At 67.7% G+C, this 55,477-nt stretch carries 61 protein-coding genes (2 of these 61 only partly in view); 18 read left to right on the top strand and 43 right to left on the bottom strand.

Annotation, left to right across the window (positions count from 1 at the left end; genetic code table 11):
* Positions 1-489, bottom strand: partial view of a PaaI family thioesterase gene (locus tag ACIA8C_RS30920; protein WP_396991296.1) — the 5' portion only. It extends 168 nt beyond the left edge of the window; 489 of the gene's 657 nt are visible here — the first part of the coding sequence; the start codon lies at positions 487-489; its stop codon lies off the left edge, out of view.
* A gap of 94 nt (positions 490-583) precedes the next feature.
* Here ACIA8C_RS30920 and ACIA8C_RS30915 point away from each other — a divergent pair, with 94 nt between their 5' ends.
* The 5 genes from ACIA8C_RS30915 to ACIA8C_RS30895 all read left to right on the top strand — a co-directional run bounded on the left by ACIA8C_RS30915 (position 584) and on the right by ACIA8C_RS30895 (position 5,314).
* The gene (locus tag ACIA8C_RS30915) at positions 584-1,477 is read left to right on the top strand and encodes a 1,4-dihydroxy-2-naphthoyl-CoA synthase (protein ID WP_357385521.1); all 894 of its coding nucleotides are present in this window, start codon (positions 584-586) and stop codon (positions 1,475-1,477) included.
* Position 1,478: 1 nt separating this feature from the next.
* Positions 1,479-1,871: a VOC family protein gene (locus ACIA8C_RS30910; RefSeq protein WP_397140779.1), complete on the top strand. Its 393-nt coding sequence runs from the start codon at positions 1,479-1,481 to the stop codon at positions 1,869-1,871.
* Positions 1,872-2,285: 414 nt separating this feature from the next.
* On the top strand, positions 2,286-3,419 hold the full coding sequence (gene menE, locus ACIA8C_RS30905; RefSeq protein WP_397140882.1) for an o-succinylbenzoate--CoA ligase: 1,134 nt from the start codon (positions 2,286-2,288) through the stop codon (positions 3,417-3,419).
* Between the two features lie 78 nt (positions 3,420-3,497).
* Positions 3,498-4,481, top strand: a complete 984-nt coding sequence (locus ACIA8C_RS30900; RefSeq protein WP_397140777.1) for an ATP-binding cassette domain-containing protein — start codon at positions 3,498-3,500, stop codon at positions 4,479-4,481.
* On the top strand, positions 4,478-5,314 hold the full coding sequence (locus ACIA8C_RS30895; protein WP_397140775.1) for an ABC transporter permease: 837 nt from the start codon (positions 4,478-4,480) through the stop codon (positions 5,312-5,314). The genes ACIA8C_RS30900 and ACIA8C_RS30895 overlap by 4 nt, the downstream gene beginning before the upstream one ends.
* 127 nt (positions 5,315-5,441) lie before the next feature.
* Here the strand turns inward: ACIA8C_RS30895 and ACIA8C_RS30890 are convergent, their stop codons facing one another.
* Positions 5,442-8,816 (bottom strand): BTAD domain-containing putative transcriptional regulator, encoded by a 3,375-nt coding sequence (locus ACIA8C_RS30890; RefSeq protein ID WP_397140773.1) that lies wholly within the window; start codon positions 8,814-8,816, stop codon positions 5,442-5,444.
* An 87-nt stretch (positions 8,817-8,903) separates the two neighbouring features.
* On the opposite strand from ACIA8C_RS30890, the gene ACIA8C_RS30885 reads away from it, so the two are divergent.
* On the top strand, positions 8,904-9,371 hold the full coding sequence (locus ACIA8C_RS30885) for an SRPBCC family protein (RefSeq protein ID WP_397140771.1): 468 nt from the start codon (positions 8,904-8,906) through the stop codon (positions 9,369-9,371).
* 72 nt (positions 9,372-9,443) lie between these two features.
* Positions 9,444-10,313 (top strand): 1,4-dihydroxy-2-naphthoate polyprenyltransferase, encoded by an 870-nt coding sequence (locus tag ACIA8C_RS30880; protein WP_397140768.1) that lies wholly within the window; start codon positions 9,444-9,446, stop codon positions 10,311-10,313.
* Between the two features lie 140 nt (positions 10,314-10,453).
* Here the strand turns inward: ACIA8C_RS30880 and ACIA8C_RS30875 are convergent, their stop codons facing one another.
* The 5 genes from ACIA8C_RS30875 to ACIA8C_RS30855 all read right to left on the bottom strand — a co-directional run bounded on the left by ACIA8C_RS30875 (position 10,454) and on the right by ACIA8C_RS30855 (position 13,364).
* Positions 10,454-10,837, bottom strand: coding sequence for a phage holin family protein (locus ACIA8C_RS30875; protein WP_397140766.1), 384 nt, complete (start codon positions 10,835-10,837; stop codon positions 10,454-10,456).
* 128 nt (positions 10,838-10,965) lie between these two features.
* Positions 10,966-11,559, bottom strand: coding sequence for a Clp protease N-terminal domain-containing protein (locus ACIA8C_RS30870; RefSeq protein ID WP_397140764.1), 594 nt, complete (start codon positions 11,557-11,559; stop codon positions 10,966-10,968).
* Positions 11,559-11,780 carry a helix-turn-helix domain-containing protein gene (locus tag ACIA8C_RS30865; protein ID WP_396991306.1) on the bottom strand — a complete coding sequence of 74 codons (222 nt, stop codon included), beginning with the start codon at positions 11,778-11,780 and terminating at the stop codon, positions 11,559-11,561. The genes ACIA8C_RS30870 and ACIA8C_RS30865 overlap by 1 nt, the downstream gene beginning before the upstream one ends.
* Positions 11,781-11,928: 148 nt before the next feature.
* Entirely contained in the window at positions 11,929-13,014 is a 1,086-nt protein-coding gene (locus ACIA8C_RS30860; protein WP_397140762.1) for a PLP-dependent cysteine synthase family protein, read from the bottom strand.
* Complete coding sequence (locus ACIA8C_RS30855; RefSeq protein WP_396991308.1) at positions 13,011-13,364, bottom strand: DUF4229 domain-containing protein; 354 nt, start codon at positions 13,362-13,364, stop codon at positions 13,011-13,013. Before ACIA8C_RS30855 ends, ACIA8C_RS30860 begins: the two co-directional genes overlap by 4 nt.
* Before the next feature lie 183 nt (positions 13,365-13,547).
* On the opposite strand from ACIA8C_RS30855, the gene ACIA8C_RS30850 reads away from it, so the two are divergent.
* Together ACIA8C_RS30850 and ACIA8C_RS30845 are read left to right on the top strand one after the other, a co-directional pair.
* Entirely contained in the window at positions 13,548-13,757 is a 210-nt protein-coding gene (locus ACIA8C_RS30850) for a BldC family transcriptional regulator (RefSeq protein WP_040739417.1), read from the top strand.
* 118 nt (positions 13,758-13,875) lie between these two features.
* Positions 13,876-14,085, top strand: a complete 210-nt coding sequence (locus ACIA8C_RS30845; RefSeq protein ID WP_397140760.1) for a hypothetical protein — start codon at positions 13,876-13,878, stop codon at positions 14,083-14,085.
* A 28-nt stretch (positions 14,086-14,113) separates the two neighbouring features.
* Here ACIA8C_RS30845 and ACIA8C_RS30840 read toward each other — a convergent pair whose 3' ends face one another.
* Complete coding sequence (locus ACIA8C_RS30840) at positions 14,114-14,326, bottom strand: hypothetical protein (RefSeq protein ID WP_397140758.1); 213 nt, start codon at positions 14,324-14,326, stop codon at positions 14,114-14,116.
* 223 nt (positions 14,327-14,549) lie between these two features.
* On the bottom strand, positions 14,550-15,098 hold the full coding sequence (locus ACIA8C_RS30835) for a hypothetical protein (RefSeq protein ID WP_397140756.1): 549 nt from the start codon (positions 15,096-15,098) through the stop codon (positions 14,550-14,552).
* 356 nt (positions 15,099-15,454) lie between these two features.
* On the opposite strand from ACIA8C_RS30835, the gene ACIA8C_RS30830 reads away from it, so the two are divergent.
* Positions 15,455-15,631, top strand: coding sequence for a hypothetical protein (locus ACIA8C_RS30830; RefSeq protein ID WP_397140754.1), 177 nt, complete (start codon positions 15,455-15,457; stop codon positions 15,629-15,631).
* 53 nt (positions 15,632-15,684) lie between these two features.
* Here ACIA8C_RS30830 and ACIA8C_RS30825 read toward each other — a convergent pair whose 3' ends face one another.
* The 8 genes from ACIA8C_RS30825 to hemL all read right to left on the bottom strand — a co-directional run bounded on the left by ACIA8C_RS30825 (position 15,685) and on the right by hemL (position 23,088).
* On the bottom strand, positions 15,685-16,299 hold the full coding sequence (locus ACIA8C_RS30825) for a Uma2 family endonuclease (RefSeq protein WP_397140752.1): 615 nt from the start codon (positions 16,297-16,299) through the stop codon (positions 15,685-15,687).
* Between the two features lie 82 nt (positions 16,300-16,381).
* A complete protein-coding gene (ccsB, locus tag ACIA8C_RS30820) occupies positions 16,382-17,347 on the bottom strand; it encodes a c-type cytochrome biogenesis protein CcsB (RefSeq protein WP_397140750.1) in 966 nt (321 codons plus the stop codon).
* 2 nt (positions 17,348-17,349) lie between these two features.
* Positions 17,350-19,011, bottom strand: a complete 1,662-nt coding sequence (locus ACIA8C_RS30815) for a cytochrome c biogenesis protein ResB (protein WP_397140748.1) — start codon at positions 19,009-19,011, stop codon at positions 17,350-17,352.
* Positions 19,008-19,850 carry a cytochrome c biogenesis CcdA family protein gene (locus tag ACIA8C_RS30810; protein WP_397140880.1) on the bottom strand — a complete coding sequence of 281 codons (843 nt, stop codon included), beginning with the start codon at positions 19,848-19,850 and terminating at the stop codon, positions 19,008-19,010. The genes ACIA8C_RS30815 and ACIA8C_RS30810 overlap by 4 nt, the downstream gene beginning before the upstream one ends.
* 28 nt (positions 19,851-19,878) lie before the next feature.
* Positions 19,879-20,130, bottom strand: coding sequence for a hypothetical protein (locus ACIA8C_RS30805; RefSeq protein ID WP_397140746.1), 252 nt, complete (start codon positions 20,128-20,130; stop codon positions 19,879-19,881).
* Positions 20,127-20,768, bottom strand: a complete 642-nt coding sequence (locus tag ACIA8C_RS30800) for a TlpA disulfide reductase family protein (protein ID WP_397140744.1) — start codon at positions 20,766-20,768, stop codon at positions 20,127-20,129. The genes ACIA8C_RS30805 and ACIA8C_RS30800 overlap by 4 nt, the downstream gene beginning before the upstream one ends.
* Positions 20,765-21,415: a histidine phosphatase family protein gene (locus ACIA8C_RS30795; protein WP_397140878.1), complete on the bottom strand. Its 651-nt coding sequence runs from the start codon at positions 21,413-21,415 to the stop codon at positions 20,765-20,767. Before ACIA8C_RS30795 ends, ACIA8C_RS30800 begins: the two co-directional genes overlap by 4 nt.
* Positions 21,416-21,750: 335 nt before the next feature.
* Entirely contained in the window at positions 21,751-23,088 is a 1,338-nt protein-coding gene (gene hemL / locus ACIA8C_RS30790; RefSeq protein ID WP_397140742.1) for a glutamate-1-semialdehyde 2,1-aminomutase, read from the bottom strand.
* 164 nt (positions 23,089-23,252) lie between these two features.
* Between hemL and ACIA8C_RS30785 the strand changes: the two genes are divergently transcribed.
* Complete coding sequence (locus ACIA8C_RS30785) at positions 23,253-23,636, top strand: hypothetical protein (protein ID WP_397140740.1); 384 nt, start codon at positions 23,253-23,255, stop codon at positions 23,634-23,636.
* A 7-nt stretch (positions 23,637-23,643) separates the two neighbouring features.
* Here the strand turns inward: ACIA8C_RS30785 and ACIA8C_RS30780 are convergent, their stop codons facing one another.
* The 6 genes from ACIA8C_RS30780 to hemB form a co-directional block, all read right to left on the bottom strand.
* Positions 23,644-23,886 carry a hypothetical protein gene (locus ACIA8C_RS30780; protein ID WP_397140738.1) on the bottom strand — a complete coding sequence of 81 codons (243 nt, stop codon included), beginning with the start codon at positions 23,884-23,886 and terminating at the stop codon, positions 23,644-23,646.
* 181 nt (positions 23,887-24,067) lie between these two features.
* Positions 24,068-24,307 (bottom strand): hypothetical protein, encoded by a 240-nt coding sequence (locus ACIA8C_RS30775; RefSeq protein WP_396991321.1) that lies wholly within the window; start codon positions 24,305-24,307, stop codon positions 24,068-24,070.
* A gap of 82 nt (positions 24,308-24,389) precedes the next feature.
* On the bottom strand, positions 24,390-24,638 hold the full coding sequence (locus tag ACIA8C_RS30770; RefSeq protein WP_397140736.1) for a hypothetical protein: 249 nt from the start codon (positions 24,636-24,638) through the stop codon (positions 24,390-24,392).
* Positions 24,635-25,177 carry a hypothetical protein gene (locus ACIA8C_RS30765; RefSeq protein WP_397140735.1) on the bottom strand — a complete coding sequence of 181 codons (543 nt, stop codon included), beginning with the start codon at positions 25,175-25,177 and terminating at the stop codon, positions 24,635-24,637. Before ACIA8C_RS30765 ends, ACIA8C_RS30770 begins: the two co-directional genes overlap by 4 nt.
* A 306-nt stretch (positions 25,178-25,483) precedes the next feature.
* Positions 25,484-26,020, bottom strand: a complete 537-nt coding sequence (locus tag ACIA8C_RS30760) for a hypothetical protein (protein ID WP_397140733.1) — start codon at positions 26,018-26,020, stop codon at positions 25,484-25,486.
* Positions 26,017-26,994 carry a porphobilinogen synthase gene (hemB, locus tag ACIA8C_RS30755; protein WP_397140731.1) on the bottom strand — a complete coding sequence of 326 codons (978 nt, stop codon included), beginning with the start codon at positions 26,992-26,994 and terminating at the stop codon, positions 26,017-26,019. Before hemB ends, ACIA8C_RS30760 begins: the two co-directional genes overlap by 4 nt.
* A gap of 245 nt (positions 26,995-27,239) precedes the next feature.
* On the opposite strand from hemB, the gene ACIA8C_RS30750 reads away from it, so the two are divergent.
* The 3 genes from ACIA8C_RS30750 (at position 27,240) to ACIA8C_RS30740 (ending at position 29,550) form a co-directional block, all read left to right on the top strand.
* Positions 27,240-28,025 carry a hypothetical protein gene (locus ACIA8C_RS30750; protein ID WP_397140729.1) on the top strand — a complete coding sequence of 262 codons (786 nt, stop codon included), beginning with the start codon at positions 27,240-27,242 and terminating at the stop codon, positions 28,023-28,025.
* A gap of 10 nt (positions 28,026-28,035) precedes the next feature.
* On the top strand, positions 28,036-29,121 hold the full coding sequence (locus tag ACIA8C_RS30745; protein ID WP_397140727.1) for a tetratricopeptide repeat protein: 1,086 nt from the start codon (positions 28,036-28,038) through the stop codon (positions 29,119-29,121).
* Between the two features lie 156 nt (positions 29,122-29,277).
* Positions 29,278-29,550 (top strand): hypothetical protein, encoded by a 273-nt coding sequence (locus ACIA8C_RS30740; protein ID WP_379291171.1) that lies wholly within the window; start codon positions 29,278-29,280, stop codon positions 29,548-29,550.
* A 69-nt stretch (positions 29,551-29,619) separates the two neighbouring features.
* On the opposite strand, the gene ACIA8C_RS30735 is transcribed toward ACIA8C_RS30740, so the two are convergent.
* From ACIA8C_RS30735 to ACIA8C_RS30710, 6 genes are all read right to left on the bottom strand, one after another.
* On the bottom strand, positions 29,620-29,853 hold the full coding sequence (locus tag ACIA8C_RS30735; protein ID WP_397140725.1) for a hypothetical protein: 234 nt from the start codon (positions 29,851-29,853) through the stop codon (positions 29,620-29,622).
* A gap of 211 nt (positions 29,854-30,064) precedes the next feature.
* The gene (locus tag ACIA8C_RS30730) at positions 30,065-31,630 is read right to left on the bottom strand and encodes a uroporphyrinogen-III synthase (RefSeq protein ID WP_379291175.1); all 1,566 of its coding nucleotides are present in this window, start codon (positions 31,628-31,630) and stop codon (positions 30,065-30,067) included.
* A 73-nt stretch (positions 31,631-31,703) separates the two neighbouring features.
* On the bottom strand, positions 31,704-32,783 hold the full coding sequence (hemC, locus tag ACIA8C_RS30725; protein ID WP_397140723.1) for a hydroxymethylbilane synthase: 1,080 nt from the start codon (positions 32,781-32,783) through the stop codon (positions 31,704-31,706).
* Positions 32,784-32,832: 49 nt separating this feature from the next.
* Complete coding sequence (locus tag ACIA8C_RS30720; protein ID WP_397140721.1) at positions 32,833-34,272, bottom strand: glutamyl-tRNA reductase; 1,440 nt, start codon at positions 34,270-34,272, stop codon at positions 32,833-32,835.
* Between the two features lie 64 nt (positions 34,273-34,336).
* Positions 34,337-35,197: a redox-sensing transcriptional repressor Rex gene (locus ACIA8C_RS30715; RefSeq protein ID WP_397140719.1), complete on the bottom strand. Its 861-nt coding sequence runs from the start codon at positions 35,195-35,197 to the stop codon at positions 34,337-34,339.
* Between the two features lie 484 nt (positions 35,198-35,681).
* Complete coding sequence (locus ACIA8C_RS30710; RefSeq protein WP_397140717.1) at positions 35,682-35,942, bottom strand: glutaredoxin family protein; 261 nt, start codon at positions 35,940-35,942, stop codon at positions 35,682-35,684.
* 186 nt (positions 35,943-36,128) lie between these two features.
* Here ACIA8C_RS30710 and ACIA8C_RS30705 point away from each other — a divergent pair, with 186 nt between their 5' ends.
* Positions 36,129-37,082, top strand: coding sequence for an HAD family hydrolase (locus ACIA8C_RS30705; protein ID WP_397140876.1), 954 nt, complete (start codon positions 36,129-36,131; stop codon positions 37,080-37,082).
* Between the two features lie 1,031 nt (positions 37,083-38,113).
* Here the strand turns inward: ACIA8C_RS30705 and ACIA8C_RS30700 are convergent.
* The 9 genes from ACIA8C_RS30700 to ACIA8C_RS30660 form a co-directional block, all read right to left on the bottom strand.
* A complete protein-coding gene (locus ACIA8C_RS30700) occupies positions 38,114-39,139 on the bottom strand; it encodes a lysophospholipid acyltransferase family protein (RefSeq protein ID WP_397140715.1) in 1,026 nt (341 codons plus the stop codon).
* Positions 39,136-40,209, bottom strand: a complete 1,074-nt coding sequence (locus tag ACIA8C_RS30695) for an NAD-dependent epimerase/dehydratase family protein (protein WP_397140713.1) — start codon at positions 40,207-40,209, stop codon at positions 39,136-39,138. The genes ACIA8C_RS30700 and ACIA8C_RS30695 overlap by 4 nt, the downstream gene beginning before the upstream one ends.
* A gap of 170 nt (positions 40,210-40,379) precedes the next feature.
* On the bottom strand, positions 40,380-40,481 hold the full coding sequence (locus tag ACIA8C_RS30690) for a 30S ribosomal protein bS22 (RefSeq protein ID WP_003402602.1): 102 nt from the start codon (positions 40,479-40,481) through the stop codon (positions 40,380-40,382).
* A 263-nt stretch (positions 40,482-40,744) separates the two neighbouring features.
* Entirely contained in the window at positions 40,745-40,930 is a 186-nt protein-coding gene (locus ACIA8C_RS30685; protein WP_014988570.1) for a helix-turn-helix domain-containing protein, read from the bottom strand.
* 334 nt (positions 40,931-41,264) lie between these two features.
* Positions 41,265-42,122, bottom strand: coding sequence for a pyrroline-5-carboxylate reductase (gene proC, locus ACIA8C_RS30680; protein WP_397140711.1), 858 nt, complete (start codon positions 42,120-42,122; stop codon positions 41,265-41,267).
* A 183-nt stretch (positions 42,123-42,305) separates the two neighbouring features.
* Entirely contained in the window at positions 42,306-43,187 is an 882-nt protein-coding gene (locus ACIA8C_RS30675) for a thioesterase family protein (protein WP_397140709.1), read from the bottom strand.
* 271 nt (positions 43,188-43,458) lie between these two features.
* Positions 43,459-44,325, bottom strand: coding sequence for a sugar phosphate isomerase/epimerase family protein (locus ACIA8C_RS30670; RefSeq protein ID WP_397140874.1), 867 nt, complete (start codon positions 44,323-44,325; stop codon positions 43,459-43,461).
* 128 nt (positions 44,326-44,453) lie between these two features.
* Positions 44,454-45,998 (bottom strand): hypothetical protein, encoded by a 1,545-nt coding sequence (locus ACIA8C_RS30665; protein WP_397140707.1) that lies wholly within the window; start codon positions 45,996-45,998, stop codon positions 44,454-44,456.
* A 37-nt stretch (positions 45,999-46,035) separates the two neighbouring features.
* Complete coding sequence (locus tag ACIA8C_RS30660; RefSeq protein ID WP_397140705.1) at positions 46,036-47,070, bottom strand: hypothetical protein; 1,035 nt, start codon at positions 47,068-47,070, stop codon at positions 46,036-46,038.
* Between the two features lie 143 nt (positions 47,071-47,213).
* Between ACIA8C_RS30660 and ACIA8C_RS30655 the strand changes: the two genes are divergently transcribed.
* Both ACIA8C_RS30655 and ACIA8C_RS30650 read left to right on the top strand, forming a co-directional pair.
* Positions 47,214-48,011, top strand: a complete 798-nt coding sequence (locus ACIA8C_RS30655) for a hypothetical protein (protein ID WP_397140872.1) — start codon at positions 47,214-47,216, stop codon at positions 48,009-48,011.
* Positions 48,012-48,090: 79 nt separating this feature from the next.
* Positions 48,091-48,423 carry a hypothetical protein gene (locus ACIA8C_RS30650; protein ID WP_396991340.1) on the top strand — a complete coding sequence of 111 codons (333 nt, stop codon included), beginning with the start codon at positions 48,091-48,093 and terminating at the stop codon, positions 48,421-48,423.
* A 210-nt stretch (positions 48,424-48,633) separates the two neighbouring features.
* Here the strand turns inward: ACIA8C_RS30650 and ACIA8C_RS30645 are convergent, their stop codons facing one another.
* The 3 genes from ACIA8C_RS30645 to ACIA8C_RS30635 form a co-directional block, all read right to left on the bottom strand.
* Entirely contained in the window at positions 48,634-49,323 is a 690-nt protein-coding gene (locus tag ACIA8C_RS30645; protein WP_069160635.1) for a response regulator transcription factor, read from the bottom strand.
* Positions 49,320-50,555 carry a sensor histidine kinase gene (locus ACIA8C_RS30640; protein ID WP_397140703.1) on the bottom strand — a complete coding sequence of 412 codons (1,236 nt, stop codon included), beginning with the start codon at positions 50,553-50,555 and terminating at the stop codon, positions 49,320-49,322. The genes ACIA8C_RS30645 and ACIA8C_RS30640 overlap by 4 nt, the downstream gene beginning before the upstream one ends.
* Before the next feature lie 153 nt (positions 50,556-50,708).
* Positions 50,709-51,143, bottom strand: a complete 435-nt coding sequence (locus ACIA8C_RS30635) for a winged helix-turn-helix transcriptional regulator (protein WP_397140701.1) — start codon at positions 51,141-51,143, stop codon at positions 50,709-50,711.
* 60 nt (positions 51,144-51,203) lie between these two features.
* Between ACIA8C_RS30635 and ACIA8C_RS30630 the strand changes: the two genes are divergently transcribed.
* Positions 51,204-51,854 (top strand): NADPH-dependent F420 reductase, encoded by a 651-nt coding sequence (locus ACIA8C_RS30630; RefSeq protein ID WP_397140699.1) that lies wholly within the window; start codon positions 51,204-51,206, stop codon positions 51,852-51,854.
* 93 nt (positions 51,855-51,947) lie between these two features.
* Here ACIA8C_RS30630 and ACIA8C_RS30625 read toward each other — a convergent pair whose 3' ends face one another.
* Positions 51,948-53,978: a CocE/NonD family hydrolase gene (locus ACIA8C_RS30625; protein WP_397140698.1), complete on the bottom strand. Its 2,031-nt coding sequence runs from the start codon at positions 53,976-53,978 to the stop codon at positions 51,948-51,950.
* 204 nt (positions 53,979-54,182) lie between these two features.
* Positions 54,183-55,477: the 3' portion of a CocE/NonD family hydrolase gene (locus ACIA8C_RS30620; RefSeq protein ID WP_397140696.1), read on the bottom strand. 763 nt of this gene lie beyond the right edge of the window; the window shows 1,295 of its 2,058 coding nt (coding positions 764-2,058); its start codon lies off the right edge, out of view — the gene reads right to left on this strand; it ends in the stop codon at positions 54,183-54,185.

The following is a 55,477-nucleotide window of genomic DNA, read 5'->3' as shown; positions in this document are numbered from 1 at the left end:
CACATGCAGATACGCGGTGCGACTGATCGGCCGTCCGGCGTAGTGCACGATCATGCCGAGCAGATCGTCGAACAGCAGCGGCAGCACGCCACCGTGTGCCGCGCCGTTGCCGCCGAGATGGAAGCGGCGGAACTCGCCCGTCATCCGGATGCCATCCGGGCCCGCCTCGGCCACCTGCCACGGCAACAGCAAAAGGCTGCCACGGCCGGGCAATTCGACCGCACGCCCCGCGGGGCCCTGGAGTTCCGGTGCGCGGTAGGGCTCGAGCAGCGCGATGAGTTGGTGAGCCTGATCGAGTGCGGCACCGAAGACCTCGTCGGGCGCGTCCACCGAAACCGCGAGATCCTGCAGCGTCCGCATCGCCTCGACGAACGGGCCGAAGTTGCGCCCGATCTTCGCGCGGGACACCTTCGGGAATCCCCCGTGCTTCTCGTACCGGGATTCGTCCACCGCACTGCGGTCGATAACCGGTTTCACTCGATCTTTCATACCTGCACGGTAACGCCTTATTTTACACCGTCAAGTGACGGGACTTCCGCACGCCGCTCCGGCTGGCTCAGAGCTGAGGGCAATAATCACTGGGGTGACGTTCAATCCGAAGTTGTGGCGACCCGTCCCCGGGTTCGAGAATCTGACCGACATCACCTACCACCGGCACATCGAACAGGGCACCGTCCGTGTCGCTTTCGATCGTCCCGAGGTGCGAAATGCGTTCCGCCCGCATACGGTCGACGAACTCTATCGGGCGCTCGACCACGCGCGGATGACCTCCGACGTCGGCGCGGTGCTGCTCACCGGCAACGGCCCGAGCGAGAAGGACGGCGGCTGGGCCTTCTGCTCCGGCGGCGATCAACGCATCCGCGGCCGCAACGGCTACCAGTACGCCAGCGGCGACACCGCGGACACCGTCGACCAGGCCCGTGCGGGCCGGTTGCACATCCTCGAGGTGCAGCGACTCATCCGTTTCATGCCGAAGGTGGTCATCGCGCTGGTGAACGGCTGGGCCGCGGGCGGCGGGCACAGCCTGCACGTGGTCTGCGATCTCACCCTGGCCAGCCGCGAGCACGCCCGCTTCAAGCAGACCGACGCCGACGTCGGCAGCTTCGACGGCGGTTACGGCAGCGCCTATCTGGCGAAAATGGTCGGCCAGAAGTTCGCCCGCGAGATCTTCTTCCTCGGCCGCCCGTACACCGCCGAGGAGATGCACCAGATGGGCGCGGTGAACAAGGTCGTCGACCATGCCGAGTTGGAAGACGTCGCGCTGGACTGGACCGCCGACATCAACGGCAAATCCCCGCAGGCACAACGAATGTTGAAGTACGCGTTCAACCTGCTCGACGACGGACTGGTCGGCCAGCAGCTGTTCGCGGGCGAGGCGACCCGGATGGCCTACATGACCGACGAAGCCGTCGAGGGCCGCGACGCGTTCCTGGAGAAGCGCAAGCCCGACTGGACCCCCTACCCCTGGTATTTCTGACATGGACATCCTCAGCAGCCGAATCATTCTGCGGCCGGCCGACTACCCCCGGACACTCGAGTTCTATCGCGACGGGCTCGAGCTGGCCATCGCGCGGGAGTATCCGGGCGGCACGGTTTTCTTCGCTGGACAGTCGCTGGTCGAGGTGGCCGCGCACGGCGGATCGGGTCGGGCGTCCGCGTTCGACGGTGCCCTCTGGCTCCAGGTGCGCGACGCCTCGGACGCCGCGGCCGAGCTCGCGCAGAAGGGCATCGCCATCGATCGGCCGCCCGTTCAGGAGCCGTGGGGACTCATCGAAATGTGGGTGAAAGACCCAGACGGGGTACCGATCGTGCTGGTCGAGATACCGCCGGATCATCCGCTACGCCGAGATTCCCGCAGGTCAGCGGACTGACCTTGGATTCGTAGCTGCCATCGGCCCGCCGACCCGAGTTGCCAAGGGCCGCCACGACGAGGACGATAACGCTCGGATGGCCCCCGACCGCCGATGTCCGGCCCGGCCACCGTGCGTAACCCGTCCGACGAGTGAATCGCAGTCTCGATGCCTGGCGTACCTGAGCCCCATTTCCTGGGGGCGGCCACACCTGTCTCCCGCCGCCCCAGCAAACCGACCACCCGTTCCGCGTTCGGCGACGCGGACATGACACGATCGCTACCGTGAGCGAGCGCAGTGGGCGAGCCGTAGGCACAGCACCTCTGAGAACGATGGGGCCGAGCGCCGGCGAGGTGCAGCGGTGAACGTCCCGCGAACGACGGAACCGAGCGTCAGCGAGGTGCAGTCGTGAGTAGGACACTTCGCACGCTGCCCATGCCCACCGGTTCCGGTGCGGGCGAGGTACTTCCCCATCTGCGAGAAGCGTTGGAGGGCAACGGGCCCGCGTGGCTGCCGATCCCGACCAGCGATCGGCGCGAGGCCAGGCGGCTCAGTGACGCGCTCGCCCCCGGCGAGACCATCGATGACGATGTCGCACTCGTAGTGACCACCTCCGGCACCACCGGCGTGCCCAAGGGCGCGATGCTCAGCGCCGCCGCGCTGCGCGCCAGTGGCACCGCCACGCACGACCGGCTCGGTGGCCCGGGCAGCTGGCTGCTCGCCCTGCCGACGCATCACATCGCGGGCATTCAGGTGCTGCTGCGCAGCATCCTGGCGGGCACCCAGCCGACCATCCTCGACGTGTCGGGCGGATTCCTGCCCGAGGCACTTGCGGGTGCCGTCGCAGGCATGCGCGGCGACCGGCGCTACACCGCGCTGGTGCCGACCCAGCTGATCAAGGCGCTCGACGCACCCGTCGCCGCGGCCGCGCTCGCCCAATTGGACGGCGTCCTGGTCGGCGGCGCGGCCACCCCGATTCCGGTGTACGAGCGCGCGAAAGCGGCCGGTATCAACGTCGTTCGCACCTACGGCATGAGCGAGACCTGCGGCGGCTGCGTGTACGACGGCATCCCGCTTGACGGCACCCAGATCCGCATCGAGGACGGCCGGGTACTGCTCGGCGGCGCGATGATCGCCAGCGGCTACCGCGGCCAACCCGACAACCCGGCCTTCGCCGAGCCCGGCTGGTTCCGCACCGAGGACGCGGGCACCTTCGACAACGGCAAGCTGAGCATCACCGGACGACTCGACGAGGCCATCATGACCGGCGGTCTCCTGGTGATCCCCCAGGTCGTCGAGGCCGTGCTGATGAACCACCCGGCCATCCGCGAATGCGTGGTGCTCGGTCTACCGGACGAACGCCTCGGCCAGCGCGTCGCGGTGGTGGTGGTCCCGGCCCCCGGCGTGGTGCCGACCCTCGACGAACTGCGCGAACACGTGATCGCCGAACTGGATTCGATCGCCGCCCCGCGCGAGCTCACCCTGGTCGACGAGATCCCCATGCGCGGCCCCGGCAAGCCCGACCGCACCAAGCTTCGCGAAAACCTGCTCGCCGACTCGGCCCGCTGACGCCCGCGCCGACGGCGCAAGCGACCACGTCATCGGCGTGCAAGGGCGGTGCAAGAAGCGGGTCGCACAGTCTTACCCATGACTTCTTTCACACCCACTTCAGCACTCGCCGTCGAGGCGGACGGGCTGGTCAAGGTGTTCGGGGAACAGCGCGCCGTCGATGGTGTGAGCCTGGCGGTACCGCAAGGCTCGGTGTACGGCGTGCTCGGACCGAACGGGGCAGGCAAGACCACGACCATCAAGATGCTGGCCACGTTGCTTCGGCTCGACGGCGGCAGCGCGCGCATCTTCGGCCACGATGTGGTCGCCGAACCGACGGCCGTGCGGTCGCTGGTCGGTGTCACCGGGCAGTACGCCTCGGTCGACGAGGACCTGTCCGCCACCGAAAACCTGATCCTGTTCTCCCGCCTGCTCGGCCTCAGCCGGATCGACGCCCGGCGCAAGGCCGCCGACCTGCTAGAGGAATTCGATCTCGTCGAGGCGGCGACCAAGCCGCTCAAGAACTTCTCCGGCGGCATGCGGCGCAGGCTCGACCTGGCCGCCAGCCTGATCGCGACCCCGCCGCTGCTGTTCCTCGACGAGCCGACCACCGGCCTCGATCCGCGCACCCGCGCCCAGATGTGGGAGACCATCCGCAGGCTGGTCCGCGAGGGCGCCACGGTGCTGCTCACCACGCAGTACCTGGACGAGGCCGATCAGCTGGCCGACCGCATCGCGGTGATCGACCACGGCAAGGTGATCGCCGACGGCACCGCCGACGAGCTCAAGGCCTCGGTCGGCGGCTCGTCACTGCACCTGACCCTGGTGGACCGGGATCAGCTCGCGCAAGCACAACGAATCGTCAGCGAGTTCCTCCGCGCCGACGCCGTGATCACGCCGGAGGCCGGTCGGCTCACCGCACCGCTGCAGGACGCCGGGATGACCGCCGACCTGCTGATTCTCCTGCGCGAGCGGCAGATCGGCATCGACGAGATCACCGTAAGCAAGCCGAGCCTCGACGAGGTCTTCCTCACCATCACCGGCCGTCCGGCCGACGACGACACCGAACGGAGCGCGGCATGACTACTATCACCGCACCTGCCAAGCCGCACCGCGCGGCACCCGTCAATATTCCCGAGGTCAGCAACAGCATCAGCTTGCGGAGGACCGTCGAGACCTCGTTCACCATGGCCTATCGCGGCCTGCTGAAGATCAAGCACAATCCGGAACAGCTGTTCGACGTGACGGTTCAGCCGATCCTGTTCACCGCGTTGTTCGCCTACATCTTCGGCGGGTCGATCGGCGGGTCGGTGCACGACTACCTGCCGACCCTCATTCCCGGCATCCTGGTGCAGACGGTGATCCTGACCTCGGTCGTCACCGGCACCCAGCTGCGCGAGGACATGGACAAGGGCGTCTTCGACCGATTCAAATCCCTGCCGATCGCTCGCATTTCGGCCCTGTCCGGTGCACTGATCGCCGACATGGTGCGCTACACCATCGCGACGGTGCTCACCGTCGTGGTCGGGCTGATCCTCGGCTACCGGCCCGGCGGCGGTTTCGCCGGCGTGGTCGCCGCCGGACTGGTGATCATCGTGTGCTCGTTCGCGGTCAGCTGGATCTGGGCGCTCGTCGGCGTCACCGGCAAGAGCGCCTCTGGCGTGCAAGGCATTTCGATGATGATCATGTTCCCGCTGACGTTCATGTCCGGCGCGCTGGCACCGGTGAGCAAAATGCCCGGCTGGCTGCAAGGCCTGAACCACGCGAACCCCGTGTACTACATGGTGAACGCGTGCCAGGACCTGATGAACGGCAACGCCTACGGCGGCGATCTGGTCTGGTCGCTGGTCGGCTCGGTCGTGGTGATCGCCATCTTCGCCCCGCTGGCCGTCAAGGCCTACATGCGCCGGGCATAACGACCGAAAACCGATGAGGGACAACGCAACGCCGGTCGACCATGAGTCGCCCGGCGTTGCGTCGTATACAGACCAGGAAGCCGGCACACAGTCACCGAACGAGTGGCAGGCACCGCGGATTCGCCGCTCAGAGCGTGCCCTGCAACTCCCCCAGGATCTGCATGATCCGGTCGACCGAATCTCGCCTGCGCATGCGCCCCACCTTCGCCCTGGCCTCGGCCAACGCGTCCGCACCGAGCAGCTGGTCGACCAATTCGGCGTGCGTCGACCAGCGCATCGACGGAAAGTCCTGACGGCAGAAGGAATTCGGCGCCAACGCGAACAGTTCCAGCGCACGGGCCTGATCCTGCCCGGCGGCGATCAGGTACGACCCGACCGCGGCGGCAACCGCGCCGACCTGCGGCAGATCCTGAAACTGCGCCATCGTCGGCAACACGAGATCGACCAGGTCCTTGACGAGCTCGCCGCCGGTGTCCACCGCACCATGCAGTACGCGCGCATCCAAAACGGCGGCACCGAGCATGAGCCCGCTCGGACCCGGACTCGCCTCGTTGCCCGGCCAGCCGGACAGGTCCAATGCCCGTTTATAGCGGTCGAGACCGCCCTCGATATCGCCCTCGGCGAGCGCCGCCTCGGCGGAGCTCTGCATGATCGTGGCAAGCAGATGATTCTTCCCGGCCGCCGCGCCGTCGAGGTGCGCCGATCCGAACGCGAACGTCAATTCGTGCCGGGCTTCCGTCAGCCGCCCGGCGCCGAGCAGCGACGCGACCAGCATGGCCCGGGTCTCGACGGTGTCCTCGTACGCCCCAAGCCGCTGCAGCATGCCGAGTGCGCGGCGGTAGTACCCGACGGCCTTCTCGTACTCGGCGATCTGGCCGTACACCTGGCCGAGGTGCCTGCACACCATGGCCACACTCCAGACATTGTCATCACCGACGATGTCGAGCGAGTGGACCGCGTCCACGGTCGAACCCCGCACATCACCGAGGTTCTCCTTGATGTTCGCCCGCAGCAGCAATGCGGTGGCCCGGGTTTCGCGATCCTTCGACCGAATGGAATTCGCGATCAACCGGGCAAGTCCCCGGCCGTCGGGGCGGGTCAACACGACCTGGCCGACGAACCGGTTGGCCGCGCTGAGATCGGTTCTGTCGCGCAGCAATCGGCGGACCCTGGTGCGCAGCCGCGCGAGATTGCGCGCGTCGTCCCGGCTGAAGACCATGTGCATGAACATCGTCTGATAGCTCATCAACACCAGGTCGCCTGCCGGTGCGTCCGGTCCGGAATCGGCCGGGTGGAGTTCGGCGATCCGCGGCGCCCAGGCGACCACCTCCAGGTGCGAACCGCGCAGCACCCACAGCATGGAGATCACCGGGAACACCGTGTACGCGGTAGCGGCGTCGCGCCGCTCGACCGCATAGCGCAGTGCCGCAAGCAGATTGTCCAGCTCGGTGGCCACCGAAAGGGCCAGCTCCACCTGATCGCCGACGAGATAGCGAGCCGCGGCGGCGGCGGAATACTGCTTGGCCCACAGCATCAACCGTTCGGCCATCAGGTCGGACTCGGCCGGGCAACCGGCCAGCTGTTCGTCGCCGTACTCCCGCACCGTCTCCAGCATGCGGTAGCGGGTGCCCAGCACCTCGTCGTCGAGCATGGTGAGCAGCGACTGGTTCACCAAACCGTCGACCGCCGCCGCGACGTCGTCCACCTCCGGCCCGCTGACCACCGCCTCGGCGGCCGAGAGCGTGAAACCCGCTGGGAATCGGGACAATCGGCGCAGCGCCACCTGCTCCGGGTCGTCCAGCAGATTCCAGCTCCAGTCGATCACCGCGTGCAGGGTGCGATGGCGCTCCGGCGAACTGCGATCACCGTGGCGTAGCAGCGCGAACCGATCCGCCAGCCGCAGACTGATCTCCTCGACGCTCATCACCCGGACCCGCGCGGCGGCGAGCTCGATGGCCAGGGGCAGGCCGTCGAGGGTGTGGCACAGCTGCGCGACGATCTCGGGATCGAGCCGGACGCCGGGACGCACCGCCCTGGCGCGCGTCGCGAACAGTTCGGTCGCGGGCGATCCGGCCGCGTCGATGGTCAACGGCGGCAACGGGTATACCGCTTCGGCGGTGATCATCAGCGGCGCCCGGCTGGTGGTCAGCACGGTCAGCAGATCCGCGTAGCCGATCAGATCGGCCACCACCACCGCGGTGGCATCGATCAGATGCTCACAGTTGTCCAGGATCAGCATCATCGGTCGCGCGGCTACCGCGTTGCGCAGTCGCCGCCAGCTTGCCTCGATGACCTCACGATTCCGCAAGGCGGACGACCCGAACAACACGTCGCTCAGACCGAGCGCCGCGCTGATCGCGGCCTGGATCTCGTGGACGACGTCGGTATCGTCCGCCCTGATCGATGCCAGCTCCACCAGCACCACCGAGCGGGCGCGGGCCATCCGCGCGCCGACCTCGTTGGCGATGCGGGTCTTGCCGGACCCGCCGGGGCCGAGCACCGTGACCACCCGCGACGTACGTAGCAGTTCGTCGAGCACGGTCAGATCGGCCTCGCGACCGAGCAATGCGTTGGGCGCGGCACGCAGGCCGATCGCCGAGGGCATGGTGAAGTCCGTGGCCTGGTCGGGCGAGATGGCGCCGTTTCCGGACGAGATTGCCGGGTCGCGGCTCTGCTGAGCTGTCACCGCCGCGGCGGCGTGGCCGACCGAATCTCCGCGCAAGATCGCGGTATTCAGCTCGACCAACGCCGGTCCCGGATCCGCGCCGAGTTGCTCGGCCAGCCCGGTCCGGAAGGCGGCGAACGACTCCAGCGCCTCATTGGGGCGGCCAACCATGGCGAGCAGCCGCATCAGAGTGAGTTGCGCGGGCTCGTCCAGCGGGTTGCGGGCGGCCCGGAACCGGGCGATCCACAGCGCGCCGTCGAGGTCGCCGCTCGACTCACGCGCCGCCAGCTCGACCGTGTCCAGTTCGGCCAGCCAGCTCGTCGCCATGGCATCCAGCGCGTCGGCCACCTCGCCGGGCGGCAGATCCGCGCCGGGCTCGCCGCGCCACAGCGTCCGCGCCTGCGCGACCGCCGCGAGACAGCCGACGTCGTCACCGGCGGCCCGGCAGTCGCGGGCCAGGCGGGCCAGTTCGGCGACCCGGGTGAGATCCACCTGGTCCGCGCGCAAGGTCAGTCGGTAACCGGCCGGACCGATCTCCAGCGCGCCGTCGGGCAGCGCGGAACGCAACCGGGACACCTGGGTGTGCAGCGCGTTCATCGGCGCACGCGGCGGCTGCTCGCCCCACACGTCGTCGATCAGGGACTGGGCGCTGCGGCTGCGGCCGGGGCGCAGGGCCAAGGCGGCGAGCAGCAGGCGGGAGCGGGCCCCGGGCAGCGCGGTCAGCACGCCGTCTCGGCGCAGCGCGATCTCGCCCAGCAGGGCGACCACGACTGGTTCGCCTGCGGGCGCCTGCAACATGTGACCGCGGCCATTCGGGCCGCTCTGATCCGACAACATCCCGTGGTAATCGTATGTGAGTGGCGCCGTCTGAGCCGACATGGTTTTTTACCCCATTTCCCATGGTCGGTCGCCTACGCTGTCCGCATGGCTGAGTTCGAAGTGGTCCGGCAGGCCGTGATCTCGGCCGAGCCGTCGCGTATTCACGGGCTGATCGACAACCTGCGCGAGTGGACGAAGTGGTCTCCCTGGGAAGACCTCGACCCGCAATTGCAGCGCACCTACACCGGCCCGGATGCCGGGATCGGCGCCAAATACGCCTGGATCGGCAACCGTAAAGCCGGTGCGGGCAGCATGGAGGTCGTCGCGAGCGCCGATCGCGAGATCGGCATCCAGCTGGTCTTCGAGAAGCCGTGGAAGGCCACCAATCAGGTTCTGTTCGAGTTGAACCCGACCGAGTCCGGCGCCACCGAGGTGGTCTGGCGAATGACCGGGGAACAGCAGGGCCTGATGAAGGTGCTGTCCAAGGTCTTGCCGACCGACAAGATCGTCGGCAAGGACTTCGAGAAGGGGCTCGCGCGGTTGAAGGCCGTCGCCGAGGCCAACGGGGGCTGAGCGCCCCGCTCCAGCGCCGCTGAGCGCCGACTCCGCACGGCTATTGTCCGACTGCGACACTATGCTGCGGAGATGGCTACTGCAGCGCAATGGATCGAGGGCGCGCGTCCACGCACCCTGCCGAACGCGATCGCCCCTGTCCTCGCCGGCACCGGCGCCGCCGCTTCTCTCGACGGCGCCGTGTGGTGGAAAGCCCTTCTCGCGCTGATGGTTTCGCTGGCCCTGATCATCGGCGTCAACTTCGCCAACGACTACTCCGACGGCATTCGCGGCACCGACGACGTGCGGGTCGGCCCGGTGCGCCTGGTCGGGCAGAAACTGGCCTCGGCCACCGCGGTACGCAATGCGGCGATGCTGAGCCTCGGCATCGCCGCGGTGGTCGGTCTGATCCTGGCCGCGACCACGGCATGGTGGTTGTTGCTCGTCGGCGTCGCCTGCCTGGCCGGCGCCTGGTTCTACACCGGCGGCAGTAAGCCCTACGGCTACAGCGGCTTCGGCGAGATCGCGGTGTTCGTGTTCTTCGGCCTGGTCGGCGTGCTCGGCACCGAGTTCGTGCAGGCGGAAAAGGTCGACTGGGCCGGTGTGGTGCTCGCGGTCTCGGTCGGCGCGTTCTCCAGCGCGGTGCTGGTCGCGAACAATCTGCGCGATATCCCCACCGACTCGCAGTCCGGAAAGGTCACCCTCGCAGTCAAACTCGGCGACCCGAGGACCAGGACGCTGCAGCTCGCGCTGCTCGCCGTCCCGTTCATCGGCACGCTGCTGCTGGTCGCGCGCACCCCGTTCGCGTTGGTCGGCCTGCTCGCCATTCCGCTCGCGGTGCGCGCCAACGCCCCGGTCCGGTCCGGCAAGGGCGGCCTGGAACTCATTCCGGCCCTGCGCGATTCCGGCCTGGCAATGCTCGCCTGGTCGGCGCTCACCGCCCTCGCAATCGGTCTCGCTTGAGCTCGCCGACTGAGCAACCGATCTCGCAAGGACATGGGTAACTCGTCGGGTACCGGCTGATCCAGCCCTCTGCTCCACCGCCAGACGCCAACACCGGTCTCCCCGCACCCATGTCTGGCCTGAATACTCGGAGAGGCGGACTAGTCGCCGTCCGGGACCAGGATGCCTAGGACCCAGTTGACGATCGAGACGATCAGGCCGCCGATCACCGCGGCCCAGAAGCCGTCGACGCGCAGGCCGTAGTCGGTGGTCTCGGTGATCTTCGCGGTCAGCCACAGCATGAGCGCGTTGATCACCAGCAGGAACAGGCCGAGCGTGACGATCACCAGCGGCAGCGACAGCAGCTTGACGATCGGCTTGACCAGCGCGTTCACCACTGTGAACACGGCGGCGACGGCCAACACCACGAGGACCTTCCCGACATTGCCGTTGTCCGCCGGACTGATGATGTCGATCTTGTCGACCCAGGCGGCGGCCAGCCAGATGGCCACTCCGTTGATGATCAACCGAATCAGAAGCTGCATGCGCCCATGCTAAAGCGACCGAGCGGACATGTGTCGTCTCAAAACGCAATTCGTGGTGGTAGTGCGGCGTCCGAGCGGCGCGATCCGCGAACGTCGTAGATCCGGCACGACGACACATGTCCACCCGCTCAAGCCGCGTGATCGAGCAGCGCGTGCACCTTGGGCCGCAGGTCGTTGATGTGACCCGGGCCGCCGAACAGGCCGACGGTGGTTTGATTGGGTGCGCGCAGGATGCCGAGCAGCACGTGGCCGGATTCGATGGTCTTGTCCTTGCGCGCCACCGCCTCCCGCAGGGCCAGCTCCAGCACCTTCTTCGAGTCCCGCGTGAACGGGATATGGCCGACGGTGACGCCGCGGCCCCACCCGAACGGACCTCGCCGCCCGTCCGGAATCGGACGGTCGAGTGCGTCCGCGCCGAAGGTGGCCTCCAATGACTCGCGGACGGCGTCGAGGTCGATGCCGATCGAGCGCAATGCCTCGGCATCCTCCGCACCCAGCGGTTCGCTCGCCGGCGGTTCGCCCTGTTGCGCCGCAAGCGCGCTCATCACGCTCTCGTGTGTGACACCCGCCTCGGCCAGTAGCGCCTTCAACTCGTCTTCGCCCTGCGACAGCAGGCCGAGCAGCACGTGCTCGATCTCGATATTCGGCGCGCGCAGTTCCCGCGCGTCTTCTTGGGCCATCACGATGGCCGACCTCGCCGACTTGGTGAACCGTTCGAACATCAGCGGTTCCCCCCTCTCCGGTTGTGCTTCTGATGGGCTGCCTGCTTGCTGACCTCGAGCGCCTCCGCGATCGCCTGCCAGGACCAGCCCTGTTCACGGGCATTGGCCACCTGGATGGCTTCCAGACGTTCGAGCAGCCGCCGCAGTGCGAGCACCGCGCGCAGCCCGACCTTGGGGTCGGGGCTGCCCGCGGCGGCCGCCAGGTTGGTTGCTTCAGTCATGTCGTCAATTTTGATTGACGCACCGGGTAGATGTCAACAAAAATTGACGAGAAGGTTGTTCGCGGGCAGCGAAGCACGAAGGCCACCGCCGCTCGGGTGCTACGCCCGGAGTGCAGGTGGCCTTCGGTTGGTCATGCGGCAGGCGCGGTCAGCCCGTCCATTCGCCGGTGGCGGCGAACTTGTCGAGGATGGCGGTCGGCTCGACCAGACTCATGCCCTGCGATTCGACCCAGGCGTCGTCGAAATACGTTCCGGCATAACGATCTCCGCCGTCACACAGCAGCGTGACCACACTGCCGCCGCGACCAGCGGCGAGCATTTCGGCGACGATCGCGAACACACCCCACAGGTTGGTGCCGGTGGAACCGCCCACCCGGCGGCCCAGCACCTTGCTCGCATACCGTGCTGCCGCAATGGATCCCGCGTCGGGCACGCCGATCATCCGATCGACCACCTGGCCGACGAACGACGGCTCCACCCGCGGGCGGCCGATTCCCTCGATGCGCGAAGACATTCCGGTCTCGTAGCCCGAGTCGGCGGTCTCGTAGCCGCCGTAGAACGCGGAGTTCTCCGGATCGACCACGGCCAATTTCGTTGCGTGCCTGCGGTATCGGATGTAACGGCCGATGGTGGCGCTGGTGCCGCCGGTGCCGGCGCCGACCACCACCCAGTCCGGCACCGGATGCGACTCCAAAGTCATTTGCTCGAAGATGGATTCGGCGATGTTGTTGTTGCCGCGCCAGTCGGTGGCGCGCTCGGCATGGGTGAACTGATCCATGTAGTGGCCGCCGCACTCGGCGGCCAACCGAGCCGCCTCGGTGTACATGTCGGGCGGGCGCCGCACGAAATGGCAACGGCCACCCTGCGCTTCGATCAGCGCGATCTTCTGCGGCGAGGTACTGGCAGGCATCACCGCGACGAAATCCAGGCCGAGCAGCTTCGCGAAATACGCCTCGCTCACCGCGGTCGAGCCGGACGACGCCTCGACCACCGTGGTGCCCTCGGCAACCCAGCCGTTGCAGATCGCGTAGAGGAACAACGATCGGGCCAGCCGATGCTTGAGGCTGCCGGTGATGTGGGTGGACTCGTCCTTCAGGTACAGCTCGATATTCCACGCGGCGGGCAGCGGATACCGCAGCAGGTGGGTGTCGGCGCTGCGCTGGGCGTCGGCGTCGATGAGCCGCACCGCGTTGTCCACCCAGTCACGCGGGGTGCTGCGATCACAGGACTTCACGATGCCCCCTGATTGTCCTCATGGTCTTCGCCGCGCAGCCGGGCGCGTAGTTGAGCCTTGTCGTGGCGGCGTCGCTCGTCCACCACCGCGATGTCCTCGTTGACCCGCACGCGCAGCCGCTTGAACAGCATCAGCGACAGCGGCATGGCGATGATCAGCGCAAACAGGGCGGCGACCACCAGTGGGATGTCCACTTTCACCAACCGCGCGAGCAGCACGATCAGCACCGTGATCACTACGACAAGGGCCAACCTGGCCACTGTGTACAGACCGAGGTTGCGGGCCAGCCGCTGACCGGCGCCAGTGGTTTGCTGTCCTGGAACACCATCCGGTGGAGTTGCGTCACTCACGTGGCTCAGCCTATGCGAAGCTGTTGCCCGCCCTCAGCGCGCGCCTGTCGCCGAGGTCGGCAGCATATCCGATTTGTCTATTACTTCCCCTTTACCAACAGTAGGTGGTTCGAGTACCTAGGGGTTTCAGTGCAACGATGACGCCATCTGATGAGGGAACTGTCGAGAACGGAGAGGTTTGCTATGAGTGCGATCACCGTCGGCGGCCAGGACACCCTGCTGACACCAGGGCAGGTTGCTGCCATGTTCCACGTCGATCCCAAGACGGTCACCCGCTGGGCCCATGCCGGGCGTCTCGGGTCGTTGCGCACACCGGGCGGTCATCGCCGGTTCCGCGAATCAGAGGTAATGCAGCTGCTCAAGTCGCTCACCACCGAGGCGACCGCACGCTGACTGCGGGCCGCGCGGGCCCATCGTGCCGGGGCCCGCGCCCACCCGGCGTATCGATTTCACGTCAGCGGTGTGCGAGAGCTACGCACGGGACTACCCTCATAACCAGGAGGTGAGCGACGTGACGTACCTGTTGGCACTCATCGCGGTCGTGGCAGTCGCGGTGTTGTGCTGGAAAGCGTTCGGCCCCGAGAAGACCGCCGGACCGTCCGCTACCCACTCGCGTTCACCGAAACGCAAGCGCGTCGTCGGACCGGACGACGACCCCGAGTTTCTCTGGCGGCTATCCCGCCAGCACCGCAACGGAGACACCGACTCCACCGAGCGCTGAGCGCTCGGCCCGGATCCCCTCCCACGCATTACATCTCACCATCGGCATAGTTGCGCGCGTGCAATCCCTCGCTCGCGCGTAGCCGGTTCGCGAGCATCGCCAGGTAATGCTGTGCCTCAACCGAGAGCCCGGCCGCCGTCTGCACCAGCTTGCGCAACGCGCCGTTGTTCAACTGCTCGACCAGACTCCCGTCCGCGTCAGCCACCGCAGCCGGGAGATAGGTGAAGTAATCGGAATCCAAGAGCCCGCTCCTCAACCGTCTGTGCGCCGGATCAGCGCATCGCATGTAGACAGGACACGGCGTTTCGCGGAACGGCACGCCGGACGACACGTGATCTGCGCCACTGTCTGCACGCTGGCTATCACCCGAGTAGCGAAGTGACCCCGGACACTTTCCTCGATCCGCGCACTCGAACGAATCAGCTCCAACTTAAGTTGGGCTAACAATTCAGGGCCGCGTCCCACTACGCCTTATGCAGTCCGCCGGTCCGGGAGGCTGCGGTGTAGGCGATGGTGCCGTCCGGCCGAAGGTGGATCGTCGATGTCGTGCCGTCGGGGCAGTCGGTGCCTGCGGTTCGCCGGGCGGCGAGGGTCAGCTCGGTTTCATCGACGGTGATGACCCGATCGATGCTGTCGCAGCGACCGCCGGAAGCCTTATCGATGTGCGACGACTGGACGAGTTCCTCGGAGTTCTTGCCGGGCTTGATGATCAGCTCGACGTCGAACGCGCGCTGCCCGTCCTCGGCCACGCCCTGCCAGGTGCCCAGGAAAGCCTGTGGGATGTTCCAGACCGCGGCAACCGGCGTGGTGTCGGCCGAGCGGGTGGTCGTGCTGGTGACCGCACCGCCTGCGCTGTCCACATCGCCGTCATGCGACCGGAGCCCGACCACGACCGCGGCCACGACCACAACGACAGCCACGCCCGCGACCACCACCAGACGCGACCAGAGCGTCCGATTCGGTGGCCGTTCCGATGGCGCCGAATCCTCGTGCGCCGACGAACCCCGGCTCACCCGTCCGAGTGTAATCCGGCGCCCGCCTTCAGGTTTCCGATGGCGACAGTCTCCAAGTTTCGATCTCCGGCTCCAGTATCGAGCCGAATCGACTCGGGCCGAAGGGAAACCGACGAAGCTCGACCGCGCCCGGCGCCGAATAACCCGACCGGTTCGCCCGAATATTCGGAACCAACTTCCGGCTCGCGTCCCCACCGCGCCGGTATGCCGCGGCAGACAACGCCGCGTTGCCCGCACCGGCGGCAGACCGAGTTGCTCGCCGCCGCCGACAACGTCACCGGAATCGGCGACTACCCCGGTACAACGGCGATGCCCGTCGCCGGGATTGGCGCGGCGCTACGGGGTATCCAGCGGGCATGGGCAACCATCCACAGCGGACACCGTTCTACGGCATGCTGATGATGCTCACCGCCATGATCACCGGGCTGTGGGTGGGCGATCTACCATGGCTCGCTTTGCGCGTAGCCGCCTATCTGGCCTTGCTCGTGCTCGCCTTGACCGGATTCCTGATGACGTTCCGCGACTACTCCTGACGAGCCGCCCGTCGTGCGAGCCGAGCGCCGGCGATGCTGCCGTCAGGCGGGGTTCAGGCGAAATCGCGGCGGCCGAGGTCGTACAGTGCGTTCGGCGTCACGCTGATTTCGAAGGGGTGCTCCACCACGAGAACTTCGTCGCTCGTCGCGATGCCACTGGTGACATAGCGACCACGATCGAGGTCGAGTGCCTCGATCCGAGGAACCGGCCGGAAGTCGACGATCCAGTAGTGCGGGATGCCCGCCATCGCATACTCGTCCCGCTTGATCTTGCGGTCGTGCGCCTCGCTGCCGCTCCTCGGCGAAACCACCTCAGCGACAAGAAGCAGATCAGCGGGGTCGATGTAGATCTCGTCCTCAGCGAATCCGATCTCCTCGGCCTTCGCGTCGAGAATGAATACGTCCGGCTTGCGGATGCCCGACGAGAACCCGAATTCATACTCGCCGCCATCGATCAGGACGTCGGCACCGGCACGGCGAGCGGCCTCGATGAACAAGAAGCGCAGCCCACGACTCATCCTGTTGTGCCGAAGCGATGGCGACATCTTCTCGATCAACCATCCGTTCCACAGCTCGAAGCCCTTCCCCTCCTCGGGGCTGTTGCGGAGATCGTTCGAAGTGTATGGACCCATCCCGAAGGAGGAGCTGAAATCGAGCGCAGCACTCACGATGCCCTTCCTTCCCGACGAGGACGCCGACCCTCACAGCGTAGTCCGTCAACACCTGAATGCAGCGGCGGAAAGGACGCGGCTAGTTGAGTCCGGCGTAGGAGTGCAGGCCGCTGATGACCATGTTGATGATGAAAAGGTTGAAAAGCATTGCTACGAAGCCGGCGATGTTGATCCAGGCGGCCTTGGTGTCGCGCCAGCCGGAGGTGGCGCGGGCGTGTAGGTAGGCGGCGTAGAGCACCCAGGCGATGAAGGAGCAGGTTTCCTTGGGGTCCCAGCCCCAGAAGCGGCCCCAGGCGGCTTCGGCCCAGATGGCGCCGAGGATGACGCCGGCGCCGAAGAGGGGGAAGCCGATGATGGTGGCCTTGTAGGCGAGGCGGTCGAGGTTGCGAGCGTCGGGGAGGCGGCGGGCGATGGTGCCGAGGATGTTGTTCGACTCTTGACCTTCGGGCTGGCGGAGGCGGTAGAGGAACAACATGCTGGAGACGCCGGCGAAGAGGAAGACGCCGCTGCCGATGCTGACGATGGTGACGTGGATGGGCAGCCAGTAGGACTTCAGTGCGGGGACCACGGGGGCGGCGTCGGCGTAGAGGATGGTGCCCGCGAGGAACAGCAGGATGACGACCGGGATGAGCAGGAAGACCCACATCGAGCGGTACCGCTGTTCGCGCAGGAACAGCGCGCCCATCAGCACCGCGGCCGCGGTGGCCATGGTGACGAACTCGTACATGTTGCCGAGCGGGAACCGGTGCGTCGCGAAGCCGCGCAGCACGATCGAGCCGATGTGCAGCGCGATGGCCACGACCAGCACCGAGAACGCCATGTTGCCGAGGCGCTCCGACAGCGACTTGGCCGTCGGGCCGACGACGCGACCCGGCACCGCGGGGTCGCTTGGCCCGCCCACGGTCACGAGTTCACGCTCCGCGACCTGACGGCTGCGCGCGGTGGCGTACTGCCAGATCAGCAGCACCAGCACCAGCGCGTAGACCACGATCGCGGTCTTGAACGAGAAATCGCTGTAGCGCGCGATGGTCTCGTTGATCGGCATCTTTACTCTCCCGTGGTCTTCGCGTCGGCCGCCGAGCCTGGTTGCGCGTCCAGCAGGCGCGCGCGCAGTCGGTCGAACTCGCTGCCCCAGCCCGCCTGATCGGTCCGAGCCAGCCCGCCCATTTCTACTACGGTGCGTCGTTTGCCCAAGGTACCGGCTGGCTCCTCGGCGGGGTAGACCCGGACCCAGATACGACGCCGCTTCACCAGCAGCGACACCAGCAGGCCGAGCATCATGGTCACCGCGCTCACCAGCACCCACTGCTGCGCCGGATCGTGCGACACCTGCAGGTTCGCGAATTCCTGTGCGCCGTCGAAGGTCACCTTGGTGCCGTTGGGCAGGCTGGTCGACTCGCCGGGGCGCAGGTTCACCCTGGCCTCCTTGGTCAGTCGACCCTGCTTGACCTGCTCGGGATCCAGCGCGAACAGCGACTGCGGCTTTCCGGTGTCCAGCCCGGTGTCGCCGCGATAGATGTCGACGGCGACGGCCGGATCGTTCATGGTGGGGAACGACGAGGTGAGCAGGCTGCCGTGGAACAGCGCGGTCGGCGCGAACAGGCCCTCGATGGCGATCTGGTTCTTGCGCCGCTCCTCGTCGGTGGCGTACATGCCGCCGGGCGGGTCGATCCGCAGCACGCCGCTGGACAGGAAGGTCCGTGCGTCGTCGGGTCGCCATTGCAGCGACTCGGTGCGGGTCTGCCCGTTCGGGAAGGTGACGGTGAAGGTGGGCGCGAAACCGTGGCCCTGCAGATAGATTCGGTCGCCGGAGACGCGCAGCGGATGGTTCACCTGGATCCGCGTCGAGCGCCAGGTGTTGCTCTGCAGATCGGCGCCTGCCTGGTATTCGATGTTCGAGGTGAACATTTCGGCCTGACCGTTCGCCAGGTAGTCGCCCTTGAAGTCCTTGACCCGCACGCAGATCGGCGCCATGCCGGTGCCGTCGTTGACGTTGCCCGCTTTGAACGAGTCGAAGACGGCGGGCGAGGTGGTGCAGAAGCCGGGGCCGTTGTTCGCGATGACGATGACGTTGCCCTCGTAGCCGAACAGCTTGCCGACCGCGATGGCGACGAGCAGGCAGACCAGCGCGAGGTGGAAGACCAGGTTGCCGAGCTCGCGGGTGTACCCCTTCTCCGCGGCGAGGGTGAGCTCACCGTCGCGGGTGCCGGGCCTGACCTCGGTTCGCCAGCCGCGCAACTCTTTTCGAATCCGCGCGAGCACCTCGTCGGGCGCCTGCTCGGCGCTGCCGGAGTAGTGGTGCGGCAGTCGGGTGAGGTTGCGCGGCGCCCGCACGGGCGGGGTGCGCAACGCGCGGTAGTGGTCGAGGCAGCGCGGCAGGATGCAGCCGACCAGCGAAATGAACAGCAGCACATAGATGGCCGTGAACCAGAAGCTGCTGAACACGTCGAACAGCTCGAAGCGGTCCATCCACGGGCCGAGCGTCGGCCGGTTGGTGATGTACTGATCGACCTTCTGCGCGTTGAGACTTCGCTGCGGCAGCAGCGCGCCGGGGATCGCGCCCAACGCGAGCAGGAACAGCAGCACCAGCGCGGTGCGCATGCTGGTGAGCCCGCGCCAGGTGTTGCGCACGAAGGCCAAGGCCCGCCCGAGCGGGGATTGCCGGGATACGGGTGCCGGTTCAGTTACCGGCTTTTCGGTCACGGTCATATCGGCAAAGTCACCTCGGAAACGAACGCGTCACGCACCCAGCCGACGAACTGGTCCCACACCCCGGTGACCAGCGCGGCACCGACCGCGACGAGCAGCAGGCCGCCGATGATCTGGATGGTGCGCGAGTTGCGGCGCAGCCAGCCGACGCCGCGCAGGGCGCTGGCCGACCCGAACGCGAGGATCACGAACGGCAGGCCGAGCCCAAGGCAGTAGGCGACGATGAGCGCCACCCCGCGCACGGCCGTGGTGCCGTCGGTGCCCGCGGCCACCGCCATCACGCCGGACAGGGTCGGCCCGAGGCACGGCGTCCAGCCGAGCGCGAAGACGCCACCGAGCAGCGGCGCGCCCGCGATGCTGGTGAGTCTGCGCGGTTCCATCCTGGTGTCGCGCTGCAGCGCGGGGATCAGGCCGATGAAGACCAGACCCATCAGGATCGTGACCACGCCGCCGATCCGTTGCAGCAGTTCACGATTCACGTTCAGCGTCTGAATGACGCCGAAAACCGTTGCGGTGGCGAGCACGAACACCACGGTGAACCCCGCGACGAACAGTCCCGCCGCCCCGGCCACCCGCATCTTGCCCGCGCGCGCGGCCTGCCTGGCCGACTCGACGGCAACCGAACTCGGTTGCGCCCCAGCGGCTTGCGCGACCGTGGCGGGCGGTGCCTCGGCACCGACGAGTCCGGCGAGGTACGACAGATAGCCCGGCACCAACGGCACCACGCACGGCGAGGCGAAGGACACCAGCCCGGCGAGCAGGCAGGCACCCAACGCAAGCAGCAACGGTCCGGTCGCGGCGGTCTGCTGGAACGAATCCCCTACGGCGGCGAGCACCATCACTCGGCCACCGCTGTCCCGAGGGGACTCACACGCCCTCCCCCTCCGGCGTCTCCTCGGCCGGTTCGGTGTCGCCGCGCAACACGACGCGCTGTTCGGTGGTCTCCTCCGCCGGGTCGAACAGCACGCCGAAGTCGAGCAGCGAGTCCGCCGCTACGCTGCGCGGGACGGTGGCGATGCCCTTCCATCGGTCGTCCACGGCCCAGGCACCGCCGATTCGGCGGGCGCCCTGCCGGTGGCGACAGGCACGCAGGGTACGGGTACGACGATCGCGATTCACTGTGCTTCCTCCGAGGCGAGTTTTTGAACAATCGGTTGCAGATCGTCGGCCAGCAGGGGGCGCAGGAACACCGCGGCGACGCGGTGCTGACGATCCAAGATCAGGGTGGTGGGAATGACACTTGTCGGGAAATTGCCACCGAGGGCGAGCAGGGTGCGCATGGACGGGTCGTAGATGGACGGATATCCGACCTTGTTGTCTACGACGAAGTCCTGGGCCTTGTCCTGCTGCGGGTCACGGACGTTGATGCCGAGAAAGGCGACGCCGTTGTCTTTCGTTGCCGCGTAAACCTTTTCGAGCGCGGGCGACTCCGCGCGGCAGGGTCCGCACCACTGGCCCCACAGGTTGAGTACCACGACTTTGCCCGGGTAATCCTCGACCGAGGCGGTTTTGCCCGCGGTCATCAGATCGGGTCCGGCCAGCTTGCCGATGGTGCCGCGCGAACTCGGCGGGTCGTAGAAGATGTCGGTTTTGCCGCCGGGCGAGACGAATTCGAAGGTGCCGCCTGCGGCCACCGCGTCCTTATCGGCCGCGCAGCCTGCCAGCGCCGCCACCAGGGCGACGCACGCAAGCAGGGCCGCGACGACCCGCCGTGCCGAGGCGGCAGGCGGTGCGACGGACGCGGTGCGCCAAATCATGCGCCGTGTACCGACGGGTCCGAGCCACCGGCGGGCTCGGAGTACACGATGTCGACGAGCGTGTCGCCGTGGTAGACCAGCGAGGTCAGCGACGCCAGCGAGCACTGCCGCTGCCGGGGGTCGTGCCAGAGCCGCTGGCCCTGCAGGAATCGGCGCAGCGTCCAGACCGGCAGCTGATGCGACACCAGCACCGCCTCACGCCCGACCGCCTCGACCCGCGCCTTGTTGACCGCGGCCAGCATGCGGTGCGCGATCTGCAGGTACGGCTCGCCCCAGGACGGGGTGAACGGGTCGCGCAGCTTCCACCAGTGCCTCGGCTTGCGCAACGCGCCGTCGCCGACGGAGACCCGCAGGCCCTCGAAGGTGTTGCCCGCCTCGATCAGGTTCTCATCGGTCCGCACGATCAGCTGATGCTGTGCCGCGATCGGTTCCGCGGTTTCCTGGGCCCGCTGCAGCGGCGAGGCGATGACCACGGCGATGTCGTGATCGGCCAGCGCCCGCGCGACGGCACCGGCCTGCGAGCGGCCCGTGACCGACAGGCTGAATCCGGGCAGCCTGCCGTAGAGGATCCCGTTCGGGTTGTGCACCTCACCGTGCCGCAGCACGTGCACGATGGTCTCCACCGGCGCGGTGCCGGCGTCATGCACCCGCCGCTCCTTCGGCTTCGACCCGGAATCCGTTGCGGCGCTGACAGTTTCCTCGACCGAGGGGATCTGATCGGCCGGACCCGATGCGGCGGCGGCGAATTGCGCGCCCGCGTCGATGACGGTCGAATCGGCGTCGGCGTCCACGACCGGCCCGGCACCGAGCCCGGCGAGGGCACCGGCCGCCGGTTCGGCGCTCGGCTCCACGGCACCGGACTCCGCGACCGGCGCCGCGCCGAGCCCGGCGACCGACCCCGCCTCGGCGGCGTCGGTACCGCCATCGGCGGCGGAGGCGGCTAGCTCGCGCTTGTCGGTATCGGGTTGATCGTGATCGGAACTCACGCGCGGGATCCTTCGGGAGTGGCGGCCGCGGCCGCGTGTGCGGCGGCGGGCAGGGCGGCGGCGATTCGGTCGAACGCGTCCTCGTCGAGTGCGGCGGAGACGAACCAGGTCTCGAACGCGCTCGGCGGCGCGTAGACGCCACCGTCGAGCAGTGCGTGGAAGAAGGCGGGATAGCGCCAGGTCTGGCTCGCCTTGGCGGCGGCATAGTCGGTGACCGGGCGTTCGGCGAAGAACACGTTCACCATATTGCCTGCGAACTGCACCTGGTGCTCGACGCCTGCGGCACTGAGCGATTCGCCGAACAACGCGCCGAGCCGTTGCGCGTTCCGGTCCAGCGCGGCGTACACCGCGTCGTCGGCCGCACGCAGCGTGGCGAGGCCCCCGGCGACCGCGACCGGGTTACCGGAGAGCGTCCCGGCCTGGTAGACCGGGCCGAGCGGAGCCAGGTGGTTCATGATCTCGGTGCGGCCACCGAACGCGGCGGCGGGCAGGCCGCCGCTCATCACCTTGCCGAAGGTGTAGAGATCACCGGCGACGCCCTCGTGGCCGAACCAGCCCGCACGGCTCACCCGGAACCCGGTCATCACCTCGTCCATGATGAGCAGCGCGCCGTGGTCGGCGGTCAGCTTGCGCAGCCCCGCGTTGAATCCGGGCAGCGGTGCCACCGTGCCCATGTTGCCCGCGGCCGCCTCGGTGATCACGCACGCGATCGCGCCGGGGTGCGCGGCGAACGCGGCGGCGACGGCGTCGATGTCGTTGTAGGGCAGCACGATGGTGTCGGCCGCCTGCGCGCCGGTGACACCGGGCGAGGTGGGTAGCCCGAGGGTGGCCACGCCGGAGCCCGCGTCGGCGAGCAGCGCGTCGACGTGACCGTGGTAGCAGCCGGAAAATTTGATGATCTTGGCGCGACCGGTGTAGCCGCGGGCCAGCCGCACCGCGCTCATGGTGGCCTCGGTGCCGGAGTTCACCAGGCGCACCCGGTCCACCGGGGCGACCCGGTCGATGATGGCCTCGGCCAGTTCGATCTCCGCCTCGGTGGGCGCGCCGAAGGACAGGCCGCCGACGGCGGCTCGCTGGACCGCGTCGACCACGGCGGGATGCGCGTGCCCGAGAATCATCGGGCCCCACGAGCACACCAGGTCGACGTACTCGTTGCCGTCGGCGTCGACGAGGGTGTAGCCGTGCGCGGACGCGATGAAACGCGGTGTGCCGCCGACGGAGTTGAAGGCACGCACCGGAGAGTTGACGCCCCCGGGAATCACCGAGCACGCCCGGTCGAAGAGCTGAGCAGAAACCGGCACCGATGCGCTGGTCACGCGCGGAGAAGAACTCACGACCTCCAGTGTCTCAGCCCTAGGGGAAGTGGTCGACGACAGGGTGTAGTGGGGGTGACCTAGACCGCAACACGCCGGGCCGCTATTTACGCCGTATTTGATCGCCCCGAGATTGCTGGTGCGTAATCTCGGGCGTCACCATTCATCTGCCCCGGAGGATTTCTATGCGGTTTGCCATGGTCAGTGCTGCTGTTTCCACCGCGCTCGTCGGAGCGGCCGTCGTGTTCGGCGCCGGCACCGCCGCCGCGGTGGAGCCGGTCGCGCAGCCCGATCGGATCGGCCTGCAGCTGAGTCATGAGGAGACCAAGTCGATGGCCGACGGACCCATTCCGGCCATAGTCACCATGTTCGTGCCGCTCAATCGGATCGGCGTCGGCCTGAAGGCGGACACCGGGATCTACAAGGACGAGAACGGCGGCGTGCACGCGTCGCTGCGGCAGGCGATCATGGAGGCGGCCAATCATCCCGACGGGACGATCACCCTCTTCGTCAACGCCCCTGGCACCCGCAGCGGCCGCGTGCTCGACATGTATCAGAACTGGAACTGAGCGGCGCTCAGCTGTACATGCACGGCGCCTGAGCCGAAATGGTGTGCAGGAAGCACATGAACGCGTTGTACGGGCCCGCGGAGCCGGAATCCGGCACGAGCACCGGTGCGTCGACCTGGCCCACCGCTGCGTCGACCGAACCCGCGGGCTCGAGCGCGAGTCCGGGATTCGCACCCGCTGGCGCGGCACCGATCCCGATCGTGGCGGTAATCGCCAGTGCGGCACAGACTTTCACAGCAAGCCGGTTCATCAATCCCAATCCTAGGTAGGTACACGAATACGGCCGAAATACTAACGCGGTCCCGCCACTGCGCGGCTGCAAGCCAGATTTCAGTGCGCTGCAGTGCCGTTGGCGGTCGGCAGCATAAGCGCGAGCCCGGTTAGCCCATCCCGGGGAAGTTGCCGCTGTGCATCCGAAATCAGTTGTTGCTCTATGTGATACCGATGCACCACAGGGCGAAGCCGGTGGTCACCAGGCAGGCCAGCGGGGCGGGTAGAACGTGCAGCAAGGGCGAGGGTGGGGTCTCGATGAGTACGGGCACCACCGCGGCCGGTGGGGCCGGGGAAACCTCGGCGGGTGCCGCGACCGCCGGGGCCACCGTTGCCGCGCCGATCATGCCGACGGCCGCGGCTCCGAGAAGCGTCCGCTTGACAGTGACTGTGGGTTTCATGGGGGCGATATTCCCGCGATCGGTGCGCCGAAACGGGTATGACGGCGGTGTTCGGCGGATGGTCAGCCGGGCAGGCGGATAGTCAGCGGCGCTGGCGAGCGCGCACCACACGGGTGCCCGCATCGATGGCGAACAGACCGGCGAGCGCGACCAGGACCGCGGCCAGCAGCAACCAGGGCGCGACATAGCGAGTCGCGACGAATTCCGGGGCCTGGCCGATAGCGGCGAAGGTGGTGGTCTGGATGCCCTGCCGCCAGCTCAGCACCGCCGCAACCAGTCCGAGCACTACCAGGCCGAGTTCGGTGGCGGCCACCGTGATCCAGGTCCTCAACGGTCAACTCCGTTCTCGCTGTGTTTGTCGTCGGTGTCGGGCGCTGGATCGTCGGCGGGTGCGGGTGCTCGGCCGATGGCCGCGGTCAACGCGGTACGCAGTGTTCGATGGTCTTTTGCCCAAGCCTGCACCAGGCTGCCATCGGCCAGGCGCAGGCCGATGCCGGTGCGCCGGCGTGGCACGCCGCTCAATTCGCCTAGCGCCCGCGCTTCTTCCCAGTCCTCGTCGTCCCAGGAATCTTCGTCGCGTTCGGGCAGCACGGCTTCGATCGAACTGAGCGGCAGCGTCTCGGTGCCGTCGCGCAGGGCGCTCTCGCTGAGTTCGACGCTGACGTGGCGCTGCCCCGCGATCACCTGCAGCACAACGAACATCGCGATCAGCGAGCCGCAGAAGACGAGGGCGAACCAGTGCACGGAACTACCGGTCGCCAATTCGATCACCAGAATGATCACGCACAGGATGGGCCCGTAGGCCACGGTGCGCCAGCGCGCACCTGGTTCGGCGAAGAGTACGCCGGAGTCGGCACGCCCCTCGGTCACGCGACCGCACCGTGAATCGACAAGGCGGAGGGCAGAATCAGCGAGTGAGACCGGGCCACAGCAGGACGACGATGGTCAAGACACCGAACAAAACCAAGAGGCTCAGCACGGCCAATTCGCGCCGAATGCTCTGCGGCTGTTGGATCACCACTCGCATTGCTGCCTCCGATTCCCCGGAGCCATCTGACTGATTCCCTCACGCAACGCAAGACAACGTCTGACAAACAACTACCGGTTCCCATGTCCACTGTGACAACCCTCACGATACATGCCGACGGTGCCCCGACAAACTTGGGCACCAACCGTTCACCGCCGGCTCATCTGGAAATAAGCGGTGGATTCCGGGCGGTGCGACAAATAGATCGATCCGCCCGCCAGCACCGCCTGCACGATCGCGGCGCCGCCCGCCACCAGCGAGGCCGCGCCGGCCACCGAGCCGAACGCGAACAACGCGCCGACGCCGATCACCACCAGCCACGCGCCGACGATGGTCAACATGGTGCGCGCCCAGAGCTTGCCGCGCGCGAACTGGTGCACGATCAGCAGCGCGAGCACCGCGACGCCGAGCCCGATGAACACCACCACGACGTAGACCAGCGCGACCATCAGCTCGGCGCTGGCCAGGCTGACCTGCGGGTCCTTCTCCCTGGCCTGGTCGAACACCTGCTTGGCGAAGGTGTGCCGCTGCGACAGCGCGGCCACCACCGACGCGACCAGCTGGACGACGCCGAATCCGATCACGCCCCACCACAATTGACGCGCGGTACCAACATCCACCGGCATCGGATTCGGTAGCGGCGCCTGCGGTGGCATGGCGCCGATCGGTCCCGGCGGGTTCGTCACGATAACCAGTGAGCGGCCTCGGTCGCCCAGTAGGTGAGCACGATGTCCGCCCCCGCCCGCCGGATGCCCATCAGCGACTCGAGGACGGCGCCGCGGCGGTCGATCCAGCCGCGCTCGGCGGCGGCGGTGATCATCGCGTACTCGCCGGAGATCTGGTAGGCCGCGACCGGGACCGTCGAGCGGTCGGCGACGTCGCGCAGGATGTCCAGGTAGGGCATGGCCGGCTTGACCATGACGATGTCCGCGCCCTCGGCCAGGTCCAACTCGAGTTCGCGGATCGCCTCGCGGCGGTTCGCCGAATCCTGCTGGTAGCCGCGCCGGTCGCCCTCCAGCGACGAGGCGACGGCCTCACGGAACGGGCCGTAGAACACCGAGGCGTACTTGACCGCGTAGGCGAGGATGCCGGTGTCGGTGCGGCCGACCGCGTCCAGGCCGCGCCGGATCGCGCCGACCTGGCCGTCCATCATGCCGCTGGTGCCGAGCAGGTCGGCGCCCGAGGCGGCCTGGGCCAGCGCCATCTCGACGTAGTGGTGCAGCGTGGCGTCGTTGTCGACAGAACCGTCGGCGGCGAGCACGCCGCAGTGCCCGTGGTCGGTGAACTCGTCGAGACAGGTGTCGGCCATGATCACCGTCGACCCGCCGACCTCGTCGGCCAGCGCCCGCAGGCCGCGGTTCAGGATGCCGTCCGGGTCGCTGGCCTGGCTGCCGGTGGCGTCCTTGTCCTCGTGGCGCGGCACGCCGAACAGCATCAGGCCGCCGACGCCCGCGGTCACCGCCTCGACGGCCGCCTTGCGTAGCGAGTCCATCGAATGCTGGTATACGCCGGGCATCGAGCCGATCTCGCGCGGCTCGTCCAGGCCGTCGGCCACGAACATCGGCAGCACCAATTGCCGTGGCTCTAGGGTGGTTTCGGCTACGAGACGACGCAGCGCGGGGGTACGGCGCAACCGCCGTGGGCGGTCCAATCCGGTCATAACCGCACGATACGCCCGGCGACGGGAGCTGTCGCGAGCACCCGTCGGCTCGCGCGGAGGGTGCTTGGGCACCGACGCGGCGGAGCTGGACGTTTCGCCATGACAGTAGCCCGACACGGCGGGACCGCATGCACAAAACGACCGCGCGGTCCCTGGATCGACAGTAACGGTGTGTGAAATCACACCTGTCGCACAGGCGGATGGCGCATACTCCGACAGGAGGGCGAGACCCCCTGGGGGACAGCATGACCGAACCGCACACCGAAATCTCGCTGGCCCGAGCCGCCGACTTCGAGTCATGGGTCGCGGTATTACTTTCGGACTGGTGGCCGGTGCTCACCGGTGGTTTGACCGCACCGGAGACGACGCTGCGCGCGTGGCGCGCCGCCGACAGCAGCGGGCAGATCTTTCGCGTCGAGTTCATCGCACGCCAGCTGGCCGAGCCCGAGCTGATGACGGTGGCCCGGCGCGGCTTCGATGACCTCGGCATGGACCCGGACGCGCGGGAGATGACGCAGAGCCTGGGCAGGCACCTGGTCGGCCACACCGAGGACGCCACCGTGCAGCTGCGGTTCTCCGACACCGCGCACACCATCTTCCTGCGCCTGCAGAGCAGGCCGTGCCAGGTCGCGGTGGCCGCGGGACGGCAACTGAGCGCGCTGCCGGACGCGACGCTGCCGTTCCCGAATACCACGACCGGGCCGATGGATATCCGGGTCGCCCGCAACAGCGCCAGGCATCTGCTGCATCAGCACAGCGCGCGGTTCGCGATTCCGGCCGATCCGTTCCAGCTCGGCCCGCAGGGGCACGTCTCCGATGTCGGCTGGGCGTTCGTCTTTCCGTGGTCGACCACGTCCTGGTACACCGACGGCACCTCGCCCGTGCTCACCCCGGGCATCAAGGGGCCGATCGTGGTCGTGAAGGACACTGGAGACACCTGGTTGCTCGACAGCCTGAGCAGCTACGAATCGCAACTCGCCGAGTACGCCGACGCCAACGGCTACCGGCACGGCACGCCCGACCCGGCTTGAAAGGTCCGTGATGACAGATCCTGCTGCTTCGGGTGCCCGTCGGCTGTCCGACGGGCGACTGCTGATTCCCTGGCAGGGCAAGCAGCCGGACGGGACCATCGCCAACGGAATGGTCGAGATCGGGCCCGACGACGACCGGTTCGCCGAGTGGAGCGCGTCCATTGCCAGCCGCGAGCGCGGCGAGCTGCCCGATGACGACCATCCGGTGGATCCGTTCGGCCTGCAGCTGTTCCGCGACCCGCGGCCCGATCCCACGCCGACGGCGCACGAGCGCAGGCGCGCCGCGCTGCGGGCGATCGCCGAGCGCGGCGACATCGGCGCGATGGAGCAGCTCGCGCATCTGCTGCGCGACGCGCATGAACTGACCGAAGCCGAGCACTGGTTCCGCAGGGCCGCCGAGCGTGGCAGCGCGATCGCGATGGCCGATCTCGGCCTGCTGCTCGGCACGCACGGGCGGATTGCCGAGGCGGTCCGCTGGCTGGAGTCCGCGATCGCCGCTGGCTGCGCAGGCGCGGACGTGCAACTCGGGTTGCTGCAGCTGGAGCGCGGCAATATCGATGAGGCCGAGCGATGGTTGCGGCCCGCGGCCGCGGCGGGATCGCCGGAAGCGTTGTGCAACATGGGCGTTGTCGCCAATCGGCGCGGCAGCAATGACGAGGCCGAGGAGTGGTACGAGCGCGCGGCCGGTGCCGGAAATCCTACGGCCATGCGAACTTTGGGGCTTTACGTGGCCCGGCGCGGCGATATCGACCGGGCCGTCGAACTGCTCACCGAGGCGGTCCGGCGCGGCCGCACCGACGCGATGGCGATCCTCGGCTCGCTGCATCTCGATCACGGCGATACCGCGGCGGGCGAGCACTGGTTGCGGCGCGGGGCCGAGGCGGGCGATCCGGACTCGATGTTCCACCTGGCCTTGTTCCTGCGTGAACAAGATGTCCATCCCGTTACCGGCGATGTGTCCGAGCCCGGCGTGCTGCGCGCGGCCGCGGCGATCGCCACCGGCCGGACACCGGCCCAGTTGGAAGCCAGGCACCTGCTGGAACGCGCCGCCGCACTCGGCCATCCACAGTCGCTGAAGCTGCTGCACGACATCTGAGGCCGGGCCGCCCGCGGTTCCGACGCCGATTTCGGCCGACCGCCGAGCTTCGTCAAACCCCTTGCGGCCAGCGGTTTTTGTCGGTGCCGTGCGATATAATCGAAACAGTGTTCGAGGGGATTCGCCGAATCCCCGATCGCAACGGGAGGGAAGCCTGTGCCCGCGACGAAGACCGTTCTCATCGATCGTCCCTACACCCCGCTGGAGAAGCAGCGGCTACCCGCGGGGCGCCCGCGGTCGTGGTATGTCCGCCACAATCGAAAACTCAAGGCGATGCGCCTGACCATCGCATTGCTGGATTCGGGCGTCTACAACCCGAGCTCCGCCAACAACAAGTGCATCCGGCACACCGCCGAGGTCATCGGCATTCATCCGCCGTCCGACCTCACCTGCACCATGGTGCGCACGCTGCTGCGTAAGCGGTACTGAGGCCACCGATAAAGGCAGGGCCGACGGCGTCCGCCAGGCGGATGCCGTCGGCCCTGGCCGTAATGTGCGCTAAGGGGTGCAGATGCTGCCGGTTCCGCCGGACATCGTCTTGAGCAGACAAGCAAACCCGCGCGCGATGGCGGGCAAACCCTGCACCGAACCGGTCGAGCTGCCCGTCGACCCATCGATGTAGGCGGGCGCGGCGGCCGCCGGAGCCGCCGCGAAAGCCGTAGCGCCGCCGGACAATACGATAACCGCGGTGGCGAATGTTGCCGCGCCGACGTGCACTATCGATCGTTTCATCAAAACCAACTCTCTCTTGTGATCGCGCTAACACGCCAGGCCAAACTAGCCCTGACCACAAGAGGAGAGATGCCCATAGTTCTAGGGGCATAGCCATCGACGTGGCATGAAATCCGTTGCCGCACAACCGATACCGATGCCATCGCGACACTGTGAACGAAATGCACACTGCCCGTACCGAACTCGGTACGGGCAGTGGGTCTACAGCAAATCAGCGGCTGCGGCGACTCTTCTTCCGCGGCGGCGGCAACAGGCCCTCGGCACGCAGCCGGGCGGCATGCTCGGCGAGCGCCTCGACCAACGGGCCGACCTGAGCGACCTCGGGCTGCACATCGACGCGCAGACCGAATTCGATGGCCGTCTCGGCGGTCTTCGGGCCGATGCACGCGACGATGGTGCGCGCGTGCGGCTTGCCCGCGATGCCGACCAGGTTGCGCACCGTGGAGGACGAGGTGAACAGCACCGCGTCGAAACCGCCGGTCTTGATCATCTCGCGGGTCTCCGCGGGCGGCGGCGAGGCGCGCACCGTGCGGTAGGCGGTCACATCGTCGATTTCCCAGCCGCGATCGCGCAGGCCCTCGGCCAGGGTCTCGGTGGCAATGTCGGCGCGCGGCAACAGGACTCGGTTCACCGGATCGAAAACATCGTCGTAGGGCGGGAAGTCGGCGAGCAGGCCCTCGGAGGACTGTTCACCGCTCGGCACCAGCTCGGGGTTGATGCCGAACGAGCGGACCCGGTCCGCCGTGGCCTCACCGACGCAGGCGATCTTCACGCCGGAGAAAGCCCGCGCGTCCAAACCGAACTCGGCGAACTTCTCCCACACCGCGCGCACCGCGTTGGTTGAGGTGAACACCACCCACTGGTAGCGGCCATCGACCAGACCCTTGACCGCACGCTCCATCTGGGCGGGGCTGCGCGGCGGCTCGACCGCGATGGTCGGCACCTCCATCGGAATGGCGCCGTGCGTGACCAGCCGCTCGCTCATCTCGCCCGCCTGGTCCTTGGTGCGCGGCACCAGCACGGTCCAGCCGTACAGCGCGCGCGACTCCCACCAGGACATCTTCGAGCGCGACGCGACCACCTTGCCGATGGTCACCACCAGCGGGCCGACCAGTTCGGAGGCGGCGCTGTTCAGCGTGGCCAGGGTGGCCTCGATGGTGCGCTGCTGGCGCGTGGTGCCGCGCACGGTCACCGCGACCGGGGTCTGCGGCGCCATGCCGTGTTCCACCAGGGCGCTGGCGGTTTCGGCCAGGTGGCCCGAGGTCGCGTGCAACACCAGCGGTCCGGGGGCCGCGGCCAGCGCGGCCCAGTCGACCTCGCCGCGCACGTCGGCCTCGGTGTGCCCGGAGCCGAGCGCGATACCCGCGTAGCTCGGCACGGCCGAACCGTTGGGCAGGCCGGGCAGCACCTCGAACACCATGTGCGAGCGGGTGACCGCGTTGACCTCGGCGATCACCGAGTCGGTGGTCAGCGGGTCACCGGCGACGACCCGGACCACGTCGTGGCCGTTGCGGGCCTCGGCGATCAGCGTCTTGGCCACCTCGGCGGGCTCGCCGAGCGCGGGCCGCACGTCCACCGGACGCTCGCCGTCCTCGGCAGGCTCGACCGCGGTCCCGATCAGGGCGAGCACACCCTTGTCGACATCGGGATCGGTGAACGCGAGCGTCGCGCGGCCGATCACCTCACGGGCGCGCACGGTGAGCAACGCCGGGTCGCCGGGCCCTGACCCGACGAAAAGGATCCGACCTGGCTGCTTCTTGGTAGCTCGACCACTCATGCCTGCACCTCGCTCACGCTCGGCTCCGTCATGCGCGGTGCGCACTGTGTCATGAATCGCTCACTGCGCTCGCTCATTGGCTGTTCTCCATTGGGCTGGGTTGGGTGAAGTCGGTGGCGGGCGCATTCACCGCCTGGGTATTCGAACCGGAATCCGGTTCGGGGGCGCTGAGCCCTGGTTCGGCGACGCTGAGTAGTTCGCGCGCGCCCATGTCGAGGAGTTCGCGGGCCAACGTCCGGCCGAGCTCGTCCGCGTTCGCCGGCGCACCGACTATCGAGGCACGGACCACATCGGAACCGTCGACGGCCGCCGCGCAACCGCGCAGCGAGAGCTCGTCGAAGATCCGGCCGTCTTCGTCGATGGACTCGACGACCTCCGCGAGCGCGCCGATCGGCGCGGTGCAGCCCGCCTCTAGCTCGGCGAGCAACGCCCGCTCGGCAACGATCGACGCGCGGGTCGCGGCATCATCCAGTGCGGTGAGCGCCTCGATGAGTTCGGTGTCGGTACTGCGGCATTCGACGGCCAGCGCACCCTGACCCGGCGCGGGCAGCATCTGCACCGGCTCCAACGCCTCGGTCACCGCGTCGAGTCTGCCGATTCTGGCCAGGCCCGCTCTGGCGACCACGACCGCGTCGAGGTCGCCCTCGCTGACCTTGCGCAGGCGGGTGTCCAGGTTGCCGCGCAACGCGACGATGTCCAAGCCGAGACCGAGCGCCCGCAGCTGCGAGGCCCGGCGCGGCGCGGAGGTGCCGACCTTGGCGCCGGCGGGCAACTCACCGAGCACCAGCCCGTCGCGGGCGACGAGCGCGTCGCGCGGATCCTCCCGGGGCGGGATGGCGGCGATGGTGAAGCGCGGGTCCTGCGCGGTCGGCAGATCCTTATAGGAGTGCACCGCGATGTCGATGTTTCCGGCGGCCAGCTCGTCGCGCAGCGCGGAGGTGAACACGCCGACCCCGATCTGCTGCACCGGCTCGGACGAGAGATCGCCGAGCGTCTTGACGACGACCAGCTCGGCCTCGTGTCCCGCGGCGACCAGCGCGTCGCGGATGGTGCCCGACTGGGTGAGCGCCAGCAGGCTGCCGCGCGTGCCGATCCGCCACGGCGTGCGCATGCTGGCTGCCGTCACGTTGTCCTCTTCCTGCACGAGTGTCATGCCCGCACCTCACGGATGCGGGACGCGGCCATACCGATCCTGTCCGCCGTCATGCCGGCGACCCCGGTTCGTCGCCGCGATGGCTCGCGGTGAAGTCGTCGGCGAGGGCGATGTCGGCGTCGGTGCGCGACATGCCCGCGCGATCGCCGATCGCGGAGATCTCCATCGGCGCGGCAACCGCCTGCGCCGCACCCGGTTTCAGCTCGAACAGCTCGCGCAGCGCCTCGGCGTAGCTGTCGCCGCCCGGCGTGGAGGCGAGCTGCTTGACCCGCACCGTCGGCGCGTGCAGCAGCTTGTCGACCACCCGGCGCACCGTGCGGGCCACCTCGTCACGCTCCGGATCGGCCAGGCTCGGCAGCCGCGAATCCAGCCGCAGCAGTTCGGCTTCGACCACCTCGGCGGCGCGCTGGCGCAGCGCGGCGACGGTCGGCGTGACCTCGGCCATCCGCTGGCCGGTCAGGTATTTGGCGAGCTCGTCGGCCACGATCGCGCGGGCGGCGGCGGTGTCGTCGGCGGCCGCGCCCGCTGCCGGGTCGCGCTGCAATGTCTCGATGTCGATCACGGTCACGCCGGGCAGCCCGGCGACCGCGTGCTCGACGTCGCGGGGCAGGCCGAGGTCGCAGAACACCAACGGCCGTTCCGTGGTGGCGAATTCGGTGCCGCGCTCACGCTCGGTCAGTGCCCGGTGGGTGTCGGCCAGCGTCACCACGTTGCCGACCGCGCCGGTACACGTGACGACCACGTCGGCGACGGCCATCGCCTCGGTGAGCCGGGACAGTTCCATCGCCTCGGCGGCGACCCCGTAGGTGCCCGCCGTCTCGGCCAGCCGCGCGGCCCGCCCGATGGTGCGGTTCACCACCACGATCCGGCCGATGCCTGCCCGCGAAAGATGCGCCACCGCAAGGCTGCCCATCGCACCGGCCCCGACCACCACGGCGGTCCGGCCGGCGAGCGAGCCGACCACCTGTTGCGCCCGATCCAGCGCGACCGACACGACCGATGCTCCGGCCCGGTCGATTCCGGTCTCCGAGTGCACCCGCTTGCCGACCCGCAGCGCGTGCTGGGCCAGCTCGTGCAGGGTGCGCCCGACCGCCTGCTGGGCGTCGGCGGAGGCGTAGGCGCCGCGGATCTGGCTGAGCACCTGCTGCTCGCCGATCACCATCGAGTCCAGCCCGCTGGCCACCGCGAACAAGTGCTCGGCGGCGGCCTCGCTGTAGCGGACGTAGGCGTGCTTGGTCAGGTCGGGCAGCGGCAGCCCGGAATGCTTGGTGAGCAGGTCGCCGACCTCGGCGAGGCCGCCGTGGAAGGCGTCTACTACGGCGTAGACCTCGACCCGGTTACAGGTGGAGACGATCATCGCCTCAGAGACGTGGCTCGAGGTCAGCATGCGGTCGATCAGCTTGGGACGGTCGGTGTCGGTGATGGCCACCTTCTCCAGTACCGAAACGGGCGCACTCCGGTGCGAAATCCCGACCAGAAGAACACTCATGCCCGCGCCTCACTAACGCTCAGCTCCGGCATGCGCGATGCACACTGGCACATGATTCGCTCGCTCATGGACTGACCACCGATCCCTTGCTGCTTGGCTCCGTTGCCGGGTGCGAGGACGCCGTATGCGCGGCTGCCGAATGCTTGAGGGCCTGATGTACGGCCGAGGTGTGCGCGGTGGGCGCGCGGTGGCTGATCCGGCTCGACGCGGGCCGGGTGGCTCCCGCGCTCGCCGGTACGGCCTCGGATGCGTTGTCCGCGTTACGCACTCGCTCGAACGAGAGCATCTGCAGTTCGACGGCGAGGTCGACCCGGCGCAGCTCGACGCTGGCGGGCGCGCTCAGTTCGCAGGGCGCGAAGCTGAGGATGGACTGCAGCCCGGCCGCGACCAGCCGGTCGCAGGCGTCCTGGGCCGCGTCGTCGGGCACGGTGATGACCGCGATGGTCGGGTCGAGCGCGGCGACCGCCTCGGCCAGCCCGGCGACATCGCACACCACCAAACCGGCGACCGAAAGGCCGATCACCTCGGGATGGTTGTCGAAGATGCCGACCACGGTGAAGCCACGCCGCTGGAATCCGCCGTAGCCGACCAGGGCCCGGCCGAGATTCCCGGCGCCGACGAGCACCACGCGGTGTCCCTGCGACAGGCCGAGCACATCCTCGATCCTCGTCCGCAGCCTGGCTACGTCATAGCCGACACCCCGTACCCCATTGGGTCCGAGGAAGGAAAGGTCCTTGCGCAATTTCGCGGAATTGACACCCGCCGCGACAGCGAGTTCCTCACTCGATACGATGGCAACACCCTCGTCGGCCAACGTGGCGAGGACCCGGAGATAGGTCGCCAAACGCGCGACGGTGGCCTGCGGGATGTCCTTCTGCAGAGCCCTGCCGGAGACGCCGCCCGGCGCCTCATGCTGCTCTGTCACGTCGTCGGCTCCTTGTTCCGGCCCGATCGGGTTCGGTGTTCATCGCTGACCTCTGACCCGGGACGGTCCGGTGCCATGGTCGAAGTGTCGGAATGCTGGGTGTCTTTACGCGGTGGGCCCGCAGCCTCGGCAAGCGGGTCCGCGTGCCACCACCGTAACTGCTTGTGCAGCCCTTCACAAAGTCGGTGAAATTGGCCTCATTTTCCGTCGCGACCAGCGCTGCGGCCGAAGCGATCGGTCTTCGCTACCGGTCAGTGCTCGATTTGCGGGCTTTCGCTGCGCCTGCGTTGGTGTCGCCGCGCTGCCTCTTCCGGTGCCGACGCCGAGCCCGCAGTGCTCGATTCGAGGGCTTCACTGCGCCTCCGTGGTGACGCTGCGCTGCCTCTTCCGGTGCCGACGCCGAGCCCGCAGTGCTCGATTCGAGGGCTTCACTGCGCCTCCGTGGTGACGCTGCGCTGCCTCCTCCCGCGCTGACGCTCAGCCCTCAACGGCTCAGGTCGGCCCGTAATCTGGCCTCGTCCACGTCGAAATAGCTGTGCTCTCGACCGTTGAGCAGCACCACCGGCAACCGGTCGCCGAACTCGGCGCGCAGGCCGGGGTCGGTGGCGGCGGCCTCGTCGACGTCGAGCGTCGCGGGTTCGATGCCGAAATCGGCGCAGATCGCGCGCAGTTGGTCCAGCGCGGTCGCGCACATGCCGCAGCCCGATCTGGTCAACAGGGTCACCGAATGTGTGGGATTGGTCATGGCGGATATTAAATCCCCTCGCCACGCCCGGATCGGTCTGCCAGGTACTGCGATGACTGTCGGTCGGCCCGGTTACTGTGGACGTGGTTCGCGCGACGGGCGGAGGTATCGGTGCCGGAACGATCGAAGGTGGCAAGGGCCGGATTCATCGCGGGGCGATTCGGCGAGTTTCCGGCGCGCTGGAATCTGGGCGCGATCGGTGAGGGCCTGCAGGATCAGCTCGCCCGCATCCCGCGCAGCCCCTTCGGCCCGAGCGAGGAAGAGCTGCGGGCCAACCTGGCCGGCGAGGCGAGCGCGGACGCCGCATTGTCGTTGCACGACGCGGAATTGGCGCTCGCGGAACCGGATCTCACCGGTCCCGAGGTGCCGCGCGATCTCACCGCGGCAGCCTTCTTCGACGTGGACAACACCATGGTGCAGGGCGCGTCGATCGTGCATTTCGCCCGAGGTCTGGCCGCGCGCAAGTACTTCAAGACCTCCGATCTGGTCGACGTGGCCTGGAAGCAGGTCAAGTTCCGGGTTACCGGGCGGGAGAACAGCTCCGACATGGCCAGCGGCAAAGAGAAGGCGCTGGCGTTCATCGCAGGCCGCTCCACCGCCGAGCTCGCCGAGCTCGGCGAGGAGATCTACGACGAGATCATCGCCGACAAGATCTGGCCCGGCACAAGGGCTCTCGCGCAGATGCACCTGGACGCGGGCCAGCAGGTCTGGCTGGTCACCGCGACTCCGGTCGAGCTGGCCCAGGTGATCGCCAAGCGCCTCGGCCTCACCGGCGCGTTAGGCACGGTGGCCGAAAGCGTGGACGGCAAGTTCACCGGACGCCTGGTCGGCGACATCCTGCACGGCCTCGGCAAGGCACACGCGGTACGCACCCTGGCAATCCGAGAAGGCTTGAACCTCAAGCGTTGTACCGCCTACTCCGACAGTCACAACGACGTACCGATGCTCTCACTGGTCGGCACCGCGGTCGCGATCAACCCCGATTCGGACCTCCGCGAGGTGGCAAAAAACCGCAGCTGGGAAATCCGCGACTTCCGCACCGGCCGCAAAGCCGCAAAAATCGGCGTCCCCACGGCCTTAGCGCTAGGCGCCGCAGGCGGCGCAGTCGCCGCGGCAGTCACCCGCAAGCGCGACCACTAACCACCGACAAGCCGAACCAAATGGTTTGCCGTCGAACAAAACCGCCAATAACCACAGACGAGTCCCACGGTAGCCAATTGATTTAGCCAGCAACCATAAAACTCAATTGATCTTGAAACGCCCGCAACACCGCTCGCTCAAATGCCCAAATCGAACCGCTCACCCTTTGTTCAACCCGCACACTCGGTATACCCGGTGTGCAGCTCACACAAACGGCGAGCATTCCCCAACTCCCCACGCAGGCAACAGAATCCGCACCCACACTCGGGATACGCACCGACTTTAGGGCCCTCTTCTGAGTGCGGATCCCGAGTCAGGGTGCGGATCTGTGGTGAACCGGGGTACAGCACCGATAGCGAGCATCGAGGCGAGTCAAAAGGTCGCTAAATGATCTCTGACAGCAACCATTTGACTCACTTGATCTTGAAAATCTCTATAACGTCACCACAGCCAGATGACCACGCTGGAACGCGACACCACGCACCTGACCGATAACTACAGCCGGGGTACGGCACACGACGCCACCACGCTACTCACGGGAAAACGTGGACAGGTCTTCAGCTTTCAGGGCTGCTCACCTTGGGCCGTCCTTAGCTGTACTGATCCGGATATGTACACGCATCGAGTCCTCAGGTGTACACATCCGGTTAGGTGTACATATCGCAGGGGATGATCGAGTAATGCTGGGCGCGTCGCCTGCCGTCCCCGGCTTTCTCTTCCGCAGCCTGGCATGGGCAACGCTCAAGTCCCAGCGTGAAGACTGGCGGTGGTCCCGTTGAGGGACCTTCCGTAATCGAGGTGAGCCAAATGGTCGTTCTCGGCCATCGACGTGAGTCAAATGGTCGCTTTACAAGATCTTTTGGCGACCATATGACTCACGTCGATGTCTAGCGGGCGCACCCGTCGGTCTGGCGAACGTCGGAAACCAGTGCGGCCGAGGGGTTTACCGACTGGTGCCCGGCGTTCGCCGGGACGACGGGGTAGCTGCGGGCAGGTGTTGGGGCGCTCCGTTCGCTGGTGCTTTTGGCGGTTCAGCCGGTAAAAGGGTTGCGGCGCTTGGTGAGTAGTTTGTAGAGGGTCGACTGGATGGTTTCGCGGACCTGGTCGGTGACCTCGAACATGGTCATCGGGTCGTCGGCGGCCTCCGGCTCGTAGCCGGTGGTCGGGATCGGCGCGCCGAATTCGATGTACCACTTCGACGGCAGCGGCAGCGCGCCGAGCGGGCCGAGCAACGGGAACAGCGGCGTCACCGGGAAGTATGGCAGGCCGAGCAGGCGCGCGAGCGGTTGCAGGTCGGCGAGCTTCGGGTAGATCTCCTCGGAGCCGACGATGGAGCACGGGATGATCGGCACGCCGGCGCGCACCGCCGCGGCCACGAAACCGCCGCGGCCGAACCGCTGCAGCTTGTAGCGGTCGGCGTACTGCTTGCCGACCCCCTTGAAGCCCTCCGGGAAGACACCGGTGAGCTCGCCGGAGCGCAGCAACCGCTCGGCGTCCTCGCGGCAGGCGAGGGTGTGCCCCGCCTTGCGGGCGAGCGCGCCGAGCAGCGGCGTTTCGAAGATCAGGTCGGCGGCCAGCAGGCGCAGTGCCCGCTGCTTCGGGTGCCGGTCGTGGATGGCCAGCTGCAGCATCAACCCGTCCAGCGGAATGGTGCCCGCGTGATTGGCCACGATCAGCGCGCCCCCCGCCTCCGGAATGTTCTCCATCCCGCTGACCTGTACCCGAAACCACAGCTCCGACATCGGGCGCAACGCGGGCAGGATCACCGACTCGAGCAGGTGCTCGTCGAAACCGAACTCGTCCACCTGGTAGTCGCCGGTAATCCGGCGGCGGGCGAAATCGGCGGTCTTGCCGATCTGCTTGCTGAGCGCGCCGCGCACCAAATCCGAGAGCGACTGCGGCGCAGCCGGTTCGGTGGCCGCGAGACGTTCGGTCAACGAGATCACCGAGCTGGGCGCTTCGCCATGCGCATGCTCCGGCCAGCGCCGGCCGATCGAGCGCGGGCGCGCGTCGTCCTGTAAGTCGTGGAGTTGGATGACTTTCGCTACGTCGTTCATTGCTGTGCTCCCGTACCGGCCCCGAGCAGGCCGAGCAGTTTGTTTTCTGCGGCATCGATCCACGCGGGATCGATGACGGGCCGCAACGCTGCGCCCCCGATGAAGTCGTCGAAGGCCTGCATCGTCGTCCAGCGCGGCGCGAACCCGAGTTCGGCACGCATCCTGGTGGTGTCGAGGCCACAACCGAAATGGAAATAGTCGAGCTGTTCGCCGGAGAATTCGCGCATCACCGTGCCCATCAGCACCCGGCCCGCGGTCCGGAACAGCGCGAACGGCACCGGCAGTTCGATCCGGCCCGCACGCCGCACCGCCTGGGATAGGGCCAGCGCGCCGTCGCCCGCGATGTTGTAGGTGCCCGCGCGGGCGGTGAGCGCGGCGTGCGCGAGCGCCGCGACCGCGTCCTCCTCGTGCAGCAGCTGTAGTCGCGCGTCGCGGCCGAACACCGTCGGCGTGATCGGCGAACGCAGATACTGCATGCCCCGGCTCGCCATCCGAGGTCCGACGATCGGCGCGAAACGCAGAATGGCGGTGGCGATATCCGGTCGCCGCCGCGCGAGGCCGCGGACAAAACCTTCGATGTCGATCATGTCGCGGGCGAACTCACCGCGTGGCGGCGTGCGCGCGCTCATTTCCTCGGTGAATTTCGCCGGGTCCTTCGCGCTGCAGCCGTATACCGCCGAGGAGGAACGCACCACCACCCTGCGCACCGTCGGCGTCTTCTGGCACACCGCGAACAGCTGCATCGCGCCGAGCACGTTGAGGTCTTTCATCACCGCGCGCCCGGCCCCGCCCGGCGACCTGGCCAGCACCGCGGCATGCACCACGGTATCCACCGCGCCACCATCGATCACCTTACGGATCAATGGATTTCGGATGTCCGCGCGCACGTATTCAGCACGGCCCATGCGCCGCTGCAACTCTCGGCTCGGGGTCATCGTGTCGACCGCGATGATGCGGTCGATATCGGGGTCCTGCGCGAGACGCGCGACCACGTTGCCGCCGAAGAAGCGACTGGCGCCGGTCACCAACACGACTTTCGGCGTGTGTCCGTCTCGAGCCTCAGAAGCCACCGCATCCCACCTTGGCAAGCCCCCGATTGACTTATTCCCCGGTTCCTAGGGTAGCCGCTGTGTTCACGGGTTCTGCTGGTATTTACCAGGTTCTAACGATGACTTCCATCACCGGAAACAAAAAGGCCCGCCACCTGACGGTGACGGGCCTTCGAGCTGACGCGCAGCGCTTACTTGCCGAGTTTGCGCCGCTGCACACGTGTGCGGCGAAGCAGCTTGCGGTGCTTCTTCTTCGACATGCGCTTGCGGCGCTTCTTGATCACAGAACCCATAGGGTTGTTCCTCGCGTTCTCTCTACTCGGCGCGCACGCTACACACGTACGCCAACTGACCGGTCGTTCGGCAAGCCTCACGTCCAATGTCCGCGCCGCCGGGTACCACCGGGCACCACAAGGTGATGCCACCGGCGGGCGAACACGAACCGAGGGTCCATCGTACCGGCACGTCCGGCCAGCTTCGAAACCGCCTGATCCAACGCCGCCGGACCAGGTCCGCCGGCGTCCCGCGACCCGTGGGCCGCGGACGGATCAGGCGTTCATCCCGCGTCGAAGTAGGACGTCTCCAGATAGTCGTGCACCGCCTTGGCGTGCACCCGGAACGAACGACCCACCCGCACCGCGGGCAACTCACCGGAATGCACGAGCCGGTACACCGTCATCTTGGACACTCGCATCAGGCTCGCCACCTCGGCGACCGTGAGGAACTGAGTGCCGCCGAGCATGGGTTGACCCTGCGACCCGGAACCACCTGGCGTCCGGGAACCAGCCCGGGCACCTGAGGGGCCTGGGCCACTCGAACTTCCTGAGCTACTTGCAGACATCTTGTTAGACATCATTGCACCATTGACCTCCGGCACGCCCGCGCCGCCGGCTTCCCCACCGGCGGAACAGACACGCACGTGCTGCTTGAAGCTTAGCGGGACCAGTGGTGTTACTGCGACGGGAGTGAGAAATCAGCTTTTCCCATTAGGAACCGACCGGTTGCGTGCTTCCGAACCGATGATGTCCGGCGAACGCATCGGCAGCCCCGATCGACGAATGCCAGCGGCACCGAGGTCACATCGCGCTGCCGACGCCAAGGCCTTCGCTCGTGCCACCTTGTTCGGCCGAACGTTGCTTCGCGGCGTGCAGCGCTTCCAGAAAGGCCGAACGGACCCCGCCACGCTCGAGCTCGCGCACCGCGGCGGCGGTGGTGCCTGCCGGTGAGGTGACCGCGGCACGCAGTTCCGCCGCGGTCTGGCCGGACTCGTCGAGCAGTGCCGCGGAACCGACCATGGTCTGCACCACCAGCTGGGTGGCCACCTCACGGGTCAGGCCGAGGCCGACGCCCGCGTCCACCATGGCCTCGACGATCAGGAAGAAGTAGGCGGGCCCGGAACCGGAGACCGCGGTGACCGCGTCCATCTGCGCCTCGGCGACGGTCACCACCTTGCCGACCGCGCCGAGCACCTCGGTCACCAGCTCGAGCTGCGGCGGCCGCGCGTGCCTGCCCGGCGCGATCACGCTCATGCCCTGACCCACCAGCATCGGAGTGTTCGGCATCACCCGCACCACCGGGAAACCGGCGGGCAACTTCGCCTCCAGCCGCGCGGTCGGCACACCGGCCGCCAGCGACACCAGGATCTGGTCGCGATCGTTGCCGACGCTCGCGTTGTCGCTGAGCGCGGCCTTGCCAAGTGCGGTCATCACCGCGTCCACATCAGCGGGCTTGACCGCGACCACCAAGAGGTCCGCGCCGACCGCGGCGTCGGCCACCGAGTCGGTGACCCGCACCCCGAAACGCTCGGCGATCTGCGCGCCCCGCTCCGGGAACGTCTCGACGACGACCAGGTCCTTCGCCAGCCGCCCGGACTCGAGCAGGCCGGCGAGCAACGCCTCCCCTATGCGTCCGCCACCGATAACCGCAATTCGCATATCCGCCTCTCCGCGCCTTTTGCCGATCGTTAGGTACCGCTCTGGTTACATCGCGGGCCGGCGGTCCGGTACTTTGCCCAGCTCCCGGGGTACCCCCGGAGTTACCCATGTACTGGCCGAATCAGATGTTACGTTCCGTGAAATCGAACCGACGACGCCAGGCGGGCCGTACCCGTGAACGCCTCAGCGAACCGGGATGAGCGCCAACTGGCGGCTCTGCGCGACGACGGCACCGGTGGAATCGAGGATGAGCTGGTCCTCGTCGAACAGACGGGCGCCGACCTCGTGTGTGGTCGCGATGATGCGCAGCCAGCCTGGGACGGGCTTGCGGCGCAGGAAGGTGGTCATCTGAACGGTGGGCGACCAGCCGAATTGGCCCAGGTTGTACGGGACCGGCGGGCTCATGTCCGCGCTCATCATCGCGAAGAACATCGCGACCTCCGGGTCCTGCTGGTCGGCGGGGCGCGGGCGTATCCACAGGCGCAGGCGCGGCTCGGCCGTTTCGCCGTCGAGGAAGCGCGCCCACTCCCGATCGAGGTACAGCTCGGCGGACTGGCCCACGTGCACGACCCGGCCCATCGGCGAGCCGGGCTCGTAGCCGACCGCGTCGGCGGGCGGTTCGACCGGCATGTCGTCGTGCTCGCGCGCGAAACGCGGCGCGGTGTCGTCGAGGTGGCCGAAGGTCAGCGCGGTACGCACCAGGGTGCGGCCGTGCTGGATCAGGTTCACGTCGGCCAGGCAGATCTGGCGGCCGATCTTGCGGACGTGCACCTCGTATTCGACGTCGCCGGGATCGGGCGCGCCGAGGAAGTCGGTGCTGGCCGCGATCGGGGCCAGCTCGGTCAGCGCCGGATCGGCCGCGCGCAGCCACCGCAGCCCGGCCGCCGCACTCGTCGCGACCATGGTGCCGCCGTGCACCTTCTTGCCGATCGTCCAGGACTTGCCGATATGGCCGACGTAGCGACCGGTGTCGGGGACCGTCGCGGGCAGCTCGGTCAGCGCGAGCACCCGGCGGAACGGGGCATCGGTCTCGCTTACCTGTGCTAGGTCCAGCTCCGTCGTCATCGTCACTCCTGTCGTCCATCGGCCACGTCGGCGATCAGGGGTTGCTGGTACGCGGCGTTCGTACAGCGTAGAACCATGCGGTTCGACGGGCGCATTCCCGTCCGCCGAGCGCGAGATGCGTCACATCGGCGTGGCACGACCAACGCGGAGAAAGTCGCCGTCAGATCAGCATGGAGATGCTCGGCATCCGCAAAACGATTGCGGCGCATAGCTTTTAGCGTCCAATCAAACATCCGGTTGCCAATACGCTTGCAGAACGGGGGCTTTCGCGTCAGGCGTGATTGGCCGATGTCGGCGCGGGCGCGGTTTGACCGTTCAAATGCAGCCGGGCGAACGCGAGGGTGCGGTGCAGCATGGCCGCACGGTCCTGGGTGGTGCGGGCGTTCTGGGTGTTGATCTCGGCGACGGCCTGACCGGCGAAACCGTTGCGGACCAGGGTGTCACACACCTCGACGCACGGCTGGGTGCCCTCACCTGGCACCAGATGCTCGTCGTGCGCGGCGCCGCGGCCGTCGGCCAGGTGCAGATGGGCCAGGCCCTCGCCCATCCGCGCGGCCAGCGCCAACGGGTCGGCGCCCGCGGTCGCGGTGTGCGACAGGTCGAGGGTGTAATGCTCGAAACCGGTGTCGGTCGGGTCGTAGGACGGACTGAACGCGGTGAGCCCGATGCCGGGTCCTCCGCGCCGCTCTAACCGCTTGACCGCGCGTTCCCCGCGTCCGAACAGGGTGTCGGCGCGCATCGGGAACATGTTTTCCACCGCGACGACGACCGGGCTGTGCTCCTCGAGCTCGGCGACCTGAGCGGCGAAGTTCTCGGCATACCGGCGCTGCCAGCGGAACGGCGGATGCACGACGACGGTGTGGGCGCCCAGCGCCTCGGCGGTGCGCACGCTGCGCTCGAGTTTGGCGGCCGGATCCGAGCCCCACACCCGCTGCGAGATCAGCAGGCACGGCGCGTGGATCGCGATCACCGGCACGTCGTACTTGCGGGCGTAAGCCTGCACGGTAGCGATGCTTTGACTGGCCGGCTCGGCCCAGACCATCAATTCGATGCCGTCGTAACCGAGTTCGGCCGCGTACCGGAACGCCGCCTCGGTGTTCTGCGGATAGACCGACGCCGTCGAGAGTCCGACGAGGATTTGTCGCCGGTCCGGCGAACCCTCGGACTCGTCCGGGGCGACCGCGGCAGGCCGGGCCGCCGCGCGGGAGGCGTGACGCACCCTGGTTTCGTCCGCCTGTCCGATTTTCGCCACTGCCGCTCCCTGCCTCAGTTCGTACTGAGAAGAAAGGCTAGCGGTCCGAGCGTGACGAAGACGCCAACGACGACCGCGATGACCGTGCTGAGCACATCGTCGGTCCGGCGCAGAATTCGCACCAGCGCGACCAGACCGAGAATCACGATCATCGCCAGGGCCAGCGCCACCCAGGGGAGCATCTCCCACATGCGCTCGAAACCCTTGAACAGCAACATGCCCGCGACGGCCGCACCGGTGCTCTGACCGCCGAGGATCATCCACTGGCGACGGTTGGCGTCGTCTTCGGCCTTCTTGGCCGCCCGCGCGGAGCGGCGCGGCGAAACCTTGTGGTCGGACTGCTCGTCCTCGTCGAAGTCGTCGAGCTCGTCGTGTTCGTCGTCCAGGTCGACGGGCTCGAAGAAATCGGTCTTGCCGTCGTACATCTCGAGCTCATCGACCGCGGCGCGACCGGAGTCGCGTTTCGAGCGGCCGCGCTTGCCGCGTCCGCCGGCCGCGCGTTCGGCATCGGCGCGTTCAGCCCGCTCGACACCGTCCCTGAGCAGGTCGCCCGCCACCGTCTGGCCGGAAACCAGCTGCTGGTCCTGGCTGGCCAGCGACCACGCGGCGGTGGAGATGCCCTCGGGTTCGGGCGGCGGATCGTTGCGTTGCGGCGCATCGGGTTTGCGTCTTCGCGCCGACCAGGCGGGCAGGCCGCCCTCGGGGGCACCATTGCGCTGCGGGGCTCTCGGCGGCGGTTCGGGCGTCGGCGCCCATGGCGCCGTGGCTCTGGACTCCGGCAGCGGTGCCGGCTCGTCGTAGTCGGTGGCCGACGGCGACCAGGCCGCGGTCGACGGGGCGAGCTCTTCGGCCTCGGCCTCGGCCGCGCGACGCCGGGCGGCTCTGCCGCCGGTAGCGCCGTTGCGGCCGTTCGATCCGTTGCGGTCGGGCAGCGCGCTGCCCGCTCCTCCGCGCCCACCGACATCGCGCAGCGGCGGTCGCACCTCGGTGGTGGCGTCGTCGTGTTCGTCGTGCCTGCGGCGGCGCCCGGAACGCGGGGCCTCGTCGGGCATCGGGTCGCTCGCGTACGGATTGGGCGACGGGGCGTAGGGATTCGGCGACGGCGCGTACGGGTTCGGCGAGGGGGCGTACAGATCCGCGGCCGGGTTGTATCGCGAGTCCGGCATGTCCCGGCCCGGCATCACCCGATTCGACCGGCCGGGCAGCGGATCGGCCTGCGGCTCGGGCTGGGCGTACGCGGCCAGCGGGTCGTACATCGAGATCGGCCCGGACATGGGCGAATACGCCGCGGGGTCCGGCGCGGGTGGCGCGTATGAGACAGGTTCCGGTGCGGGCGGTTCGTACGCGGGCGGTTGGTAGACCGGCTCGTCCGGCTCCGCGTCAGGCGCGGCGTGCGAGGACTGACCGCTGCCGATGGCGGGCATGTCACCGGTGAGCTCGGCCACCGAGATTCCGCGGCCACCGCGACGGCGCCGGCCACCGCCCGCGGCCGACGCACCCTGCTGGCCGTTGCGGGCCAGCAGCTCGGCGACCGATAGCTGTTTGGAGTCGTCGCTCATAACCGCACCTCACCGGTGCTGCACACGATTCGCTCTCTCATGACGACACCGTTCCTATCGGCCCCGGTAGCGCGGCCGCACCGCCGGGCCCCTGACGGTCATTGCTGGCCGCCGGGCCCGGTAAGCGTGTCGCTCGAGGTCCGCCATTCATGTCGGTATCCAGTTTGCGCAGGATCAGTCCTTCTCGCAGCGCCCAGGGACAAATCTCCAAGGATTCCAGCGATAGTGCCCGCATACTCGCCTCCGCGACCAATGCGCCAGCCACCAATTGCTGTGACCGATCGGAACTTACGCCTTCTAATTCTGCACGGTCGGCCGCCGTCATCCGCGAGATGAACGCAATCAGTTGGCGCAGACCTGAGCTGGTGAGTGTACGACGCACCCGAGGGCCCGCCGCCGAGGGTGCCGCTCCGGTCAGCCTGGCCAGCGAGCGGAAGGTCTTCGATGTCCCGACGGCCAGGTCCGGTTTACCCGTGTCGAGCAGCTGTTTCGCGGGCAGCGCGAGCTCCGCGTCGAGCCAGTCGCGCAGCACGTTGACGCGGCGCTTGCCTGGCGGATCTTCCTTCAGCCACTCCCTGGTCAACCGTCCGGCACCGAGCTGCAGCGACAGCGCGAGATCGGGTTCCTCGTCGCCCCCGCTTGTCATTTCCAGCGAACCGCCGCCGATGTCCAGATTGAGGATGCGGCCCGCGCTCCAGCCGAACCAGCGGCGCACCGCGAGGAACGTCAGCCTGGCCTCGTCGACTCCGGAGAGCACCTGCAGCGCAACGCCGGTCTGCGCGCGAACACGCGCGAGCACGTCCTCGGAATTGGTCGCCTCGCGCAGCGCGGAGGTGGCGAACGGCATCAGCTCGACGCACTTGGAAGTCTCGGCGATGCTGGCGAATTCGGCGACGGTGGCGATCAGCCGCTGCGCGCCGGCCTCGGTGATTCGGCCCTCGTCATCGATGTTTTCCGACAGCCGTAAAGTGGCCTTGGTCGAGCTCATCGGCATGGGGTGACCACCCCGATGCGCGTCCACCACCAGCAGGTGGACGGTATTGCTTCCGACATCGAGTACCCCAAGCCGCACATGAACACGGTACTGGGTGATCCGGTCCTATAGGTTAAGCGACTGAACTGTTAGCGTTCCGAGGTGTGACGGTAGGCGCATCATCCAGTGGCCAGGCCCGGCCCCGACCAGCGGGAAAGATCGATCCGAGTCCCGAGGTCGACATGGATTTCCCCCGCGAATGGATCGAGTTCGTCGATCCAGCAAACGACGAGCATCTGATCGTCGCCGATCTGACCTGGCTACTGTCCAGCTGGACCTGCGTATTCGGCACGCCCGCCTGCCAGGGCATCATCGCCGAACGACCCGATGACGGCTGTTGCTCGCACGGCGCGTTCCTCTCCGACAAGGACGATCGCAAGCGGCTGCAGAATGCTGTGAAAATGCTCACAGCGCAGGACTGGCAGCTCATGGATGAGGCCATGGACGCGACCGGCAAGGTGGTCAAGAAGGGCTACCTGGAGCTCGACGAGCTGGAGGACGAGCCCGCGCTGCGCACCCGCCGCTTCGACGGTGCCTGCATCTTCCTCAACCGGCCCGGCTTCGCGGGCGGCGTCGGCTGTTCGCTGCACAGCATGGCGCTGCGGCGCGGCATCGAGCCGCTGGAGGTGAAGCCGGACGTGTGCTGGCAGCTGCCGATCCGGCGCACCCAGGAGTGGGTGGACCGGCCCGACGGCGTGCAGATCCTGCGCACCACGGTCACCGAATACGACCGGCGCGGTTGGGGTCCCGGCGGCGAGGACCTGGACTGGTACTGCTCCGGCTCGCCGGACGCCCATGTCGGCACGCGTCCGGTCTGGCAGTCCTACGGCCCGGAGTTGAAGGAACTGCTCGGCGGCCCGGCCTACGAGGAACTGGCCAGGCACTGCAAGCGCCGACAAGGCTTGGGGCTCATCGCGATTCACCCGGCGACGGTGCACGCGGATCGGCTGCGTGACAGCGCGAACACCGCTACCGCGTGAGGCCCTCGGAATGCGAGCTTGCACTCCGTTCACCTGGAAGGCATGCGATCTTCACCCATTTGCGGTTTGATGTGCGGTCATGTCCAAGAAAGTTTTGACCCTGGCCGCCGTCGCACTCGGCGCCGCGCTCTGTCTGCCCGCCGTCGCCAACGCCGAACCGAACGGTGATCCCGCCAAGTACGCCGACTTCACCGCGGACTTCATGCCCGCCAACACCCCCGACGCGATGGGCGCCGCGGCGGCAGGCAAGAACCTGATCATGAGCCCGTACGGCACCTCGCGCACCATCGCGTGCCGCGGCACCACCGCGGCGGACGTGTACGACTGCATGCAGGAAGACGACCTGGGCTGGATCTCGTTGCGCAAGATGGACGTTCCCGGCGTCGGCCCCACGTGGACTTACCTGCCGTAAACACACAGACAGCAAACTACGGCCGAGGACTTCGCAGCGTCCTCGGCCGTTGTTTTGTCCTCAGCCTTTGCCTTGCCGGCCAACTGATTTCGTGAGCACATGGGTAACTCGCCGGGGACGAGCCAACTCACTCACGAACTCACCGTCGGCCGCCCGCGTTCCCATCGTGGCACCCAAGTCTGGCTTGAATACGCGGAGAGGCGGGAGAGCTCAAGCCTCTAGCTTGTAGCCGAGCCCGCGGACCGTGACCAGATGTTCCGGCTTGGCCGGGTCCGCCTCGATCTTCGAACGCAGCCGCTTCACGTGCACGTCAAGGGTTTTCGTGTCACCGACGTAGTCGGCACCCCAGACGCGATCGATCAGCTGCCCGCGGGTGAGCACCCGGCCGGAGTTGCGCAGCAGGTATTCGAGCAGGTCGAATTCCTTGAGCGGCAAGGTAACCGGCTTGCCGTTCACCAGCACGGTGTGGCGGTCCACGTCCATCCGGACGGGGCCTGCTTCCAGCACGCCACTTTCATTGGTGCCGTCCAACTCGTCGCCCGCGCCGCGGCGCAGCACGGCCCTGATGCGCGCGATCAGCTCGCGCGCCGAGTATGGCTTCGTCACGTAGTCGTCGGCGCCGAGCTCGAGCCCGACCACCTTGTCGATCTCGCTGTCCCTTGCCGTCACCATGATCACCGGCACGCCGCTGCGGGTACGCAGCTGCTTGCACACGTCCGTGCCGCTCATGCCTGGCAGCATGAGATCGAGCAGCACGATGTCCGCACCGGACCGATCGAACTCGGCGAGCGCGGATGGCCCGTCACCGACAACGGTGACTTCGAAACCCTCCTTGCGCAGCAGGAACGCGAGCGGATCGGCCAGCGACTCCTCATCCTCGACGATCAACACACTCGTCATCTGCGTGCCTCCACACCATTGGGTCGGCCCGGCCCCGAGGGGCGCGGGCTTGTTTCTCTCATGCTCACCGTCGGGCCTGCGGAATCCTCTTCTCCGTCGGCCTCGTGGTGGGCAGGTATTCGCAGGGTGAACGTCGAACCGGTGCCCAACTTGCTCCACAGGGTGATCTCACCGTTGTGGTTGGCTGCCACGTGCTTGACGATAGCCAGGCCGAGGCCGGTACCGCCGGTGGCGCGCGAGCGGGCCTTATCCGATCGGAAGAAGCGTTCGAACACCCGCTCTTGGTCTTCTTTCGCGATGCCGATGCCACGATCGGTCACGGCCATCGCGACATGGTCGCCACGTAATGACCGGCTGACCGACACATGGGAGCCGGCCGGTGAGTACGCTATCGCGTTCTCCACCAGATTTGATAGGGCTGTGACCAGCAACGTTTCGTCACCGAGCACTTCGAGCCCGCTCGGCCGGTCGGTGCTGACGGTGATTCCGGCGGCCTCGGCGGCGGTCCGCGAGCGGTCCACCGCCTGCATGACGACGGTGTCTACGTCGACCACCTCGAGCTCGGGCAGCTTCTCCGCACCCTGCAGCCGGGACAGCGCAATGAGTTCGGTCACCATTTTGCCGAGTCGCCGGGATTCGCCGAGTACCCGCTGTCCGAAATGTCGCACTGCCTCGGGATCTTCGGCGGATTCCAGCATGGCCTCGGCCAGCAGGCTCATCGCGCCGACCGGGGTCTTGAGCTCGTGGCTGACATTGGCCACGAAGTCGCGCCGGGTGGCCTCCATCCTGGCCTGCTCGGAGTCGTCGTCGGCGAAGAGCACGGTGAAGTTGGTGTCCTCGCGCGATAGCTGGCGGGCGACGCCGCGCACCGCGATGCGGCCGCGGCCGGGCACCGGGTTCTTCGCGGTCAGGTCGAACTCGGCCGACTCGCCGGTGGCGAGCACCTTCTCCACCGCGACCCAGGCGCGCTCGTCGAGCAGGCGGTTGCGGACCAGGCCGAGCTCCTCGGCGCGCGGATTGACCAGCACCACGTCGCGGTATTCGTCGACCACCGCGATGCCGCTCTCGGAGGCGAGCACGATCAGGTCGAGCACCTGCGACATCGTCAGGCCGGAATCCGCCTGCCTGCGGGCCTGCTGCCTGGCGTTCATATAGGGGATAAGTAGCCCGCCGACTGCCAGACCTACGACAGCCGCAAGGACTGCCAGTAAGACGGCTTGCGGAACACTCACACCTGAATCGTACGGTCGCGTAGGACGTATCCGACTCCGGGTACACGATGTTTCGCGCAGGTCATGGCCACTTCTGAAGCTGTTAGCCAGCCGTTTACGCGCCGTTGGGTATGTCTCAGCCGCATCGTTGTGTGTGCTGGTCGGGGCCAGATTTCAGTCGTCGTCGGCGTCCGGGCCCGTCAGACCCGCACGCACCGCTCGCCCGTGCCTGCCGACCCAGTCGCCGAGCGCATAGATGGGGACGAGCAAATCCCGACCGGCTTCGGTCAGCTCGTATTCGACCCGTGGCGGGGCCTCGGCGTAACGGTGCCGCTCGATCAGGGTCATTCGTTCCATCCTGCGCAGGGTCTGCGTCAGCATCTTCTGGCTGATGCCGCCGATCGCGCCGCGCAGGTCGCTCGGGCGCATCGGGCCCGCGCGCAACATGTAGACGACGACCGGTAGCCATGAGTTGCCGAAGACGTCGACACCCATCCGGGCCGGGCAGTCGGATTCGAAATCGCCGTACGGCGCGAACTCGACCTGTTCGGCGGTGATCGGCTCGGGCGCGGCGGTCATGTCTTCCAGCATGCCAGCGCCGTTGCGCACCCGCAGGTGCCTATTGATCTCCCTAGCGTTTGCGGCGAACCTTTCGAGCTAGGAGTCAGTATGCGAATCGGAATCATCGGGGCGGGTGCGATGGCACGGGCGTTGGGCGGCGGGTGGGTCGCGGCGGGACACGAGGTGCTCGTCGGGGCCAGATCGGCCACCGCGGCAGGTGAATTGGCGGCGGCGATCGGAGGCAAGGCCGGAAGTATCCGGGACGCTGCCGGTTTCGGTGCCGTGGTGTTGCTCGCGCTGCCGGTCGACGCGCTGGACGAGGTGTTGCGGACCGCCGAAAGCCTGCTCGCCGGGCGCACCATCATCGACTGCACCAACGCCTTTGCGCCGGATACCGCGGGCGCTACGGGGTTCGTACTGTCCGAAGACGCGGTCGCCGAACGCATCGCGGCCGGAGCACCGGCGGCGCACGTGGTGAAGGCGTTCAACGTGTGCGCGGCCGAGGTGTGGGAGTCGGATACTCGCGTGTTCGAGGGGCGCAGGCTGGCGGTACCGGTGTGCGGTGACGACCCTGCGGCAGTGCGGCAGGTCGCCACGCTGGTGGAAGACCTGGAACTGCAACCGATTTCAGCCGGTGGGCTGCACCGGGCGAAGTATCTGGAAGCGATGTCGGTATTCACCGTCGGCCTGTGGTTCGCCGGGCAGGACGCCCGCGCGATCGTCCCGCCGCTGGATGCGGCGTTCGCCGTCCCGGACTGACGATGAAACCGGCCTGAGCATGCACTATTCGCTCATACCCCGCGAATTCGAGCTTTGATGCGCGATAAGTGCACGCTCAGACCGGGTTACGGTTTACCAGCCCGGATTGCCGAGTAGCGGGAGATTCACAAAACTTGGCTGGTTCTGGTCGAGCAGCAGGTGCTGCGGGCGCAGGCCGCTGTCGACAAGCAGCGGCATCGGCGGCAGACCCCTCGGGAAGTTACCGGCGTAGACGTCGACGCGCAGCCGGTGCCCCGGCTGCAGCACCGCTTCGATCCCGGGCACCGAAATATCCAGCGCCGTCGGCTGTCCCGGCACCGTGGCCTGCCTGGTATCCAGCGACAGGTCCGGCACCGGCTCGGTGTAATCGCCGTTCGGCAGACGAGTGCTGCGGCCCTCGTCGATGGCGCGCAGCGAGGAGACCAGCTGCCCGGACGACAACACCGACGACTGCCCGTCCGGGGCAACGTCATTCACCGTGACGGTCCAGTAGCCGTCGGTCGCGTCGTGCACGGTGTTGAGCCGCACCGCGATCGGACCGGAAATGCTGGTCGGCTCGGCGACCGGTGCACTGGTGAAGGTCAGCCCGCCGAGTTCCTGGATCCGCGCGTCCTTGCTGCAGCCATCGATGATGGACGTCGCGCCCGCCGATTCCTGCGCCATGTCCCGCGAGCACACCCCGGTCAGGCCGGGCGCGACGGTGAGCTGGTCGACGGCCGGGCTCGGCGCGCCGAACAGCGAACCGTCGTGCACGCTGGTCGCGGTCCCGCTGGGCGCAGCGGACAGGTACATCCGCCGATAGTCGACGCCGGGCTGCGGGAACGACGGCGCGGTGATCCAGCCGCCACCCTGCTGGCGCACCGTCACCGGACCGTACTGGTCGATGCCGTTGTCGATGCCCTTGAGCCACTTGTCGAACCAGGCGCGCTGCAGCACGTCCATCCGCGGCGGCAGGCCGGGGCGGCCGGACTCGTTGCCGTTGCTGATGTGGTATCCGTCGCCGACGAAGAGCTGTTTCTGCCCGGGCGGCAATGGAATCCGGCGATACACGTCGGCCTGCGAGTTGACGAACACGTCGTGCCAGCCGCCGGTCACGAAGGTGGGCACGGTGATTCGGCTCGGGTCGGTCTCCCACGACTGCCGGAACGGGCTGTCCGCCTGCAGCAGTGCCTGCACTTTGGGATCGAGCTGGTCGATCTCCGGGGTGACCAGGACGTTCAGCAGGGCATCGACGAAGGTGAACGGATCGGCGAGCCGATCCTTCAGCCACTGCATGTCGAACTGACCACGGGCCACCGACGCGAGATCCGGTACCAGTTTGGCGCCGTTGACCGCGAGCAACCAGGCGGGCATGAAGGTGACGCCGATGGCGCCGCCCGGTGCGACCAAGTCACGGAACGGATTTCGGCTTGGCACCACCGGGAAGATGGCCTTCAGCGCGGGCGGGTTCTTCGCGGCGACCTGCAGTTGGTTCAATCCCGAATAGGAGACGCCGTTCATCCCGATATTCCCGGTGGACCACGACTGGTGCGACGTCCAGTCGATCACCTCGACGGTGTCCTGCTGTTCCCGCTCGCGCAGCAGGTCCCAATCACCTTGGGAGAAGCCGGTTCCCCGGACATCGACGACGACCTGGGTGTACCCGCTCTTGATCAGCTGACGGTCCACGGTGAAGTTGCGCAGCAGACCACCGCCGAGCGCCTTGGTGAGATCAGTGATGCCGGAGAACGGGGTGCCCGACAGATCGACGTCGCGCGCCACCTGCATCACCGCGTCGGACAGCCACGGGATCGAGATCATGCTGTCGGCGATCATCGAGCCCAGTTTGGTGTAGGGCGTCATATTGACGATGGTCGGCGTCGGCGTCGCAATCGGTTGTCCCGCAGCGTCGGCCGGGTGATAGACGTTGCCCTTGAGCACGGTGCCGTCGCTCATGGTGATCGGCACGTCCCATTCGATGAAGACGTTGGGATATTGCTGCTGGCCGTCCTCGGCGGCCGCCCATCCGGCACCGGTCGCGCCGCCGTCCGGGCCGACCGGGGTCGCGACGGCCGAGGGTGAAAGGAAGGGGGACAAGGCCACCGCCGCGACGAGCAATGCCGCGGTGCGGAGCGCATACCTCATTGGATCCACTCTCTTCGGGAACAGATGTTCTCTAACCGTAAGGAGCGAAACGGCAACTGTCCGCCTTTCGCTGGAGAACAGCGAAAGATCGTGCAGGCTCACAAATTATCGTCCGCGAAATTGACACCGCGCCCGAACCGCGAAAGGGCGCCTTCGCTCGAAGCTATCGAAACGAAGACGCCCTTTCGGGTATTCAGACCGAAATCACCAACCGGGATTTCCGCGCACCGGCACATTCACGAAGCTCGGCCGGTTCGGATCCAGTTGCACGTGCTGCGGTTTCAGCCCGGTATCGAGCAACATCGGCAGGATCGGCAGACCCTTCGGGAAGTTGCCCGCGTAGACGTCGACGCGCAGCCGGTGCCCCGGCTGCAGCATCGCCTCGGTGGCAGGCAGTGCGATATCCAGGGTCGTCGCCTCCCCCGGCACCGTCGGCTGCCGGTGATCCAGCGAGGTGAACGCCCGCGGGTCGGTGTAGTCGCCGTTGGCGGACTTGCTGCTGTTGGCCTCGTCGACCTCGCGCAGCGACGCCATCAGCTGCCCGGAGGACAACACGGTGGACTGCCCGTCCGGCGCGACGTCGTTGACCGTGGCCACCCAGTAGCCGTCCGCCGCGTCCTGAACGGTATTGAGCCGCACCGCGATTCGCCCGGAGATCGTAGTCGGCTCGGCGACCGGATTACTGGTGAAGGTCAACCCGTTCGACTCCTCGATCCGCGAGTCCTTCGCGCAACCGTCGATGATCGACAGGATGCCCGCGCTGCCCTGCGCCGCGTCGTTGGAGCACAGGCTGGTCAGGCCGGGTGCGACGGTGAGCCGCGCGGTGTCGTCGTTGGCGGCCGCGGTGAGCGATCCGTCGTACCCGCTGTTCGCGGTGCCACTGCGGCTGGCGGACAGGTACATCCGGCGATGCGTCGGCTCCTGCGCGCCGGAGTTCTCGGTCGGCTCGGCGAACGAATCGGTGGTGACCCAGCCGCCGCCCTGCTGCCGCAACGTGATCGGGCCGTACTGATCGATGCCGTTGTCGATGTCCTTGAGCCACTTGTCGAACCACGCGCGCTGCAGCACGTCCAACCGCGGCGGCAGGCCGGGCTTGGCGTACTCGTTGCCGGAATTGACGTGATAGGTGTTGCCCATCAGCAGCTGCTTCTTACCGGCGGGCAGCGGAATCTCGTTGTAGATCTTCGATTCCGAGTAGGTGAACAGGTCGTGCCAGCCGCCGGTGACGAAGGTCGGCACCTGGATCTTGGACGGGTCGCTCAACCAGCCTTGGCGCGGCGTCGAGCTGCCGGTGAGCAGTTCCTTGGCGCGCGGGTCCAGGTCCTCGACGCGGGCCGTGGTGTAGACGTTGAGCAGCACGTCCATGAACGTCAACGGATCTCGCACCCGATCGGCCAGCCACTGGGTATCGAACTGCCCGTTGAGCACCGACGCGAGGTCGGGCACCAGCTTGAGCCCGTTGATCGCGGTCAGCCACAGCGGGATGAAGTTGAAGCCGA

This window comes from Nocardia sp. NPDC051321 (genome assembly GCF_044455225.1).
Taxonomy (GTDB): domain Bacteria; phylum Actinomycetota; class Actinomycetes; order Mycobacteriales; family Mycobacteriaceae; genus Nocardia.
Note: the sequence above shows the minus strand (reverse complement) of the source record. Positions and strands in the feature narration are given on the sequence as shown.

What these genes read in the sequence shown, in the direction of transcription:
- ACIA8C_RS30910 (WP_397140779.1), top strand. Translation starts at nt 1,479, where the DNA reads ATGGACATCCTCAGCAGCCGAATCATTCTGCGGCCGGCCGACTACCCC.
- menE (WP_397140882.1), top strand. Translation starts at nt 2,286, where the DNA reads ATGCCCACCGGTTCCGGTGCGGGCGAGGTACTTCCCCATCTGCGAGAA.
- ACIA8C_RS30900 (WP_397140777.1), top strand. Translation starts at nt 3,498, where the DNA reads ATGACTTCTTTCACACCCACTTCAGCACTCGCCGTCGAGGCGGACGGG.
- ACIA8C_RS30895 (WP_397140775.1), top strand. Translation starts at nt 4,478, where the DNA reads ATGACTACTATCACCGCACCTGCCAAGCCGCACCGCGCGGCACCCGTC.
- ACIA8C_RS30890 (WP_397140773.1), bottom strand. Translation starts at nt 8,816, where the DNA reads ATGTTGTCGGATCAGAGCGGCCCGAATGGCCGCGGTCACATGTTGCAG.
- ACIA8C_RS30885 (WP_397140771.1), top strand. Translation starts at nt 8,904, where the DNA reads ATGGCTGAGTTCGAAGTGGTCCGGCAGGCCGTGATCTCGGCCGAGCCG.
- ACIA8C_RS30880 (WP_397140768.1), top strand. Translation starts at nt 9,444, where the DNA reads ATGGCTACTGCAGCGCAATGGATCGAGGGCGCGCGTCCACGCACCCTG.
- ACIA8C_RS30875 (WP_397140766.1), bottom strand. Translation starts at nt 10,837, where the DNA reads ATGCAGCTTCTGATTCGGTTGATCATCAACGGAGTGGCCATCTGGCTG.
- ACIA8C_RS30870 (WP_397140764.1), bottom strand. Translation starts at nt 11,559, where the DNA reads ATGTTCGAACGGTTCACCAAGTCGGCGAGGTCGGCCATCGTGATGGCC.
- ACIA8C_RS30865 (WP_396991306.1), bottom strand. Translation starts at nt 11,780, where the DNA reads ATGACTGAAGCAACCAACCTGGCGGCCGCCGCGGGCAGCCCCGACCCC.
- ACIA8C_RS30850 (WP_040739417.1), top strand. Translation starts at nt 13,548, where the DNA reads ATGAGTGCGATCACCGTCGGCGGCCAGGACACCCTGCTGACACCAGGG.
- ACIA8C_RS30830 (WP_397140754.1), top strand. Translation starts at nt 15,455, where the DNA reads ATGGGCAACCATCCACAGCGGACACCGTTCTACGGCATGCTGATGATG.
- ccsB (WP_397140750.1), bottom strand. Translation starts at nt 17,347, where the DNA reads ATGCCGATCAACGAGACCATCGCGCGCTACAGCGATTTCTCGTTCAAG.
- ACIA8C_RS30815 (WP_397140748.1), bottom strand. Translation starts at nt 19,011, where the DNA reads ATGACCGTGACCGAAAAGCCGGTAACTGAACCGGCACCCGTATCCCGG.
- ACIA8C_RS30810 (WP_397140880.1), bottom strand. Translation starts at nt 19,850, where the DNA reads ATGGTGCTCGCCGCCGTAGGGGATTCGTTCCAGCAGACCGCCGCGACC.
- ACIA8C_RS30800 (WP_397140744.1), bottom strand. Translation starts at nt 20,768, where the DNA reads ATGATTTGGCGCACCGCGTCCGTCGCACCGCCTGCCGCCTCGGCACGG.
- ACIA8C_RS30785 (WP_397140740.1), top strand. Translation starts at nt 23,253, where the DNA reads ATGCGGTTTGCCATGGTCAGTGCTGCTGTTTCCACCGCGCTCGTCGGA.
- ACIA8C_RS30780 (WP_397140738.1), bottom strand. Translation starts at nt 23,886, where the DNA reads ATGAACCGGCTTGCTGTGAAAGTCTGTGCCGCACTGGCGATTACCGCC.
- ACIA8C_RS30775 (WP_396991321.1), bottom strand. Translation starts at nt 24,307, where the DNA reads ATGAAACCCACAGTCACTGTCAAGCGGACGCTTCTCGGAGCCGCGGCC.
- hemB (WP_397140731.1), bottom strand. Translation starts at nt 26,994, where the DNA reads ATGACCGGATTGGACCGCCCACGGCGGTTGCGCCGTACCCCCGCGCTG.
- ACIA8C_RS30750 (WP_397140729.1), top strand. Translation starts at nt 27,240, where the DNA reads ATGACCGAACCGCACACCGAAATCTCGCTGGCCCGAGCCGCCGACTTC.
- ACIA8C_RS30745 (WP_397140727.1), top strand. Translation starts at nt 28,036, where the DNA reads ATGACAGATCCTGCTGCTTCGGGTGCCCGTCGGCTGTCCGACGGGCGA.
- ACIA8C_RS30735 (WP_397140725.1), bottom strand. Translation starts at nt 29,853, where the DNA reads ATGAAACGATCGATAGTGCACGTCGGCGCGGCAACATTCGCCACCGCG.
- ACIA8C_RS30730 (WP_379291175.1), bottom strand. Translation starts at nt 31,630, where the DNA reads ATGAGTGGTCGAGCTACCAAGAAGCAGCCAGGTCGGATCCTTTTCGTC.
- hemC (WP_397140723.1), bottom strand. Translation starts at nt 32,783, where the DNA reads ATGACACTCGTGCAGGAAGAGGACAACGTGACGGCAGCCAGCATGCGC.
- ACIA8C_RS30720 (WP_397140721.1), bottom strand. Translation starts at nt 34,272, where the DNA reads ATGAGTGTTCTTCTGGTCGGGATTTCGCACCGGAGTGCGCCCGTTTCG.
- ACIA8C_RS30710 (WP_397140717.1), bottom strand. Translation starts at nt 35,942, where the DNA reads ATGACCAATCCCACACATTCGGTGACCCTGTTGACCAGATCGGGCTGC.
- ACIA8C_RS30700 (WP_397140715.1), bottom strand. Translation starts at nt 39,139, where the DNA reads ATGAACGACGTAGCGAAAGTCATCCAACTCCACGACTTACAGGACGAC.
- ACIA8C_RS30690 (WP_003402602.1), bottom strand. Translation starts at nt 40,481, where the DNA reads ATGGGTTCTGTGATCAAGAAGCGCCGCAAGCGCATGTCGAAGAAGAAG.
- ACIA8C_RS30685 (WP_014988570.1), bottom strand. Translation starts at nt 40,930, where the DNA reads ATGCTCGGCGGCACTCAGTTCCTCACGGTCGCCGAGGTGGCGAGCCTG.
- proC (WP_397140711.1), bottom strand. Translation starts at nt 42,122, where the DNA reads ATGCGAATTGCGGTTATCGGTGGCGGACGCATAGGGGAGGCGTTGCTC.
- ACIA8C_RS30675 (WP_397140709.1), bottom strand. Translation starts at nt 43,187, where the DNA reads ATGACGACGGAGCTGGACCTAGCACAGGTAAGCGAGACCGATGCCCCG.
- ACIA8C_RS30665 (WP_397140707.1), bottom strand. Translation starts at nt 45,998, where the DNA reads ATGAGCGACGACTCCAAACAGCTATCGGTCGCCGAGCTGCTGGCCCGC.
- ACIA8C_RS30655 (WP_397140872.1), top strand. Translation starts at nt 47,214, where the DNA reads ATGGATTTCCCCCGCGAATGGATCGAGTTCGTCGATCCAGCAAACGAC.
- ACIA8C_RS30650 (WP_396991340.1), top strand. Translation starts at nt 48,091, where the DNA reads ATGTCCAAGAAAGTTTTGACCCTGGCCGCCGTCGCACTCGGCGCCGCG.
- ACIA8C_RS30645 (WP_069160635.1), bottom strand. Translation starts at nt 49,323, where the DNA reads ATGACGAGTGTGTTGATCGTCGAGGATGAGGAGTCGCTGGCCGATCCG.
- ACIA8C_RS30630 (WP_397140699.1), top strand. Translation starts at nt 51,204, where the DNA reads ATGCGAATCGGAATCATCGGGGCGGGTGCGATGGCACGGGCGTTGGGC.
- ACIA8C_RS30625 (WP_397140698.1), bottom strand. Translation starts at nt 53,978, where the DNA reads ATGAGGTATGCGCTCCGCACCGCGGCATTGCTCGTCGCGGCGGTGGCC.